This is a genomic window from Klebsiella sp. 54, from assembly GCF_018223875.1.
GTDB lineage: Bacteria > Pseudomonadota > Gammaproteobacteria > Enterobacterales > Enterobacteriaceae > Klebsiella > Klebsiella quasipneumoniae.
On sequence record NZ_JAGRRA010000006.1, the window covers coordinates 279,036 to 336,020 of the forward strand.

Consider the following 56,985-nt stretch of genomic DNA (forward strand, 5'->3'; position numbering starts at 1 on the left):
CTGACCGATGTTTCTCGCAGCGAGTTTGAACAATTGTTCCCGGATGAACGGCTGCCGGGCAATACGCCGGGCCAGTTGCATGACCGCGAAGCGCTGTGGCAGATGGTGCAGCAGGATAAAGCTCGCGGCTACGTGATTGGCGAATCGTTCTACCGCCACGGCATCTCATCGATTGTCTATCCGGTCTTTGACCGCAGCGGCCGGGTGGCGGCGGTCGTCAGCATTCTGGTGCCGTCGGACGAGATCCCGCAAAGCGATCGCGAGCGGTTGCAGAACGACGTCAGTATGGCGGCGGACAAAATTTCCGGCTTCCTCGGATATTTGTCACAGGCAAGTTAAATCAACAACTTAACAGCAGGCGCTTGATTGCGTCGGGCATGTCTTACGCCCAAATTCGGGCGACTGAACGGTAAAGAGGCGACGAATAATGAGTATTACCGGAATTGAAAAGCTGGAATTTGGCGTAGACGACCTGAACCACTGCGCCAAATTTATGCGCGATTTTGGCCTGACCGCCGACGCCAGCGGCCGCGCGTTTGCCACCCTTAGCGGCGCGCGGGTCGAACTTAACCCAACCGATGCCGCTGACTTACCGCCAGCTTTTGAGGCGGGCAACACCCTGCGTCGCATGACCTGGGGCGTGGCGGATCGGGCGACGCTGGATGCGCTGCGCCCGAAGCTGGAACGTCAGCCCGGTTTCCGTGAAATCGATGGCGCGCTGGAGTGTCGTGACCCTAACGGTATGACGCTGCGGGTGCAGGTTAGCCAGCAAACAGCGGTGGAACTGAACGTCGAGCCGATTAACCAGTGGGGCGATGTGCGTCGCATCGACACTCCGAGCCCGGTATACGACCGCGCGCAGCCCATTAATGTCGGCCACGTCGTATTCTTTGTTGAAGAGCTGGCGGCGGTGGAAAGTTTCTATCGCGAAGTACTCGGCTTCCAGGTGTCAGACCGTTACATCAATCGCGCGGTGTTCCTGCGCTGCGGCGTGCGCGGCGGCCACCATAACCTCTTCTTATTGCAGTTGCCCAACCGCAAGCGCGGGCTAAACCACGTCGCGTTTACCGTACGGGATATTCATGAAGTGATCGGCGGCGGCATTGCGATGAATAAAAACGCGTGGAGCACTTTTATCGGTCCAGGTCGCCATCCGGTCTCCTCGGCCTACTTCTGGTATGTCAACAGCCCGACCGGCGGCGCTTTTGAGTACTACACCAACGATGATTATCTGACGGAAAACTGGCAGCCGCGCGAGCTGGAGCATTCACTCGTGTCCTTTACCGAATGGGCGGTGGAAGGCGGTATCGATCACGATACCCGTCGCCAGCAGAAAAAACCGGAGGCGGTATGACGGCGCGGATAGTCATTATCGGCGGCGGCCAGGCTGGCGGCTGGGCAGCGAAAACGCTGCGTGATGAAGGGTTTAGCGGCGAGATTTGCGTGGTTGCCGAAGAGCAATGGGATTTTTACGAGCGCCCGCCGTTGTCGAAGGCGGCGTTGCTGGAGGCCGAACCGGCGCTGCCGCGGTTATTTAGCGCCGAGGCGCAGCAGGCGCTGAACCTACGCTGGTATCGCCCGCTGCGTGCGGATTCGATCGATCGGCAAAATAAAACCGTGGCGCTGAGCAACGGTGAAACGCTGGCATATGACCAACTGTTGATCGCCACCGGCGGCCGGGCGCGACTGCCGTCCGAGGGCTGGGCGCAGCATCCGCAGGTTTATACCCTGCGCCACTGGCAGGACGCGCAGCGTCTGAAGCAGCGGCTGGCATCGGCAACGCGGCTGGCGATCGTTGGCGGCGGCTGGATTGGCCTCGAAATCGCCGCCTCGGCGCGCAAAAGCGACGTGGCCGTAACCCTTTACGAGCAGCAGCCGGCGCTGTGCATGCGCTCGGTCAGTATGGAGGTCTCGCAGGCGCTGGCGCAACTACATCGCCAGCAGGGCGTTGAGATTCGCGGCGGCTGCGGCGCGCTGGAGCTGGAAGATGATAACGGCCTGCCGACTCTGCACTGCGACGGCCAGCGGGAAACCTTCGATGCGGTAGTGGTGGGGATCGGCGTCGATCTGAATCTCGAACTGGCGCGCGATGCCGGGCTCACTGTCGATCGCGGGATTGTCGTTAATGCCCAGGGGCGCAGTAACGATCCGGCGATTTTCGCCGCTGGCGATGTCGCTCAGCACCATCAGTACGGCTTGTGCATTCAGTCGTGGGCCTTTGCGCAAAATCAGGCCATCGCAACGGCGAAAGCGATGCTCGATCCGCAGGCCAGCGGCTACGACGAGGCGCCCTGGCTGTGGTCGGATCAATACGATCGCAATATCCAGATCCTCGGGATCCCGCAGGCGGGCAGCCGCACCATTGTGCGTGACGAGCCGCAGGGCGCGATCTACTTCTCCCTGAATGCCGATGGACGCTTAACTCAGCTGGTGGCCTTCAATAATGCACGTATCGTGAAGCTGGCGAAGCGCTGGATGGCGGCGGGAAGGGATCTCTCTAACGTCCCGCTCGCTGACCCGACTTTCTCGCTGATGTCATTGCGATAAGTAACGCGAACCCTTAAGGGGGAGAAATGACCACATTAGAGACCAACGCCGCGCCTGCAGAGGCGAGCGGCGAGGGCGTCCGCACGCCTGAAAAAGCAGTTCGTTGGGCCATTCCGCTGTCCCTGCTGGCCTGCGTGCTGCTGGCTTTTTTCGACAAAATCAGTATCGCCGCGCTGTTTTCCGATAGTCACTTCCAGCAGGCGATGGGCATCGATTTCGACACCACCCGGCTGGGCATTCTGATGAGCGCCTTTTTGCTGAGTTACGGCTTCTCGTCAGTGTTATTAAGCGGCCTTGGCGACCGGATTGCGCCGCTGCGTCTGCTGACTGGAATGATGGTGGTGTGGTGCATCCTGATGGTGATCATGGGTTTCACCCACAACTACGCGCTGATGGTGATGCTACGCGTCCTGTTGGGCATCGCCGAAGGGCCGCTGTTCCCGCTGGCGTTTGCCGTGGTGCGCCACACCTTCCCGCAGCGGCTACAGGCCCGCGCCACCATGCTGTGGCTGCTCGGCACGCCGGTTGGCGCAGCGTTGGGATTCCCGCTGTCAATTTGGCTACTTAATACTTTCGGCTGGCAGAGCACATTTTTCGTGATGGCGATGCTGACGGTACCGGTGCTGATTTTTGTGCGCATCGGGCTGCGCGGCGTGCAACTGGAGGCGAGAGCGAGCAGCGATAAAACCTCGCAGGAAGCGCGCCGCAGCGCGCGTCGCGAGCTCTTTGTGAGTCCGCATTTTTGGATGATCTGCATCTTCAACATCGCCTTTCTCGCCTATCTGTGGGGGATCAACGGCTGGCTGCCGGGCTACCTGATTAAAGGTAAAGGCATTCATCTGGAACACGCCGGCTGGCTGTCGTCGATGCCGTTTATCGCCATGTTGCTAGGCGAAATTATCGGCGCCTGGCTGTCCGACCGCGTCGATAGGCGCGCCGCCGCCTGCTTTATTTCCCTGGCAGGCGCGGGTATTGGCCTGGCGGCAGTGATGCATTTCACCACGCCGCTGCCGGTAATCGCGGCGATGAGCTTTAGCACCTTTATGTGGGGCACCGGCGCGCCGAACATTTTCGCCCTACTGGCTAAAGCGACCCATCCACGGGTCAGCGCCACGGCGGGGGGGATTTTCAACGGGCTGGGAAACTTTGCCGGGGCGCTATCGCCGGCGGTGATGGGCGCGCTTATCGCCTTCACCCATAGCATGGATTCCGGCCTGATTTTTCTGGCAGTGATGGCGGCGGTGGGCTGCGCCCTGTTACTGCCGCTGCTGAGACGTTACTGAGGATAAAACGATGACTGATTCAACCGTAACTGCAAAACAGAGTTTGAAACCTGACCATTTGACGATGGAAGAGTGGGTGGAGTCGCGTATCGCGCGCTTCGAAGGCCGTAAATACGACTGGAATGCGCTGAAATTCCAGGCCGATTTCGACCCCAAATATCGCCGCGCGCAGATGCGCTACATCGGCACCGGCGCCACCGGCGTCGCCAGCGATACCAACACCGTTCCGGCGGAGCACTTCACCTTTTCCACCATGGTGTTGCCGTCCAAATGTGAAGGCCCGCTGCATCTGCATGATGACGTAGAAGAGGTGTTCTTCATGCTCAAAGGGCAGATCACCCTGATGATTCAGGATGGCGACAACTATACCGAAACGGTACTGCGCGAACGCGATCTGATCTCGGTGCCGCCTGGAATTTACCGCGGTTTGTTTAACCACGGCGAAGAGGAGGCGCTGATGTGCGTGATGCTGGGCACGCCGAAACCGCATGTTCCGACTTATCCGGAAGATCATCCGCTGTCAAAAGTGAAGCGTAACTAAGGAGCGATGATGACGGGTTTTCGTGAACAAGGATGCGGGGTACCGCTGACGCTGCTGCACGGCATCAGTTCCGGCGCAGCCTCCTGGCATAAACAGATGGCGCTGCCCGGCTACCGCGTCCTGGCCTGGGATATGCCCGGTTATGGCGAAAGCCCGATGCTTGCGGCGGCGCCGGCGGATGCTGGCGATTACGCTGACGCGCTGGCGCTGATGCTGGACCGTGCCGGGGTAGAACAAACCGTACTGGTCGGCCATTCGCTGGGCGCGTTGGTGGCGGCTGCCTTCGCCGCGAAATATCCGCAGCGGGTGCTTTATCTGGTGCTGGCCGACGTCGCGCAGGGCTACGGTCAGGCGGAGGTCGCACAGCGGGAAAACGTCTGGCTAGGGCGTCAGCAGCAGATAGCGCAAGGCGGCGAGGCGATGGCCCAGGGGCGAGCGGCAAAACTTCTGCGCCCTGGCGCGCGCGAAGCTGATGTGGCGACGGTGGCGGCGGGGATGCGCAGGCTACGCCGCGACGGTTATCTCGCCGCGGCCTGGATGCTGGCTCATGACGACATTCACCGTTGGCTCGCCGACTATCGCGGTCGTCTCTCCGTGTGGTGTGGCGAGCAGGATGCCATTACCCAACCGGAGTTAGTGCAGGGAGTGGCGCTGCGTTACGGCGCTCCTTACATCGCTATCCCGCAGGCTGGGCATGCCTGCTATCTCGATAACGAAATCTTTTTTAATCAACAGCTTTTACGCATAGGGGAAGAGGTGCGCGATGAATGCACAAATTGAAGGACGCGTCGCGGTAGTCACCGGCGGTTCGTCAGGAATCGGCTTTGAAACGCTGCGCCTGTTGCTAGGCGAAGGGGCGAAGGTCGCCTTTTGCGGCCGCAACCCGGATCGTCTGGCCAGCGCCTATGCAGCACTGCAAAACGAATATCCAGAAGGCGAGGTGTTCTCCTGGCGCTGTGACGTACTGAACGAAGCGGAAGTTGAGGTGTTCGCCGCCGCGGTCGCCGCGCGTTTCGGCGGCGTCGATATGCTGATTAATAACGCCGGCCAGGGCTATGTCGCCCACTTCGCCGATACGCCACGCGAGGCCTGGCTGCACGAAGCCGAACTGAAACTGTTCGGCGTGATTAACCCGGTAAAGGCCTTTCAGTCGCTGCTTGAGGCGTCGGATATCGCCTCGATTACCTGTGTGAACTCGCTGCTGGCGTTACAGCCGGAAGAGCACATGATCGCCACCTCTGCCGCCCGCGCCGCGCTGCTCAATATGACGCTGACTCTTTCGAAAGAGCTGGTGGATAAAGGCATTCGAGTGAATTCCATTCTGCTGGGGATGGTGGAGTCCGGGCAGTGGCAGCGCCGTTTTGAGAGCCGAAGCGATAAGAGCCAGAGTTGGCAGCAGTGGACCGCCGATATCGCCCGTAAGCGGGGGATCCCGATGGCGCGTCTCGGTAAGCCGCAGGAGCCAGCGCAAGCGCTGCTATTCCTCGCTTCGCCGCTGGCCTCCTTTACCACCGGCGCGGCGCTGGACGTTTCCGGCGGTTTCTGTCGCCATCTGTAAGGAAAGATGATGAAAAAGGTCATGTTAATTGGCTATGGCGCGATGGCCCAGGCGGTGATTGAACGCCTGCCGCCGCAGGTGAGGGTGGAGTGGATCGTGGCGCGCGAATCGCATCACGCAGCGATCTGCCTGCAGTTTGGTCAAACGGTGACGCCGCTTACCGATCCGCTGCAATGCGGTGGGACGCCGGATCTGGTGCTGGAATGCGCCAGTCAGCAGGCGGTCGCGCAGTACGGCGAAGCGGTGCTGGCGCGCGGCTGGCATCTGGCGGTGATCTCGACCGGTGCGTTGGCGGACAGCGAACTGGAACAGCGTTTACGCCAGGCGGGTGGCAAGCTGACGCTGCTGGCTGGCGCGGTGGCCGGAATAGATGGCCTGGCGGCGGCGAAAGAGGGGGGGCTTGAACGAGTGACCTATCGGTCGCGTAAAAGCCCGGCCAGTTGGCGCGGTAGCTATGCTGAACAGCTTATCGACCTCAGCGCGGTCAATGAAGCGCAGATTTTCTTTGAGGGCAGCGCCCGCGAGGCGGCCCGGTTATTCCCTGCGAATGCCAACGTGGCGGCAACCATCGCGCTGGGCGGTATCGGCCTTGACGCGACCCGGGTACAGCTGATGGTCGATCCGGCTACGCAACGCAACACCCATACGCTACACGCCGAAGGATTGTTCGGCGAGTTTCACCTGGAGCTGAGCGGCCTGCCGCTCGCCAGCAATCCGAAAACATCGACCCTCGCGGCACTGAGCGCGGTACGCGCCTGCCGTGAACTGGCATAACGCAGAGAGGCTGAGATGGACGAATTAGACATTTTTATCGGCGGCCAGTGGCGTCGCGGCGGCGGCAATTTGATGCACAGCCAGTTTCCGGCGGATGGCGCTATTAACGCGGCGCTGCATGCGGCAAGCCTCGATGATCTGCAGGAGGCGATCGACTGTGCCGACCGCGCCTGGCGGGAGCCAACGTGGCGGGCGATGCTGCCGCATCAGCGGGCGAAGATCCTGCATAAGGTCGCGGAACTGATAGAGGTGCAACTTGATGAGTTAAGCCAAAAGCAGAGCCGCGATAACGGTAAGCCGCTGGCGGAGGCGCGGGGACTGGTGATGAGCGCGGCGGGGACGGCGCGCTATTTTGCCGCCGCCTGTGAACTGCTGGAGGGCGAGCTGCCGACGCCGCGGCAGGCGGATCTATTGACCCTGAGCCGCTATGAGCCGCTGGGCGTGGTGGCGGCGATCACCCCGTGGAACTCGCCGATCGCCAGCGAAATGCAGAAGGTGGCCCCGGCGATCGCCGCCGGAAATGCGGTGATCCTCAAACCGGCGGAAGCCACGCCGCTGATGGCGCTGGAGCTGGCGAAGATCTTTGAGCAGGCCGGTTTACCCGCCGGACTGCTGAGCGTGCTGCCGGGTAAAGGATCGATTATCGGCGATGCGCTGGCCCGCCATCCTAAGGTGCGCAAAATTTCCTTTACCGGCGGCACCACCACCGGACGTCACCTGGCGCATGTGGCGGCGGAAAAACTGATCCCGGCGTCGCTGGAGCTGGGCGGCAAATCACCGACCATCGTGCTGGAAGATGCCGATATCGAACAGGCGGCGCGGGGCATCTGCTACGGCATTTTCAGCTCCGGCGGCCAGGCCTGTATTGCCGGCTCGCGGCTGTTTGTTCATGACAGAGTGTACCCGCAATTAATGGCCCGCCTGCTGGAGTTAACCCAAGGGCTGCGGGTTGGTCACCCGTTCAACGCTGGCACCCACGTCGGGCCGCTGATCAACGATAAACACCGCCAGAGCGTGCAGGAGTACGTCGAGCTGGCGAAACGCGAAGGCGGCAGGGTGCTATGCGGCGGCGAGATCCCGGCGGATCCGGCACTGGCGGCAGGCAGCTATTTCCTGCCGACCATCATTGAAGGGCTGAACAATCAGGCCCGCGTTTGCCAGGAAGAGATCTTCGGGCCGGTACTGGTGGCGATGCGTTTTCGCGATGAAGCGGCGTTAATCCGTGAGGCCAATGATTCGGTCTTTGGGCTGGCGGCGGGGATCTGGACGCGCGATACCGGCCGCGCGCTGCGTCTGAGCGAGCAGCTGGAAGCCGGTACGGTGTGGATCAACACCTACAAAGTTTTCTCCATTTCGACCCCGTTTGGGGGCTTTAAAGAGAGCGGTCTGGGCCGCGAAAAAGGGATCCAGGGGCTGAAGGCCTGGATGCAGCAAAAGAGCATTTATCTGGCGACGGGTAATAGCGTCAACCACTGGTGCGACTGAGAAAGGGTGAGCAATGAGCGAAATGATAACCGTCGGCGATGCCATCGCCAGAACGCTGGAGCAGTATCACGTTGAAGCCATTTATGGCGTCATTTCTATCCATAACCTGCCGATCGCCGATGCCGTCGGCCAGCGGGAAAAAATCCGCTTTGTTCCGGCGCGAGGTGAAGCGGGCTCGGTGACCATGGCTGACGCCCACGGCCGTTTTTCAGGGCTCGGCGTGGCGCTGACCAGTACCGGCGCGGGGGCGGGTAATGCGGTCGGCGCGCTGGTTGAGGCGATGAACGCCGGTACGCCGCTGCTGCACCTGACCGGACAGGTCGAAAAAGCCTGGCTGGACGCCGACACCGGTTTTATTCACGAAACCCGCGATCAGTTGACCTTTCTGAAAGCCAGTTCGAAGCGCGCTTACCGCATTAGCAACGCCAACCAGGCGGTGGCTATCCTGCATAAGGCGATTCAGGAGGCGCAGACGCCGCCGTGCGGCCCGGTCTCGGTGGAGATCCCAATCGACATTCAGAGCGCCAAAATACCGTTTTCACTGCTGACCGCGCCGCTGAAACGCGCTCCGGCGGTTGAGCCGGAACCGGCGATGGTCGATGCGCTGTGGGCGCAGCTTAAGCAGGCGAAGCGGCCCTTGCTGTGGCTTGGCGGCGGCGCGTTAGAGAGCGGCGAGGCGGTGAAGACGCTGGCGGATGCCGGGGTGACGGTGATCTCCAGCACCCACGGCCGCGGCATTCTGGCAGACAGCCATCGCGCCAGCTTGCGCGCGTTTCATAATTCTCCCTCGGTTGAAGCGCTGATTTCACAATGTGATTTCACACTTGTGGCCGGTTCCCGGCTGCGCAGCAACGAAACGCGCTCGTGGACGCTGGCGCTGCCCACGCCGAGGGTGCAGATTGATATCGACCCGGCGGCGGCCAGCCGTAACTACCTGATGGACAACACGCTGGTGGCGGACTGCCGCGCTTTATTAGACGCGCTGGCGAAGCGGGTACAGGGCCGGATGTGGGGCGATGCGCATTGGGATAGCCAACTTAAAGCGGCGGTAGAGGCGGCGGAGCAGGGGCTGCGCGACCAGTGCGGCGCTTACGCTAAATTGAATGACGCGATTGCGCAGGCGCTGCCCGATGACGGCATTCTGGTGCGCGATATTACCGTTTCCGGCAGCCTGTGGGGCAGCCGTCTGTTCCGCGCTCACGGTCCGCTGATGAATATCCATTCTCTGGCCGGAGCCATCGGTATGGGGCTGCCGATGGCGGTGGGCACCGCGATTGCCAATCCGCAACGGAAAGTGGTCGGCCTGGTCGGCGACGGCGGCCTGAGCCTGAACCTTGGCGAAGTGGCGACTCTGGCGCAGGAGAAGGCCAACGTGACGCTGTTGATTATGAACGACGGCGGCTACGGCGTAATGCGCGGTATTCAGGATAAGTACTTTGGCGGTCGCCAGTATTACAACGAGCTGCACACGCCGGACTTTACCCTGCTGGCGCAGGCGATGGGTCTGCAGGCGTGGAGCGTGGATCGGGCTGAGGATTTTCAGGCGGTGATGACCGAGGCGCTGGCGATGCCGGGGCCATCGGTGGTGGAAGTGAAGATGGGCCAGATTGGCGCGCTGCGCTTTGCCGGCCCGCCGCAGAAGACGCTGTATTAATGATAACCCAGTGACCCCAACCCTCTCCCTTCCGGGGAGAGGGTACCGTACGGCACAGGGGGTTAATCAAGGCGCCGGACGGTTGCTCCTGCGCGCCGGGAGAGGGCCGACCCGCAGGAGAGGGTTCATGACGTGCTTAAAACACGTTAAACGGATATTCGACGTAGAACCGCACTTCATTGCCGCTGACGTTATAGTCGCTGGCGTTGCTGGAAACCCGCAGTACCGAATACCGGAGTCTGAATTTCAAATCTTTCGCCGCCCCGTTTTGCACCTGGTATTGAACCTGATTGAACCATTCGTGTTCTTTGCCGTTGCTGGTCTCTGACGTTTTAATGTTATCCCCGCGCACGTAGGCGGTGGTCCAGGTCAGCCCCGGTAGCCCCAGCCCGGCAAAATCCAGTCCGTACGATGCCTGCCAGGAACGTTCATCTTCCCCGTTAAAATCAGACCAGTAGGAGTTGGCCAGCCAGATGGTGTTCCCGCCATCGCCGACGCCGCCCTGGTTCTGGTAGCCGCCATAGTGGTAGCCGGTGCTGCCGCTGCTTTGCTGGTAAGCGACTTTAAAGGTGTGAATATCCCAGATATAGCTGGCGGCCAGACTCCAGATGTTGTTACTGCGTCCGGTGTCATTGGCATCGGCATATTCTTGATCCAGACGTGAGTGATAGCCGTTGAAATCGAGAATCAGCTGCTGGCTGGCGGCGAACGGCTGCTTAAAGTTGAGGCCAAGATACTGTTTGTTCAGCACATCTTCGACATGCGACGCGTACAGCGCGCCGCTGAGCTGGTCGTTGAACCGGTAGCTTGCCCCGCCGAAGGTGAGGCTTTTCAGACCGCTGTTGTGGCTGTCGTCACTTTTACGCTGCTGATCGGTCAGGTAGCCGGCGTTAATGTCCAGACCGTCGATTTCTCTTGAGGTCAGCATGGTACCGGTATAGCTCTCGTACAGCAGCCGCGAGTCGTCGGCGTAGACGATGGGCAGCATTGGGCGCTGGCTGCCGTAGCTGAGCACGGTATTCGAAAAGCGCATTTTGCCGGTGGCGCCGAATTTCGCGAGGTCGGATTTTGCCCGGCCGTCGTCATCCTGGGCGAAAAAGTCGATACCGCCCGCGCCGCTACGGCCGCGGCCGCCGTCGAGGCGCACGGCGTACTGCGCAATGCCGTCAACGCCGAAGCCGACCGGCCCTTGAGTAAAGCCGGACTCGAAGGTGGCGATAATTCCCTGGCCCCATTCGGCTTTATCCGGCAGCCCATCGCGATAATCGCGTTTGATATAAGCGTTACGTAAAAAGAGATCCAGATGACTGTCGTCAATAAAGCCCTGGCTGGTCGATTGTTGGCTGGCGAAAGCCGGTGCGGCGGCAATAATGCCAAGTGCGATGAATGGTAATTCTTTTTTCACTGAGGGCACTTCTCTGTCTGTCGATATATTCAAGGGAATCACTGCAATCGCGATATTCTCCTGAAATAATGTCGAAAGCAATCATTGTGTGAGCAATGGTATCGGCAGGAAACAAGCGGTGTGGCGCGCGCTGGCTGCGTTTGGCGAAGAGGGGTGGACTATTTAATATTTGGTCGAACCCGGTTCTGAAAGGCGGATTGCGTACGCCGTTTTTCATTTACCAAATAATATATTGCTGAGTAACAGCATATAAAATAATTGGCTGCGACGAGGTGCAATCGTAATTAACGGTTTGTGCGCTTAAATTATCAATTGATGCGGCTAAATATTTTTACTGGTAGATAAAAAAGGGAGGCAGACATGCCTCCCGCTGGCGGTTATTTAATCCCGTCGGCCTTCATGCGATCGCGAATATGCTGCGCGCGGGCTTCCGATGCCGGGTGATCGTCAAACATGGAGCTCTGACGGCCGGCTTCCAGCTTGGCCAGTTTTTCGAAGCTGGTGGCCAGTCCCGACGGATTGATGCCGCGCTTACGCAGCAGATCGTAAGAGTAGTCGTCCGCTTCCGATTCCTGGCGCTGGGAGAACTGCGAGTTCACCAGTTTTTCACCCAGATCGCCGAGCTGCGACTGGGACAGGCTGCCGACGATGCCGCCGGCGGAGGCCGCCGCCGCGCGCACGGCGTTGGTGCCCAGGGCAACCTGCATCCCTTTCTTCACGTGGCCCAGCGCGACGTGGCCCATTTCGTGGCCGATCACCGCCTCGACTTCATTATCGTTCATCAGATCCATCAGCTCGCTGTAGACGCGGATGCAGCCGTTGGCCATGGCGAAGGCGTTGACATCCTTGGTCTCATAGACCTTGTAGTTCACGGGCTGACCATTGATGTTATCGCCCAGCGCAGCCGCGATTTTGTTCAGCCGCTGGCTGTATTCACTGCTGGCCGGGGCGATTTTCGCTTTGGCGTCCATCTCTTTACAGGCCTGGTCGCTTAAGGTTTTCACCTGCGCGTCGCTGAGGGAGTATGCCTGGAAGGCTTCGGCCCCTGAGCTGAGCAGACCGTTGGAGTCCATGTTCTGACATCCGGTGAGCGTTGCTGCGATCCCAAGAGCAAGTACGGTTGAGCGAATTTTCATTTTTTATCTTCCACAATCTTATGGTTGTTTATCCGACAATACGGCGACGGCAGGGAACCGTATTCTGCGTAAATTATAAAGAGTATCGCAGGATACGGGCGAGCGGATTCCGGCGTAGCACAACCTGTTCCAGAGATTTCTTAAAGGGCAAAAGGATGCTCCATGTACATGACTTGTCGCTTGGGTTACATTGTTCACACTTTTTTCCGGCGTAGCCCAAAACGCGCTCTCGTCAAGTCGTTAAGGGCATGGCCTTCAACAGTCCGAACTGGAGTCAAAATGTCCTCACGTAAAGAGCTTGCTAACGCTATTCGTGCGCTGAGCATGGACGCTGTACAGAAAGCCAAATCCGGCCACCCGGGTGCCCCGATGGGTATGGCTGACATTGCCGAAGTGCTGTGGCGTGATTTCCTGAACCATAACCCGAACAATCCGGCCTGGGCTGACCGTGACCGTTTTGTACTGTCCAATGGCCATGGTTCGATGCTGATTTACAGCCTGCTGCACCTCACTGGCTACGATCTGCCGATTGAAGAGCTGAAAAACTTCCGCCAGCTGCACTCTAAAACGCCGGGCCACCCGGAAGTCGGCTACACCGCGGGCGTAGAAACCACTACCGGTCCGCTGGGCCAGGGTATCGCTAACGCGGTCGGGATGGCTATCGCCGAGAAAACTCTGGCGGCGCAGTTCAACCGTCCGGGGCACGACATCGTCGACCACTACACCTACGCTTTCATGGGCGATGGCTGCATGATGGAAGGCATTTCTCACGAAGTGTGCTCCCTGGCCGGTACCCTGAAGCTGGGCAAACTGGTGGCCTTCTATGATGACAACGGCATCTCCATCGACGGCCACGTTGAAGGCTGGTTCACCGACGATACCGCCAAACGCTTTGAAGCCTACGGCTGGCACGTGGTGCGCGGCGTTGACGGTCACGACGCTGACGCCATCAAACGCGCGGTAGAAGAAGCGCGCGCGGTTACCGACAAACCGTCCCTGCTGATGTGCAAAACCATCATCGGTTTCGGTTCGCCGAACAAAGCCGGTACCCACGACTCCCACGGCGCGCCGCTGGGCGACGCCGAAATCGCCCTGACCCGCGAAGCGCTGGGTTGGAAACACGCGCCGTTTGACATCCCGTCTGACATCTATGCGCAGTGGGATGCCAAAGAAGCTGGCCAGGCGAAAGAAGCGGCCTGGAATGAGAAGTTCGCTGCCTACGCCAAAGCTTTCCCGCAGGAAGCCGCCGAATTCACCCGTCGTATGAAAGGCGAGATGCCGTCTGACTTCGACGCGAAAGCCAACGAGTTCATCGCGAAGCTGCAGGCCAACCCGGCGAAAATCGCCAGCCGTAAAGCCTCTCAGAACGCCATCGAAGCGTTCGGTCCGCTGCTGCCGGAATTCCTCGGTGGCTCCGCAGATCTCGCGCCATCTAACCTGACCCTGTGGTCTGGTTCTAAGCCGATCAACGAAGATACTGCCGGTAACTACATTCACTACGGCGTGCGTGAGTTCGGTATGACCGCTATCGCCAACGGTATCGCGCTGCACGGCGGTTTCCTGCCGTACACCTCCACCTTCCTGATGTTCGTGGAATATGCGCGTAACGCGGTACGTATGGCGGCGCTGATGAAGCAGCGTCAGGTGATGGTCTACACCCATGACTCCATCGGTCTGGGCGAAGATGGCCCGACTCACCAGCCGGTAGAGCAGGTGGCTTCCCTGCGCGTGACCCCGAACATGTCCACCTGGCGTCCGTGTGACCAGGTGGAATCCGCGATTGCGTGGAAATATGGCGTTGAGCGTCAGGACGGCCCGACCGCGCTGATCCTGTCCCGTCAGAACCTGGCGCAGCAGGAGCGTACCGCAGAGCAGCTGGCGAACGTGGCCCGCGGCGGTTACGTGCTGAAAGATTGCGCCGGCCAGCCGGAGCTGATCTTCATCGCCACCGGTTCGGAAGTTGAGCTGGCGGTTGCCGCGTGGGACAAACTGACCGCCGAAGGCGTGAAGGCGCGCGTGGTCTCCATGCCGTCCACCGACGCGTTCGACAAGCAGGATGCGGCTTATCGTGAATCCGTACTGCCGAAAGCCGTGACCGCGCGCGTTGCCGTGGAAGCGGGCATCGCTGACTACTGGTTCAAATATGTTGGCCTGAACGGCGCTATCGTTGGCATGACCACCTTCGGTGAGTCTGCGCCGGCTGAGCAGCTGTTCGAAGAGTTCGGCTTCACCGTCGACAATGTGGTCGCTAAAGCGAAAGCGCTGCTGTAATCTCTGGTACGGTGCGGGCTAATGCCCTCACCCCAACCCTCTCCCACAGGAGAGGGGGCAAGCACCAAAAACGGTAACCCAATGGTTACCGTTTTTGCTTTTACCTCGTCACCCGGCTTTTTTGTATCTGCTATTCCTGAACCATGTAATACGGTTGTAAATTATTCCAGCAAAAATGTGATGTGAGTCATATAGCTGGTTTATTGCGCTGGACAAACATTCCTTTTATTCCTCGTTTGGCTTATTCTAGCTGAAGCGTTTCAGTCGTTTAAATGTTCGACAATTAATCAATCAGTCGCAGTTTGCAGCTGGTAAGGTTTCCCTCAGAGCGTAGCTGGATTACTCTGTCAGCCACCTCATCACAGGGACAGCCTTGCAGGAGATCTATGACCATTCGCATCGCGATTAATGGCTTCGGTCGTATTGGACGCAATGTGGTTCGTGCGCTATATGAATCCGGGCGCCGTGCGGAAATCACCGTGGTGGCAATCAATGAGCTGGCGGATGCTGCGGGCATCGCGCATTTGTTGAAATATGACACCAGCCATGGCCGTTTCGCCTGGGATGTTCGTCAGGAGCGCGAGCAGTTGTTTGTTGGCGATGATGCCATCCGTCTGCTGCACGAGCCGACCATAGCGGCGCTGCCCTGGCGCGAGCTGGCGGTAGACGTGGTGCTCGACTGCACCGGCGTTTACGGAAGCCGTGAGCACGGTGAGGTGCACCTGCAGGCGGGGGCGAAGAAAGTGCTCTTCTCCCATCCCGGCGGCAACGACCTCGACGCGACGGTGGTGTATGGCGTCAATCAGGATGAACTCCGCGCCGAGCACCGTATTGTCTCCAACGCCTCCTGTACCACCAACTGCATTATTCCGATCATTAAACTGTTAGATGATGCCTATGGCATCGAGTCCGGCACCGTCACCACCATTCACTCGGCGATGCATGACCAGCAGGTGATTGACGCCTATCATCCGGATCTCCGGCGTACCCGCGCGGCCAGCCAGTCGATCATTCCGGTGGATACCAAACTGGCGGCAGGGATAACCCGTATTTTCCCGCAGTTTAACGACCGTTTTGAAGCGATTGCCGTGCGGGTGCCGACGATAAACGTGACGGCAATTGACCTGAGCGTGACGGTTAAAAAACCGGTAAAAGCATGTGAAGTCAACCAGTTGCTGCAAAAAGCAGCACAAGGTGCATTTCATGGTATAGTTGACTATACGGAATTACCGTTGGTCTCGACAGATTTTAACCACGATCCGCACAGTGCTATTGTTGATGGCACGCAAACCCGGGTCAGTGGCGCGCATCTGATCAAAACGCTGGTCTGGTGCGATAACGAATGGGGCTTTGCTAACCGAATGCTCGACACGACGTTAGCGATGGCGGCTATTGGTTTCAGGTTCGACGCGTAAACGTCGACAAAACTTTATGAATCAACGAGAGGATTCACCATGTCTGTAATTAAGATGACCGATCTGGATCTGGCTGGTAAACGCGTTTTTATCCGTGCGGATCTGAACGTACCAGTTAAAGACGGGAAAGTAACCAGCGACGCGCGTATCCGTGCATCTCTGCCGACCATCGAACTGGCGCTGAAGCAGGGCGCGAAAGTGATGGTAACCTCCCACCTGGGTCGTCCGACCGAAGGCGAGTACAACGAAGAATTCTCTCTGCTGCCGGTTGTTAATTACCTGAAAGACAAACTGTCCAACCCGGTACGTCTGGTTAAAGACTACCTGGACGGCGTTGAAGTGGCTGCCGGCGAGCTGGTGGTGCTGGAAAACGTTCGCTTCAACAAAGGCGAGAAAAAAGACGACGAAGCGCTGTCCAAAAAATACGCCGCGCTGTGCGACGTGTTCGTGATGGACGCCTTCGGTACCGCGCACCGCGCGCAGGCTTCCACCCACGGTATCGGCAAATTTGCTGACGTGGCGTGCGCAGGCCCGCTGCTGGCCGCTGAACTGGACGCGCTGGGTAAAGCGCTGAAAGAGCCGGCTCGTCCGATGGTCGCTATCGTCGGTGGTTCTAAAGTATCCACTAAGCTGACCGTGCTGGATTCCCTGTCTAAAATCGCTGACCAGCTGATCGTCGGCGGCGGTATCGCTAACACCTTCGTTGCCGCCCAGGGCCACAACGTCGGCAAATCCCTGTACGAAGCGGACCTGGTTGATGAAGCCAAGCGCCTGCTGAGCACCTGCGATATCCCGGTTCCGACTGACGTTCGCGTCGCGACCGAGTTCTCCGAAACCGCAACGGCGACTCTGAAATCTGTTAACGACATCAAAGATGATGAGCAGATCCTGGACCTTGGCGACGTTTCCGCACAGAAACTGGCTGAAATTCTGAAGAACGCCAAAACCATTCTGTGGAACGGCCCGGTTGGCGTATTCGAATTCCCGAACTTCCGTAAAGGGACTGAAATCGTGGCTAACGCTATCGCGGACAGCGAAGGTTTCTCCATCGCCGGCGGCGGTGACACCCTGGCAGCGATCGACCTGTTCGGCATCGCTGACAAAATTTCCTACATCTCCACTGGCGGCGGCGCGTTCCTTGAATTCGTCGAAGGCAAAGTCCTGCCGGCAGTAGCGATGCTCGAAGAGCGCGCTAAGCAGTAATTCAGTTCAGGCGGGGAAACCCGCCTGTTTTTCAGCGCGCTTAAGGGCTCGCGAACCTTCTTCAACGGTCGAAGATACAGATACAGGACTAAGTAACATGTCTAAAATTTTTGATTTCGTAAAACCGGGCGTCATCACTGGCGACGACGTTCAGAAAGTGTTCCAGGTAGCGAAAGAAAACAACTTTGCACTGCCGGCGGTAAACTGCGTAGGGACTGACTCCATCAACGCCGTTCTGGAAGCTGCTGCGAAAGTACGCTCTCCGGTTATCGTTCAGTTCTCTAACGGCGGCGCAGCGTTCATCGCAGGTAAAGGCGTGAAAACTGACGTTCCTCAGGGTGCTGCTATCCTCGGCGCTATCTCTGGCGCGCACCACGTGCACCAGATGGCTGAGCACTACGGCGTGCCGGTTATCCTGCACACTGACCACTGCGCGAAGAAACTGCTGCCGTGGATCGACGGCCTGCTGGACGCGGGTGAAAAACACTTCGCCGCTACCGGCAAACCGCTGTTCTCTTCTCACATGATCGACCTGTCTGAAGAGTCCCTGCACGAAAACATCGAAATCTGCTCTAAATACCTGGCGCGCATGGCCAAAATGGACATGACCCTGGAAATCGAACTGGGTTGCACCGGTGGCGAAGAAGACGGCGTGGACAACAGCCACATGGACGCTTCCGCCCTGTACACCCAGCCGGAAGACGTGGATTACGCTTACACCGAGCTGAGCAAAATCAGCCCGCGCTTCACCATCGCCGCTTCCTTCGGTAACGTACACGGCGTGTACAAACCGGGTAACGTCGTTCTGACCCCGACTATCCTGCGCGATTCTCAGGAATATGTTTCCAAGAAACACAACCTGCCGCACAACAGCCTGAACTTCGTCTTCCACGGCGGTTCCGGTTCTTCCGCTCAGGAAATCAAAGACTCCGTCAGCTACGGCGTAGTGAAAATGAACATCGATACCGACACCCAGTGGGCAACCTGGGACGGTATCCTGCAGTACTACAAAGCGAACGAAGCTTACCTGCAGGGCCAGCTGGGCAACCCGAAAGGCGAAGACCAGCCGAACAAGAAATACTACGACCCGCGCGTATGGCTGCGTGCTGCACAGACTTCCATGGTGACTCGTCTGGAGCAGGCATTTAAAGAGCTGAACGCGATCGACGTTCTGTAAGAAAAATCTGTTTCTTACCCCGAAGCCCGCAGCAATGCGGGCTTTTTTATTATCTTAACAACAGGATAGCTCAGCAGAAAACTGTGATCCATTTGGCAAAACGTGCACTTATTGTTTACCCTATAACCTGACTGCCCTGTCGCAGGCTGAGTTATTTACTTCCCCCTGGGGGATTCATAAGGAATGTTAAATGGAAGATTTGAACGTTGTCGATAGCATCAACCACGCCGGGACGTGGCTGGCACGCAACCAGGAGCTGCTGCTGAGCTATGCCGTCAACATCGTCGCGGCTATCGCTATCCTGATCGTCGGGATGATCGTGGCGCGCGTCGTCTCTAATACCGTCAACCGCCTGATGCTGGCGCGTAAAATTGACGCCACCGTTGCCGATTTCCTCTCCGCGCTGGTGCGCTATGCGGTTATCGCCTTTACGCTGATTGCCGCCCTGGGACGCGTGGGCGTGCAGACCGCCTCGGTCATTGCGGTGCTGGGCGCCGCGGGTTTAGCCGTCGGTCTGGCGCTGCAGGGATCACTGTCTAACCTCGCGGCTGGCGTACTGCTGGTGATGTTCCGCCCTTTCCGCGCCGGCGAGTATGTCGACCTTGGTGGTGTAGCGGGTACGGTGCTTAACGTACAGATTTTCTCCACTACCCTGCGTACCGCCGACGGTAAAGTGGTGGTGGTGCCGAACGGCAAAATCATCGCCGGCAACATCATTAACTTCTCCCGTGAACCGGCGCGCCGCAATGAGTTTATTATCGGCGTCTCTTACGATGCCGATATCGACAAGGTGAAGCAGCTCCTGACCTCGATTATCGAATCTGACGATCGTATTCTGCGCGATCGGGAAATGACGGTTCGCCTGAACGAACTCGGCGCCTCGTCGGTGAACTTCGTGGTGCGCGTCTGGAGCAAAAGCAGCGATCTGCAAAACGTCTACTGGGATATCCTCGAGCGCATCAAGCGTGAATTTGACGCCAACGGCATCAGCTTCCCTTATCCGCAGATGGATGTTCATGTGGTGCGTCTGCCGGAAAAAGCCGAGTAAACCGCCACTCAGTGACTCAGGCCGGCGATGCCGGCCTTTTTTAATGGCTCATTATTAGCTTTGCTTATTAATGATTAATACTTTCAATTTCCGCTAATAATTTATTCGCGTTATAGTCAGCGCCACTCTCGAACACAGCGGAAAAATCCTCATGTTTACCTATTACTTTCAGGGCCTTGCCCTGGGGGCGGCAATGATTTTGCCGCTTGGCCCCCAAAATGCTTTCGTGATGAACCAGGGGATCCGTCGTCAGTATCACCTGATGATTGCCTTGCTGTGCGCCGTCAGCGACTTGCTGCTGATCTGCGCCGGCATTTTTGGCGGCAGCGCGCTGCTGATGCAGTCCCCTTGGCTACTGGCGCTCGTGACCTGGGGCGGCGTGGCCTTTTTACTGTGGTACGGCTTTGGCGCATTGAAAACAGCGTTCAGCCAGAATCTTGAGCTCGCCAGCGCCGAGGTGATGCAGCAGGGGCGCTGGAAAATCATTATCACTATGCTGGCGGTCACCTGGCTGAATCCGCACGTTTATCTGGATACCTTTGTGGTGTTGGGCAGCCTGGGAGGCCAGCTGGCGATGGAGCCGAAGCGCTGGTTTGCGCTGGGAACCATTAGCGCCTCTTTCCTGTGGTTCTTTGGTCTGGCGCTGTTGGCCGCATGGCTGGCGCCGCGGCTGCGTACCGCCAGAGCCCAGCGGATCATCAACATTGTGGTCGGCGCCGTCATGTGGTTTATTGCGTTTCAGCTGGCAAAAGAGGGCGTCGGCCATATCCAGGCGTTGCTCAACTAAGCGTTGTCCGATGGACTTTCCCGCTGTACGCGCTAAGCTTGCTGGCATGCGTCCCGTAAGGGCGATTTAAGTAACATGGAGAAACGACAGTGAAGTTAAAAGTCTTAGCCCTGGCGGCAACACTCGGATTTAGCACGATGGCGGCACAGGCCAGCGAATTGCCGGACGGTCCGCATATTGTGACTTCAGGCACAGCAAGCGTTGCTGCGGTTCCGGATATCGCCACCCTGGCGATCGAAGTGAACGTGGCGGCAAAAGATGCCGCATCGGCAAAAAAACAGGCTGACGATCGCGTTGCGCAATACCTCTCTTTCCTCGAAAAGAGCGGCATTGCGAAAAAAGACATCAACTCGGCGAATCTGCGCACCCAACCTGATTACGACTATCAGAACGGGAAAAGCATTCTCAAAGGCTATCGCGCGGTGCGCACTGTCGAAGTGACCTTGCGCCAGCTGGATAAACTCAACGGTCTGCTGGACGGCGCCCTGAAAGCCGGTCTGAACGAAATTCGCTCCGTCTCGCTGGGCGTTGCGCAACCGGACGCCTACAAAGATAAAGCGCGTAAAGCGGCGATCGACGACGCCGTGCATCAGGCGCAGGAGCTGGCCGCAGGTTTCCACAGCAAGCTGGGTCCGGTGTACAGCGTGCGCTACCACGTCTCTAATTATCAGCCGAGCCCGATGGTTCGCATGATGAAGGCCGCTGACGCTGCGCCGGTTTCCGCCCAGGAAACCTACGAGCAGGCCACCATCCAGTTTGACGACCAGGTCGACGTCGTGTTTGAACTGCAGCCGGCGCAGGCCGCGGCCCCGGCCACGCCGGCGAAACCGGCTGAAGCGCCGAAACCGGCCCAGTAAGCGATAGAAATAAAAAAGCCACTTCAGCGAAGTGGCTTTTTTTATGCCCGCGGCTTAATCCTGACGCAGCACCTTGTGGCCGTAGTCGATGAGCGCATCGGTCACCCGGCGCATCATGCGGCTTTCCGGGGCAAAGCGGTGCCAGTAAAGCATACGGCGCTGAAACAGGCCGGGAGTGAGGTCGATAAGCTCGCCGCTGTTGAGCTCTTTTTCGATCTGCAGATGGGGGATCATGCAGCAGGTGGTGCCCTGACGCGCCAGCTGGACGAAGGCTTCCGACGAGTTGACGATATGGCAGGGGACGCTACCCGGCGGCAGGTCGAAGTTTTGCTGCAGAAATGCCTGATGCATATCATCCAGATGATCGAAAGCGACGACCGGCGCTTTCAGCAGCGCCGAGCGCGTTACGCCGTTGGGGAAATAGCGTTGCGCAAACTCTTTTGAGGCGACAAACAGGTAATCGAGCGCGCCGAGCTGATCCACCAGGCAGCTTGGCAGCGCCTGTGGCTGGATACTTACCGCGCCGACCACTTCGCCACGGCGCAGGCGTTCCTGGGTGCGGGTTTCATCTTCCACCTGCAGGTTGAGACGAATAGGGGAGTCCGACAGCACATTAGCCAGCGCCGGCAGCAGCCAGGTCGCCAGACTGTCGGCGTTCACCGCCAGCGACAGCAGCAGCGGCGTGGAGCCAGTCTGCTCGTCCCCCAGCCACTCTTCCTCCAGCAGTTCAACCTGGCGCAACAGCGCCAGCAATTTTTGCCCTTGCTCGGTTGGGCGCGGCGGCACGGTACGTACCAGCAGCGGCTGGCCGAACATATTTTCCAGTTGCTTAATACGCTGTGAGACGGCGGACTGGGTAATACATAGCTTCTGCGCGGCGCGCTCAAATCCTCGTTCTCTAATCACCGCGTCCAGCGCTTGTAGTGTCCTGTAGTCCGGTCGTTTCATTATTCTGGCGTGCCCCCATAACTAATCGTTATCTCGCACTATGACATAAATTTTTATTTGATACAGACGAAATTGGTCTGCTCTGTTGTGTGATCTGCATCGCAGGGACATTTCCACTGTCGATGTTCTATAATGCGCCACAGGCATTCACATCTCGGACCATAATTATGACGCAGGATGAACTGAAAAAAGCGGTAGGTTGGGCGGCGCTGCAATACGTACAGCCAGGGACCATTGTGGGCGTAGGCACCGGCTCGACGGCGGCCCATTTTATTGACGCGCTGGGCACCATGAAGGGGCAAATCGAAGGGGCGGTTTCCAGCTCCGATGCCTCCACCGAGAAGCTGAAAAGCCTCGGGATCACCGTCTTCGATCTCAACAGCGTCGATCGCCTGGGGATCTACGTTGACGGCGCGGATGAGATCAACGGCCACATGCAGATGATCAAAGGCGGCGGCGCGGCGCTGACCCGTGAGAAGATCATCGCCTCGGTAGCGGATAAATTTATCTGCATCGCCGATGCCTCCAAGCAGGTCGATATTCTGGGTAAATTCCCGCTGCCGGTTGAGGTCATTCCGATGGCGCGCAGCGCCGTGGCGCGCCAGCTGATCAAGTTGGGCGGCCGTCCGGAATACCGTCAGGGCGTGGTGACCGATAACGGCAACGTGATCCTTGACGTGCACGGCCTGGAAATTCTCGATGCTATCGCGCTGGAAAACGCGATTAACGGCATTCCTGGCGTCGTGACCGTGGGGCTGTTCGCCAACCGCGGCGCCGACGTGGCGCTGATCGGCACCGCTGACGGTGTGAAAACCATCGTAAAATAGTCTGTCCGTAGGGAGCCAACCGGCTCCCTCGCAAATATTTTTTCACCTGGCGCAATTTAGTGACTTCTGTCACATTTGTGCAACCATTCTGATTAACGCGCTACCGTTCATTATCTTTCTGGTGTTTTGTCCTGCCATTTCCTTCTGAATGACATTTCTTCAGGACAGCGACGCAAACGTTCATATTGCCGCGATAGTTTTTTTTGATATGTTGCTGAGACGAACTTTCGTTCAGCACGACATCAGTTAAGACAAAACAGGACGGGGAAATGGCTAAGGTATCACTGGAAAAAGACAAGATTAAATTTCTGCTGGTTGAAGGTGTGCATCAAAAGGCAATCGATAGCCTTCGCGCGGCAGGTTACACCAACATTGAATTTCATAAAGGCGCGCTGGATTCCGAACAGCTGAAAGCGTCGATCCGTGATGCCCATTTCATCGGCCTGCGTTCCCGTACCCACCTGACTGAAGAGATTTTCGCCGCGGCGGAAAAACTGGTTGCCGTCGGCTGCTTCTGCATCGGTACCAACCAGGTCGATCTGGACGCCGCCGCGAAACGCGGTATTCCGGTGTTTAACGCGCCCTTCTCCAATACCCGTTCGGTGGCCGAGCTGGTGATCGGTGAGCTGCTGCTGCTGCTGCGCGGCGTGCCGGAAGCCAACGCCAAGGCGCATCGCGGCGTATGGAATAAGCTGGCGGTGGGGAGCTTTGAAGCGCGCGGCAAGAAACTGGGGATTATCGGTTACGGCCACATCGGCACCCAGCTCGGCATTCTGGCGGAATCGCTGGGGATGCATGTCTTCTTCTATGATATTGAAAACAAACTGCCGCTGGGCAACGCCACTCAGGTACAGCATCTCTCCGACCTGCTGAACATGAGTGATGTGGTTAGCCTGCACGTGCCGGAAAACGCCTCCACCAAAAATATGATGGGCGCGGAAGAGCTGGCGCTGATGAAGCCGGGCGCGCTGCTGATCAACGCCTCCCGTGGTACCGTGGTGGATATTCCGGCGCTATGCGATGCGCTGGCGAGTAAGCATCTGGCCGGGGCGGCGATCGACGTCTTCCCGACCGAACCCGCGACCAACAGCGACCCCTTCACTTCGCCGCTGTGCGAGTTTGATAACGTGATCCTGACGCCGCATATCGGTGGCTCCACTCAGGAAGCGCAGGAGAACATCGGTCTGGAAGTGGCCGGCAAGCTGGCGAAGTACTCTGACAACGGGTCTACCCTGTCGGCGGTCAACTTCCCGGAAGTTTCTCTGCCGCTGCACGGTGGACGCCGTCTGCTGCACATCCATGAGAACCGGCCGGGCGTCCTGACCGCCATCAACCAGATCTTCGCCGCGCAGAGCATCAATATTGCCGCCCAGTATCTGCAAACGTCGCCGCAGATGGGTTACGTGGTTATTGATATCGAAGCGGAAGAAGATGTTGCCCAGCAGGCGCTGCAGGCGATGAAAGCGATTCCGGGGACTATCCGCGCCCGTCTGCTGTTCTAACCATTTTTGCCTCTCGGGCAGGTCGCGTGCCTGCCCGTTTTTTTGTTAACACCTTCCAGGCAGAAATTCTTCTCCCCACGTACCTACCAACACCAGGTTTTGCCCGGGGTGATCACCGCCGGCAGCGGAATATCCCACTCTTCGCTCGGCAGGGTGTCCACCTGCTGGCAGTCGTGCGCGTAGCCCACCGGCTGCAGGCGATACTGCTGCCAGTTTTGCAGCGTCCGGTCGTAAAAACCGCCACCCATCCCCAGCCGTTGTCCGCCGGCATCGAAGGCCACCAGCGGGGTGACCAGCACATCGAGATCAGCGAGCGGCAGCACGTCGCGCACGTCGAGCTTCGGTTCACGGATCTTCAGGCGATTCACTATCAGTTCGCTCTGCGGATGGTAATGTAAAAACAACAGGTTACCGGGGCTAAACGGATGCAGCACCGGGAGATACACCCGCTTGCCGGCCCGCCAGAGCTGGTCAATCAGCGGTTGGGTGTCCAGCTCGCCGTCAAAGGAGAGAAACAGCGCCACGGTGTGGGCGAGAACCACCGGCGGCCAGGCCATCATTCGCTCTGCGGCCTGCAGGGCAAACTGCCGCTGTTGCTCAGGGCTGAGCGCGCGTCGACGCTCGCGGATCTGCTGGCGAATATGCTGGCGGGAAAGCAGGGTATCGGGCTGTAGGGTCATGCAGGTCTCATGGCGAGCAGGCGAAACAATAGAAAGCAGTGTAATACAGTGCGGCGTCAGCCGAAAACAGGTGTGGGGGAATAATGCGAAGTGAGGAAGGGAATCTCCGAGATGCCGCCGCAGGCTGTAACCCTTGAACCCTTGGTTCAAGGTGAATGTGTCGTCACGGTTTTAAGGCTTCTCGGACGGACCGAGCATGCTCACCAACCGTGGAGCGCCACATTCTTGTGGTATGAAATATCGGCTCAGGGGACTGGCCCGCTTGCAAACATCTCAGAGAAATTTTGTTCCTGGAGTTACTCTAACACAGTTAACTGCAAAGTGTTATTCAAACTTCGACCCTGGTCTTTCGCTTATGCGACCTTGCTCAAGCAATGCTTGCTCGATGGTCTGCTGAAGCATGCGAATGCGCTGCTCCATGCTGGAAGCGTAGTCGCGGGTCTTCGCTTTTTCCTGAGTCAACTCATAGCTGATGTTCAACGCGGCGATGAAGACCAGCTGCTCAGTATTTGTGACTCTAGTGCGTTCTTTTAAATCTTGCAACCGCTGATTAAGGTCTTCAGCTGCCTGATTCAGGGCATCCCTTTGTTCAGGCGGGCAATTCACTCGCAGTGAACGGCCGAAAATTTGGAGATCTACGGGTTGTGCAGACATGCCACCTTCCTGCTGATTGACTGCGCTGCCTTCACACCCTGACCCGGGTCTGCGAAGGGGCGACACTATAGCTACCCTGGTGCGAAGATACAAGCCCTATTCTGGTTCACCAGGGTCCAAAGTGGTAGCATACCATGAATATTCCTCCCAACGATGACGAATGCGCATGTCTATACAGAACGAAATGCCTGGTTACAACGATGTAGACCAGTTACTGAACCAACAAGGGGTAGGGCTTACCCCGGCCGAGATGCACGGTTTGATCAGCGGATTGCTGTGCGGCGGCAACACGGACAGCAGCTGGCAGCCGCTGGTGCACGACCTGACCAACGAAGGTCTCGCCTTCGGCCATGAGCTGGCCCAGGCGCTGCGTAACATGCATTCCGCCATCAGCGACTCACTGGATGACGACGGCTTCCTCTTTCAACTGTATCTGCCGGAAGGCGATGCGGTGAGCGTCTTTGATCGCGCCGACGCTCTCGCCGGCTGGGTCAACCACTTCCTTCTTGGCCTTGGCGTGAGCCAGCCGAAGCTGGATAAAGTGAAAGACGAAACCGGGGAAGCGATTGACGATCTGCGTAATATTGCCCAGCTGGGCTACGATGAAGACGAAGATCAGGAAGAGCTGGAGATGTCTCTGGAGGAGATTATCGAGTATGTCCGCGTTGCCGCACTGCTGTGCCACGACACCTTTGCGCGTCAGCAGCCAACCGCACCGGAAGTCCGCAAACCGACATTACACTAACTAAAATTCGTTCAGGGGGCGTCATGACTCAGCAGGAATTTCTCTCGCGTCGCCAGGCGCTGTTGGCGCAGATGCAGCCAGGCAGCGCGGCGCTGATTTTTGCCGCACCGGAAGCGGTGCGCAGTGCAGATTCGGAATATCCCTACCGGCAGAACAGCGATTTTTGGTACTTCACCGGCTTCAACGAACCGGAAGCGCTGCTGGTGTTGATTAAAAGCGATGAAACCCACAACCATAGCGTGCTGTTCAACCGGGTTCGCGATCTGACCGCTGAGATCTGGTTCGGTCGCCGTCTGGGCCAGGAGGCCGCGCCGGCGAAGCTTGGCGTTGACCGGGCGCTGGCGTTCAGCGAAATCAACCAGCAGCTGTATCAGCTGCTCAACGGTCTGGACGCTATCTATTTCGCCCAGGGCGAATATGCCTATGCCGATCAGATTGTGTTCAACGCCCTCGAAAAACTACGCAAAGGCTCGCGCCAGAACCTGCAGGCGCCGAACTCGGTCATCGACTGGCGGCCCATTGTGCATGAGATGCGCCTGTTCAAATCGGCGGAAGAGCTGGCCGTGATGCGCCGCGCCGGTGAAATTAGCGCTCTGGCCCATACCCGGGCGATGGAAAAATGCCGCCCAGGCATGTTCGAGTATCAGCTGGAAGGCGAAATTCTTCATGAATTCAATCGCCACGGCGCGCGTTTCCCCTCCTATAACACCATCGTTGGCGGCGGCGAAAACGGCTGCATTCTGCACTACACCGAAAATGAATCTGAACTGCGCGACGGTGATCTGGTGTTGATTGACGCCGGCTGCGAGTATCGCGGCTACGCCGGCGACATTACCCGCACCTTCCCGGTGAACGGCAAATTCAGCCAGCCGCAGCGCGAAATCTACGATATCGTGCTGGAATCGCTGGAGACCGCGCTGGAACTCTACCGCCCGGGCACCTCAATCTGCCAGGTGAATCAGGAAGTGGTGCGCATCATGATCACCGGCCTGGTGCGGCTCGGGATCCTCAAAGGCGAGGTTGACGAGCTTATCGCCAACAACGCCCATCGCCCTTACTTTATGCATGGCCTGAGCCACTGGCTGGGGCTGGATGTACACGATGTCGGCCACTACGACACCGACCGTTCGCGCGTCCTGGAGCCGGGGATGGTGCTGACCGTCGAGCCGGGGCTGTATATCGCCGCCGACGCCGACGTGCCGGCGCAGTATCGCGGCATCGGCATCCGTATTGAAGATGACATCGTGATTACTGAAGACGGCAACGAAAATCTCACCGCCGGCGTGGTGAAGAAGGCGGATGAGATCGAGGCGCTGATGGCGGCGGCGCGCCAGTCATGAGCGTGCTGATCGTCGGCGGCGGGATGACCGGGGCGACGCTCGCCCTGGCCATCTCCCGTTTGACCGGCGGCGCGCTGCCGGTCCATCTGATTGAGGCGCAGGATCCCCAGTCGGCTCGCCATCCCGGCTTCGACGACCGGGCGATCGCCCTGGCCGCCGGCACCTGCCAGCAACTGGCGCGCATCGGCGTCTGGCAACGTCTCGCCGAGCGGGCGACGCCTATCCAGCGGGTACACGTCAGCGACCGCGGCCATGCTGGTTTTGTGAATCTGGCGGCGGCGGATTATAGCCTGTCGGCGCTGGGTCAGGTGGTTGAACTCCACGATGTCGGCCAGCGACTGTTTAGCCTGCTGCGCGAGGCGCCGGGCGTGACGCTACATTGCCCGGCGAAAGTGGCAGCGGTCAGTCGCAGCCAGGAGAGCGTCAGCCTTACCCTTGAGGGGGGCGAAACGATCAGCGGTAAGCTGCTGGTGGCGGCGGACGGTTCGCGTTCGTCGCTGGGCGCCCGCTGCGGCATCAGCTGGCAACAGCAGCCCTATGAGCAACTGGCGATTATCGCCAACGTGAGCACCGCGCTGCCCCACGAAGGCCGCGCGTTCGAACGTTTTACCGAGCATGGCCCGCTGGCGATGCTGCCGATGTCGCAAGGGCGCTGCTCGCTGGTGTGGTGTCATCCGCAGTCGCGCCGCGATGAGGTGCTGAGCTGGTCTGACGAACGTTTTTGTCAGGAGCTGCAGCAGGCGTTCGGCTGGCGGCTGGGGCGCATTACTCACGCCGGGAAGCGCAGCGTCTATCCGCTGGCTCTCACCACCGCCAGCCGCGCGGTGTCGCACCGCCTGGCGCTGGTCGGCAACGCGGCGCAGACGCTGCACCCGATTGCCGGGCAGGGCTTTAATCTCGGCCTGCGCGATGTGATGAGCCTGGCGGAGCAGCTCGCTGACGCCCATCTCAGCGGCGAAGATGTCGGCCATTATCCGCTGCTGTGTCGCTATCAGGCGCGCAGGGCAGGGGATAAAGCCACCACCATCGGTGTGACCGATGGGCTGGTGCATCTGTTTGCCAACCGTTGGGCGCCGCTGGTGGCGGGGCGCAATGTCGGTCTGATGGCCATGGAATTATTTACCCCGGCGCGCGATGCGCTGGCGCAGCGTACCCTCGGTTGGGTTCCCCGTTAAGGAGTAGAACGTGCAAAGTGTTGATGTTGCCATTGTTGGCGGTGGAATGGTGGGGCTGGCGGTAGCCTGCGGTTTACAGGGCAGCGGCCTGCGCGTCGCGGTGCTGGAGAAAGCGGAGCCGCAGCCGCTGGCCGCCGATGCGCCGCCGGCGCTGCGCGTGTCGGCAATTAACGCCGCCAGCGAAAAGCTACTGACCCGCATCGGCGTCTGGTCAGAGATCGTCGCCCAGCGCGCCAGCTGCTATCACGGCATGGAAGTGTGGGACAAAGACAGCTTCGGCCGCATTAGCTTTGATGACCAGAGCATGGGCTTCAGCCATCTGGGCCACATTATTGAAAACGCTGTGGTGCATTATGCGCTGTGGCAGAAGGCGCAGCGCTGCGCCGACGTCACCCTGCTGGCGCCTGCGCAACTGCAGCAGGTGGCGTGGGGCGAGAATGAAGCCTTTCTCAGCCTGCAGGACGGCAGCATGCTCACCGCGCGGCTGGTGATCGGCGCCGATGGTGCCAATTCATGGCTGCGCAATAAAGCCGATATTCCGCTGACTTTCTGGGATTACCATCATCATGCGCTGGTGGCGACCATCCGTACCGCTGAGCCGCATCAGGCGGTGGCCCGCCAGGCGTTCCATGGCGACGGGATCCTCGCCTTCCTGCCGCTCTGCGATCCGCATCTGTGCTCGATCGTCTGGTCGCTGTCGCCGGCGGAGGCGCAGCGGATGCAGGAGGCTGATGAAGCCACCTTTAATCAGGCGTTGAATATCGCCTTCGATAATGGCCTTGGCCTCTGCCAGCTGGAAAGCGCACGTGAAGTCTTCCCGCTGACCGGCCGCTATGCCCGCCAGTTCGCCGCCCACCGCCTGGCGCTGGTCGGCGATGCCGCGCATACCATCCACCCGCTGGCCGGGCAGGGCGTCAATCTCGGCTTTATGGATGCCGCCGAGCTTATTGACGAACTGAAGCGCCTGCACGCCCAGGGCAAGGATATCGGCCAGCATCTTTATCTGCGCCGCTACGAGCGTAGCCGCAAGCACAGCGCCGCGCTGATGCTGGCGGGCATGCAGGGCTTCCGCGACATGTTTTCCGGTAGCCATCCGGCGAAGAAATTCCTCCGCGACATGGGGCTGAAACTGGCCGATACGCTGCCGGGCGTGAAACCGCAGCTGATTCGCCAGGCGATGGGCCTCAACGATCTGCCAGCCTGGTTACGTTAACCGCGTCACACTTCTTTCACCCGGCCTGCGCGCCGGGTTTTCCCCCTCATTTGAAATATTCTAATTTCACCTCTTTTTTCGCATTAGATTTATTAATGTGTCCTTTTTTTTGTTAAAGAAATTAGGACGATAAAATCGCACAAAACACCATCATTCCCTAATCAGTGCCGCCTTAATGTTAATTTTATGTGGCATAAATCGCTTTTTTCCAGTCAATAACTCTGTAGGCTTTTCGGCGGATTTTAGTCATAAGCTAATGTGATGCCCTGAATGAGCTTATGGTTTAGTGCCGGGTTCGGTGGTAAGTTCAGGCAAAAGAGAACGTTTGCGTCGGCGTTCGTCAGCGATGCCGACACCCGATTTCGTGGCGAAAAATCGCCGACAATCTTGTGGCTGGTTCCGTTTTTATTCGATGAGGAAAAGATGGCTCAACAGACTCCGTTGTATGAACAACACACGCTGTGCGGCGCGCGCATGGTGGATTTCCATGGCTGGATGATGCCGCTGCATTACGGATCCCAGATTGATGAGCACCATGCGGTGCGCGGCGACGCAGGCATGTTCGATGTGTCGCATATGACCATCGTTGATTTCCATGGCAGCCGGACCAGAGAGTTCTTGCGCTATTTGCTGGCCAACGACGTGGCGAAGCTCACCACCCCAGGCAAAGCGCTCTACACCGGCATGCTGACCGCCTCCGCCGGCGTCATCGACGACCTGATTGTCTATTTCCTCTCTGAAGATTATTTCCGCCTCGTTGTTAACTCCGCCACCCGCGAAAAAGACCTCGCCTGGATTTCCGAACAAGCTGAACCTTACGGCCTCGAAATCATCGTCCGCGACGATCTGTCGCTGATCGCGGTCCAGGGTCCGCAGGCGAAAGCGAAGGCGGCGACGCTGTTTACCGACGCGCAGCGTCAGGCCGTGGAAGGTATGAAGCCGTTCTTCGGCGTGCAGGCCGGCGAGCTGTTTATCGCCACCACAGGCTATACCGGCGAAGCGGGCTATGAAATCGCCATGCCGAACGAGCAGGCGGCGGATTTCTGGCGCGGTCTGCTGGACGCTGGCGTTAAGCCATGCGGTCTCGGCGCGCGCGATACCCTGCGCCTGGAGGCCGGAATGAACCTGTATGGCCAGGAGATGGACGAAGGCGTCTCTCCGCTGGCGGCGAATATGGGCTGGACTATTGCCTGGGAACCGGCGGATCGTAACTTTATCGGTCGCGAAGCGCTGGAGATGCAGCGTGAAAAGGGCACCGAACAGCTGGTTGGCCTGGTGATGACTGAGAAAGGCGTCCTGCGCGGCGGCCTGCCGGTGCGTTTTACCGATAGCGACGGTAACCAAAAAGAAGGCATTATCACCAGCGGCACCTTCTCGCCGACGCTGGGCTACAGCATCGCGCTGGCTCGCGTGCCGGCCGGGATTGGCGACACCGCGGTGGTGCAAATTCGTAACCGTGAAATGCCGGTAAAAGTGACTAAACCTGGTTTTGTACGCAATGGCAAAGCCATTGTGTGATTTCCCTTTTTTGGAGATGAATTGATGAGCAACGTACCAGCAGAACTGAAATACAGCAAAGAACACGAATGGCTGCGAAAAGAAGCGGACGGCACCTATACCGTCGGGATCACCGAGCATGCGCAGGAGCTGCTGGGCGATATGGTATTCGTTGATCTGCCGGAAGTGGGCGCCACCGTCGAAGCGGGCGCCGATTGCGCGGTTGCCGAATCCGTGAAAGCGGCTTCTGATATTTATGCCCCGATTAGCGGTGAAATCGTTGCCGTTAACGAAGAGCTGAACGACTCGCCGGAACTGGTCAACAGCGACCCGTACACCGACGGCTGGATCTTCAAGATCAAAGCCAGCGACGAAGCGCAGGTTGCCGCGCTGCTGGATGCCGCCGCCTATGAAGCTCTGTTAGAAGACGAATAAATACGCGTCATCCTTCACGCTGCAGGGGCGTTGGCTTCCTGGCTCCCCCCGGTCACTTACTTTTGTAAGCTCCCGGGGAGTCGCTGTGTCGCCGCCTTCCTGCAGCGCGAATGATTTTGCGTATTCCGGCCCGGTAAGCATCAGCGCTTGCCGGGCAAACCAGTCAGACAATCACGATTCACCGCACGTTTCAGGAACCATCGCTCATGACTCAGACTTTAAGTCAGCTTGAAAACCGCGACGCCTTTATTGAACGTCACATTGGCCCGGACGCTCAGCAGCAGCAAGAGATGCTGAAGACCGTCGGCGCGGATTCGCTTAACGCCCTGATCGGCCAGATTGTGCCGCAGGATATCCAGCTGGCGACCCCACCGCAGGTGGGCGACGCGACAACCGAATTCGCCGCGCTGGCAGAGCTGAAGGCGATCGCCGGTCGCAACAAGCGCTTCAAGTCTTACATCGGCATGGGCTACACCGCCGTGCAGCTGCCGCCGGTTATTCAGCGCAACATGCTGGAAAATCCGGGCTGGTATACCGCCTATACCCCTTACCAGCCGGAAGTCTCCCAGGGCCGCCTGGAATCGCTGCTCAACTTCCAGCAGGTCACTCTCGATCTCACCGGGCTGGATATCGCTTCCGCTTCGCTGCTCGATGAAGCGACCGCCGCCGCCGAAGCGATGGCGATGGCCAAACGCGTCAGCAAACTGAAAAACGCCAACCGCTTCTTCGTTGCCGCCGATGTCCATCCGCAAACCCTGGACGTGGTGCGCACCCGTGCGGAAACCTTCGGCTTCGACGTGATCGTCGATGACGCCGACAAAGTGCTCGATCACCAGGATGTCTTCGGTGTGCTGCTGCAGCAGGTGGGCACCACCGGGGAAATCCACGATTACAGCAAACTGATCGCCGAGCTGAAAGCGCGCAAAGTGATAGTCAGCGTCGCCGCCGACTTTATGGCGCTGGTGCTGCTGACGGCGCCGGGCAAGCAGGGCGCGGATATCGTCTTCGGCTCCGCCCAACGCTTCGGCGTGCCGATGGGCTACGGCGGCCCGCACGCGGCCTTCTTCGCGGCGAAAGATGAATTCAAACGCTCCATGCCGGGCCGGATTATCGGCGTATCGAAAGATGCGGCGGGTAACACCGCGCTGCGCATGGCGATGCAGACTCGCGAACAGCACATCCGCCGCGAGAAAGCGAACTCCAACATTTGTACCTCGCAGGTGCTGCTGGCCAACATCGCCAGCTTGTACGCGGTTTTCCACGGCCCGGCGGGTCTGAAACGTATCGCAGGCCGCATTCATCGCCTGACCGACATTCTGGCCGACGGCCTGCAGAAGAAAGGGCTGAAGCTGCGCCATGCGCACTACTTCGACACCCTGTGCGTGGAAGTGGCGGATAAAGCCGCGGTGCTGGCGCGTGCCGAAGCCCTGCAGATTAACCTGCGCAGCGATATTCACGGCGCGGTGGGCATTACGCTCGACGAAGCAACCACCCGCGAAGACGTGCTCAACCTGTTCCGCGCCATCGTCGGCGACGATCATGGTCTGGACATTGATACCCTGGATAAAGACGTGGCGCTGGACAGCCGTTCCATCCCGGCGGCGATGCTGCGCGACGATGCGATCCTCACCCATCCGGTGTTCAACCGCTACCACAGCGAGACCGAGATGATGCGCTACATGCACGCCCTGGAGCGTAAAGATCTGGCGCTGAACCAGGCGATGATCCCGCTGGGTTCCTGCACCATGAAGCTGAACGCCGCGGCGGAGATGATCCCGATCACCTGGCCGGAATTCGCTGAGCTGCACCCGTTCTGCCCGGTCGAGCAGGCGGAAGGGTATCACCAGATGATCGCCCAGCTCTCCGACTGGCTGGTGAAACTGACCGGCTATGACGCCGTCTGCATGCAGCCGAACTCCGGCGCGCAGGGCGAATATGCTGGCCTGCTGGCGATTCGCCACTATCACGAGAGCCGCAACGAAGGCCATCGCGATATCTGCCTGATCCCAAGCTCCGCGCACGGCACCAACCCGGCTTCCGCGCAGATGGCGGGTATGCAGGTGGTGGTGGTTGCGTGCGACAAAAACGGCAATATCGATCTCGCTGACCTGCGTGAAAAAGCAGAGCAGGCGGGGGCGAATCTCTCCTGCATCATGGTCACCTATCCGTCGACCCACGGCGTATATGAAGAGACCATTCGCGAAGTGTGCGAGATCGTGCACCAGTTCGGCGGCCAGGTTTACCTTGACGGCGCTAACATGAACGCCCAGGTCGGGATCACCTCTCCGGGCTATATCGGCGCCGACGTTTCGCACCTCAACCTGCATAAAACGTTCTGCATTCCGCACGGCGGCGGCGGCCCGGGTATGGGCCCAATCGGCGTGAAAGCGCACCTGGCGCCGTTCGTGCCGGGTCACAGCGTGGTGCAGATTGAAGGGATGTTGACCCGTCAGGGCGCGGTTTCCGCCGCGCCGTTCGGCAGCGCGTCCATCCTGCCGATCAGCTGGATGTATATTCGCATGATGGGCGCGGAAGGGCTGAAGCAGGCGAGCCAGAACGCGATCCTTAACGCCAACTACATCGCTACCCGTCTGAAAGACGCCTACCCGGTGCTCTACACCGGTCGCGATGGTCGCGTGGCGCACGAATGTATTCTCGATATTCGTCCGCTGAAAGAAGAGACCGGCATTAGCGAACTGGATATCGCCAAGCGTCTGATCGACTTTGGCTTCCATGCGCCAACCATGTCCTTCCCGGTAGCGGGTACGCTGATGGTTGAGCCGACGGAATCGGAAAGCAAAGTGGAGCTGGACCGCTTTATCGACGCGATGCTGGCGATCCGCGCTGAAATCGACCGCGTCAAAGCCGGTGAATGGCCGCTGGAAGACAACCCGCTGGTGAACGCACCGCACACCCAGGGCGAGCTGGTGGGCGAGTGGAACCATCCGTACAGCCGCGAGCTGGCGGTATTCCCGGCTGGGTTGCACAACAAGTACTGGCCGACGGTGAAACGTCTGGATGATGTCTACGGCGACCGCAACCTGTTCTGCTCCTGCGTACCGATGAGCGAATACCAGTAAGTTTGCGTTTTAGCTAAACTTTTAAAGGCGCTGCGGCGCCTTTATTTTTTGGAGGGAAGGTATGGGAATCGCTCTGATAAGCGGCGCGAGCCGCGGAATAGGCCGGGCGACGGCGCTGCTGCTGGCGCAGGAAGGGTATACCGTGGCGGTCAATTACCATCACAACATTAACGCCGCCACCGAGGTGGTGAATACCATTTTGGCGTCTGGCGGCAAAGCCACGGCGCTGCGGGCGGACATCAGCGATGAAGCGCAGGTGATGGCGATGTTTGAGGCGATTGACCGCATGGGCGAGCCGCTGACGGCGCTGGTCAACAACGCCGGGATCCTCTTTACCCAGTGTACGGTGGAGAGCCTGAGCGCCGAGCGCATTAACCGCGTGCTGGCGACCAACGTCACCGGCTATTTCCTCTGCTGCCGCGAGGCGGTCAAGCGCATGGCGCATCGGCATGGCGGTAAGGGCGGGGCGATAGTTAACGTGTCGTCGGCGGCGTCGCGCCTTGGCGCGCCGGGGGAGTACGTTGACTATGCCGCGTCGAAAGGGGCGGTAGATACCCTGACCACCGGGCTGGCGCTGGAGGTGGCGGCGCAGGGGATCCGGGTCAACGGCGTCCGTCCGGGGCTGATTTATACCGAAATGCACGCCTCCGGCGGTGAACCGGGGCGCGTGGATCGAGTGAAAGGTTCGCTACCGATGCGGCGCGGCGGCCAGCCGGAAGAGGTCGCTCAGGCCATTGCCTGGCTGCTGAGCGACAAAGCGTCGTATGTAACGGGTAGCTTCCTTGAACTGGCGGGCGGGAAATAACCCGTAGATGTCTATTGCCCGGCGGCGCTGCGCTTGCCGGCCCTACGGGGTCAAAGCCGAATGGTAGGCCGGGTAAGGCGTAGCCGCCACCCGGCATAAAAACCGCTAAAGCCCGACGGTCTAACAGGAGGCCGGCCACAGCCTCAGTACCCGTAGCCCGGCTAAGCGCAGCGCGAGCCGGGTAACCCGGCGGCCTACCAGGAGGCCAGCCACAGCCGCAGGCGCATTCCCCAACTGCTGGTCCAGCCGGTGGTAACCGACTTCACCTCGCCTCGATAAATCACCACCAGCGTTGGCGTCACCCGAATATCCCACTGCCGCGCCAGCTGGCCGCTCGGGTCATTTACCGTCGGCAGCGTCAGTTTCTTTCTGGCAAGCCACGTCTCCAGCGCGGCGTTATCGCCGGAGCGCAGGGCCACCGTCAGCACATTGCCGCCGTCGGCGGCAAGCGATGCCACCGACGGCGTGGTGTAGCGACAAACTCCGCACCAGGTGGCCCAAACGTACAGCAGCAGCGGCTTTTGCTGGCTCATGGCGTTCAGATCCACCGTCCTGCCGTCGAGGGCGTGCAGCGATGTGGCGCTGACGTTTTGCGGCAGCGCGGGCTGGCGAAAATAATCCACCGCCAGGCTCACCGCCGCGCCAATCAGCAGCCACACCGCCAGCTCGCGCAGCCAGCGCCTGATTTTACTGGCCACGGGCTTTCGCCAGCTGCTCTTTCACCAGCCCCTCCAGCTCATCAGCAGGGATCGCGCCGGCCACCATCTGATCGCCGATGATGGTCGCCGGGGTGCCCTGAATATTCAGCACCTGCGACAAAATCAGGTTCATCTTCAGCGAATCCATGGTCTTGTCATCGATATTTACACTATAGGTGGCGGTTTTCTTCTGCGCCGCGGCGATGCTGGCGTCATCGTGATAGCCTTTTTTCGCCATCAGCCGCTGATGCAGCGCCCAGAACTTATCGGGCTGCTGGCGCCAGGTCGATAGCGCCGCTTTGGCGGCATTGACCGAACTTTGCCCCTTGAACGGCAGCAGCTTAACGATCAGCTGAATGTCCGGGTTATCGTGGACGATTTTTTCCAGCAGCGGATCAAACTGTTTGCAGTAAGGGCAGTTGTAATCGGTAAACGAGACGATCGTCAGTTTTGGCGCTTTCGCGCCGGTGCGCGGGCTGTTCGGATCGTTAAACAGCAGCTGCGCCAGCTGGTCATTAGCGTTTGCTTGTGGTTCTTCCGCCGGGGCGGCGAAGCTGAAGGCGGATATGCACAGCAGCAATAAGGCGGTGATAGCTCTCATGTTATTTTCCTTGGGCGACGGACAGGGTGGCGAGAAGGTGTTCGCGATCTAACAGCGCAGGCAGGATCTCTCCCTGCGGCAATCCCGGTCCGTAAATCTGGTTAAACGGCACCGCAGCGCTGCCGCGAGTGGTTAAAAACTGACTAATCGTGGCGGAGGGTCGGCTCCAGTCGCCGCGCAGGGCGACCACGTCCGGCGCTAACAGCGCCTGCTGGACGTCATCGCGCAGCAGCACGTTGTATTTATTGGCTTTACAGGTCACGCACCAGTCGGCGGTGACATCAATAAACACCCGCTTATGTTCCGCCAGGGCGCTGGCGATAGCCTGCTCGCTGAGCGGCTGCCAGTTAACCCGGTCGCGGCGCGGGCCCTCGCCGTCAGATCGGGAGACTAAGGCGACGGCGCCCGCCACCACGATGGCCAGGGCGCCCGCGCGCAGCGCCGTCCGCCAGCGGTAGCGCCAGGCGGTGGCCAGCAGCAGGGCGATGGCCAGAATTACCAGCAGGGTAAGCACCGGCGTACGGCCGATGTGGATCGTCAGCAGGCTGACCAGCCATAGCGCTGAACCAAGCATCATTAGCCCCAGCAGTACGCGCAGATGATTCATCCAGCGGCCGGGACGTGGCAGTCGTTGCGCCAGCCCCGGCAAGGCAACGATCAGCAGCCACGGCAGGCTCATGCCGATCCCCATGGCGAAGAAAATGCCCCACAGCAGCGGCAGAGGCGCCACCAGCGCCACCGACACGGCGGTGCCAAGGAACGGCGCGGTGCAGGGGGTCGCCAGCAGGGTGGCGAAGGCGCCCTGCCAGAAATGGCCCATTAAGCCGTTGCCGCCGCGGGTGGCGAGGAAGGTACTGGCGCTGGAGGAGAGGCGGATTTCGAACAGCCCCAGCAGACTGGCGCTGAACAGGATCATCACCAGCGCCATCGCGCCGATAAACCACGGGCTCTGGAACTGGATCCCCCAGCCGAGCGCCTGATTACCCAGGCGTAGCGCGGTCATCATCAGCGCCAGCGCCAGGAACGAGACGACGATCCCGCACGCCGAGGCGAGGAACTGTCGGCGTACCGCGCCGCGTTCGCGATGTTCGGTTTGCACCAGCGAGCCGAGCTTCATGGCCAGCACTGGCAGCACGCAAGGCATCACATTGAGGATAAGCCCCCCGGCCAACGCCATCAGCAGCACCCAGCCTAACGTCAGCTCCGGCGCGGCGCTGCCGGCGCTGATGGCGATCTGGCTTTCCTGCGCCTGGCCGCTATCCGCCAGCACCAGCGACAAGGTTTTACCGCGCAGATCCGGTGCCGCTTCGCCCCAGCTATCGGTGACCGGTATGGTGGCGGTCAGCGTATCGCCGCGGCTGGTAAAGCTCGGCTTGCCGAAATCGACATCCTCCATGCTGTCGATAAACAGCGCTGGCTGCTGCCAGCCGGCATCGCGGCGAGCGGTCACCGTCAGTTTGCCGCTGACGTAGCTGGCGGTCAGCTGCGAAGTCAGACCATCGCCCAGCGGCAGCGTGCCCATCGCGCGGGTGAAATCGTAGCCAAAACCCTCCCCTGGCGGGGCCGTCATATCCAGCGAAAAGGGATAGTCAGTAAGAATGCAGACATTGCTGCAGGTGGATAACGTCAGTACGCCGCTGAGCGTCGGCGGTATCTTCCCGCGCAGCGTCATCGGGAAGCTGACGTCACCGTGATAGCCCTGAGTGGAAATGCCCGCGACGTCGAAGCGCTGCGGCGTCGGCCAGCGCCAGTCAACCTCCAGCGGCGTGCGCCAGGCGATAGCCGGCGCGATGCCGCCTTCCCCCGGCGAGCGCCAGTAGGTTTTCCAGCCCTTTTCCAGCGCCACGTCTAAAAGCAGGCGGGTATCGCCATTGCTCTCGGTTTGCGCCCGCAGGCGGACGCTGGCGTGTTGATTGTCGGCGGCGCGTAGCCAGCCGCTGTCGGCGGCCTGACTGACGGGCAGCCATAGCCAAAGCAGGCAGACCAGTAGTCGCCTGAATAACATAGACATAAATTTGCTCCATAAATGATGAATTAACCTGAACTGTCAGGAAAATCAGTCACTCACGGAAGACGCATAATCGCAGATGCACCCGCAATCGGGGCGGGGAGATAACGCGGGGAGGCCACTGGCGCTCGATACGCGGCGGGATCGCCGCCAGCACCGCCAGCAGCAGGGTGATAGCCAACAGCGCCCCTTCAAACAGCATCGGCGGGACGGCCATCAGCGACTTGGCGCTGAGTTCGCACGGCGTGACCGGCGCGTCGGCTTTATCCTGGGTTTGCTGTAGTGACGGGCTGTCGGCGGTGAGGTTCATGACCAGCGCGTGCATCCCGGCCATTCGCTGGGCGGTGCAGACCAGCACCACCAGACAGGCCAGGAGGACAAAAAGAATGGCTTTGCGTTGTCGCTTAATCATGAGCGCCTCAAATATTCACGAGGCCTATCTTATCGGGCGAACGCGTTTTGGCAATGGTAAAGCTGTAAAGAAGTGTCTGGCAGATAAGCGATTTGCCCTCTCCCGGCCGGGAGAGGGCGGTCAATTACAGATTCTCGCCGTTGCTGGCGATGACTTCTTTGTACCAGTTAAAGCTCTTCTTGCGCGAGCGGGACATGTCGCCGGTGCCGTCGTCGTGTTTGTTGACGTAGATGAAGCCGTAGCGTTTGCTGTACTGCCCGGTAGTGAAGGAGACGCAGTCGATGCAGCCCCATGGGGTATAGCCCATCAGATCGACGCCGTCATAAGTGACCGCTTTGATCATCTCTTCGATGTGGGCGCGCAGATAGTCGATGCGGTAGTCATCGTTGATGCTGCCGTCGGCTTCGACTTTATCGTAGGCGCCAAAGCCGTTCTCGACGATAAACAGCGGCTTCTGGTAGCGCTCATACAGTTCACACAGGGAATAGCGCAGACCGACCGGGTCAATCTGCCAGCCCCAGTCGGAGGCTTTGACGTGCGGGTTCGGCACGCTGCCTTCGAAGCCGGAAATGGCGTCGCCGGTGCCGCCTTCGGCTTTCACCGCGTTGGTCATGTAGTAGCTGAAGCCGAGGTAAGCGCAAGTGCCTTCGCGCAGGATCTGCGCATCGCCATCTTCCATCTTGATGTTGAAGCCGCGGCGCTCCCACTCATTCAGCACATAGCTCGGGTAGTAACCGCGCAGTTGGACGTCGGTAAAGACGTAGCGCTCGCGCATCGACTCCTGGGCAAACATGACATCTTCCGGTTTGCAGGAGTAAGGGTAGAGGGCGACCATCGCCAGCATGCAGCCGACCTGCATGTCCGGGTTGATGCGCCGCGCCGCTTTCACCGCCAGCGCGCTGGCGACGAACTGATGGTGCAGCACCTGGTACATGGTCTCTTCCGGATTGTCATGCTCGGTATAGACCACCCCGGAGCAGCAGTAGCCGAACAGCGGCGCGCGCCAGTTGCGCTGGTTGTTGATCTCGTTGAAGGTCATCCAGTATTTCACTTTGTGCTTATAGCGCTCGAAAACTACTTCGGCAAAGCGCACAAAGAAATCGACCACTTTGCGGTTGGTCCAGCCGCCGTACTGCTGCACCAGGTGCAGGGGCATCTCGAAGTGGGAGAGGGTGATCACCGGCTCGATGTTGTATTTCAGCAGCTCGTCGAACATGTCGTCGTAGAACTTCAGTCCCTCTTCATTCGGCTGGGTTTCGTCACCCTGCGGGAAGATGCGGGTCCAGGCGATGGAGGTGCGGAAGCATTTGAAGCCCATCTCGGCGAACAGTTTGATGTCTTCTTTGTAGCGGCCGTAGAAATCGACCGCTTGGTGGTTGGGGTAATATTTGCCGGCTTCCACCTGGTGGGTGATTTCACGCGGCACGCCGTGCGCCCCGCCGGTCAGCACGTCGCAGATGCTGGGGCCTTTGCCGCCCTGATCCCAGCCGCCTTCAACCTGATGCGCGGCAACCGCGCCGCCCCATAAAAAATCTTTCGGAAGGGTTAATTTTTTCATCCTGGCTAATCTCTCTAATAACTATTGCGCTCGAGTCTAGCAAAGTGAAATTGAATGTCACGATATAACAAATTTCTCCAAAGGTAATATGTTACATCAAAAAAACAGGCTGTTATTTTTAGCTGATTTTGCGCGCTAATTTACGCCCGAGCGATTCGAGAATATAGATCACTGGAATTTGCGTGGTAATATCGTAGACGCCGCCAATGCGGGTCTGCGGGACGTGCCAGGAGAGATTGAAATCGGCCAGTTTGGCCAGCCGCGAATGCTCGTGACTGGTAATCGACATCACCTTGCAATGATGCAGGCTGAACTGGCTGGCGAAACGCAGGATCTCTTCTGTTTCGCCGGAGACGGAAAGCACGATCGCCAGCGCGTTGCGGGCCATATCGTTGGTCACCGGAAAATAGGGGTCGTCAATATGGTTGCTAAATTTCCCGACGTTGGAGAAGAAACGGGCGCCGTATTTCGCCAGCGCGCCCGAGGTGCCCGCGCCGACAAAAATAATACGTTCTGAGGCGAGAATAATATCGACGGCCTGGTCTAGTAACCCATCGAACTCGTCATTATTAACGCTTTTAAAAAAGCTCATGATTTCACTGGCGCCGATATTTGCCTGTTGAGGCTCGTTCTGCTCAAGATATAATTTAAAACGTACGCGAAATTCAGAGTAGCCCTCGCACTGCAGTTTGCGGCAGAAGCGCAACACGGTGGTGGTGGAGACGCCGGCGGCTTCGGCCAGTTCGCGGATGGTCATGTACATCACTTTGTCGCGATTCTTTATGACGTAGTGGTAGACCATCATCTCAAGATTATTGAGACTGGCGACAGCGGCGTGGGAGAACATACTCACAGGGCGAACTCACAATTCATAATGACCAGGACGGAATTATATCATGCAGGCCAATGACATTACCTTTTTTCAGCGTTTTCAGAACGACATCCTCGCCGGGCGCAAAACCATTACTATTCGCGATGCGGCGGAGTCGCACTTTAAGGTCGGCGATGTGCTGCGCGTTGGGCGCTATGAAGACGACGGCTATTTTTGCACCATCGCCGTGACCGCGACCTCGACAGTGACCCTCGATACGCTGACTGAACAGCATGCTCAACAGGAGAATATGACCCTGGGGCAGCTGCGGCAGGTCATCAGCGACATCTATCCTGGCGAGAGCCAGTTTTATGTCATTGAATTCAAAACGCTTTAAGGTAAGCAGGAACAGCTGTGAGTTGAAATAAAAATTTAACCTTTTGATTTTAATGTATTTACAAATATACATCTTTTTATTTTAGCTAACAGGTGTTCACTGGAATCATTCTCAGTTACCCTAAGTGAGCAATGAAAGCGTTCTTGTTTTCAGGAGTCCAATATGGTGCGCAAACCATTAATCACTCAGGGATATTCTCTGGCAGAGGAAGTTGCCAACAGCATCAGCCACGGGATCGGGCTGGTGTTCGGTATCGTCGGGCTCGTGCTATTGCTGGTGCAGGCGGTGGACACCAACGCCAGCGCGACGGCGATCACCAGCTACAGCCTGTACGGCGGCAGCATGATTATGCTGTTCCTCGCCTCCACGCTCTATCACGCGATCCCGCATCAGCGGGCGAAACAGTGGCTGAAGAAATTCGACCACTGCGCTATCTACTTGTTAATCGCCGGGACCTATACGCCGTTTTTGCTGGTGGGGCTGAACTCGCCGCTGGCGAAGGGGCTGATGATCGTCATCTGGAGCCTGGCGCTGCTGGGGATCCTGTTTAAGCTGACCATCGCGCACCGCTTTAAAATTCTGTCGCTGGTGACCTATCTGACCATGGGCTGGCTGTCGCTTATTGTGGTCTATCAGCTGGCGGTGAAGCTGGCGGTGGGTGGCGTAACGCTGCTGGCGGTTGGCGGGGTGGTGTACTCACTGGGGGTCATCTTCTACGTCTGCAAACGTATTCCCTATAACCACGCTATCTGGCACGGCTTCGTGCTCGGCGGCAGCGTGTGTCACTTCCTGGCGATTTATCTTTACATCGGCCAGTCCTGATAAACATCCCACGGTGGCGCTGCGCTTACCGTGGCTACGATACTCTGCGGCCGGGTAGCCCGGCTAAGGCGCAAGCGCCGCAAGCCGGGAACTTTTCCTTAATCTTCTTCCAGCGAATACGGCAATGGTTTGATGCTCAGACTGCCGGCATCGTCGCGCACGCGGAACACGCTGTCCGGTTCCATGTCATTATTCATCACTACCTGGACCATCAGGCTTCCGTCATCCAACTGTACGGCTGCCAGCACCGTACCGGTGCGGCGCCAGTTGTCGCCCATCTTCAGCTCCAGGTCTTCCCCGGCTTCCGGCACCCGGCTGGCGGTACCTGACAGCGTCCACAGCGCGCGCTTATTGGCGCCGCGGAATTTCGCCCGCGCCACCATCTCCTGACCGGTGTAGCAGCCTTTTTTGAAGCTGATGCCGCCCAGCGCCTGCAGGTTGGTGGCCTGCGGAATGAACTGCCCGCTGTTGGCGCTGTCGATAACCGGCAGACCGGCTTCAATATTCAGCGCCAGCCACTGCTGGCTGTTGTTGAGCTGCGCTTCGCCGCGCAACGCGTCGGTGACGCGGTTGGCGGTGTCGACATCGGTCACCAGCAGGAAGCGCTCGCCCGGGTGCTCAAACCACAGCAGGCTGGTGGCGCCTTCGCTGACCACCGGAGTGGCGGCGTCGGGCAGAGCGGCGAACAGCGGCGCCAGCGCGGCGCGCGCCTGGAAGCCGGCCACCCCCAGCAGAACCAGATCGTCGTTGGCGGCGATGGTGACTTTGGAGAAGACGGCATATTTTTTCAGCTCGGTCAGCTGCGCGTCGCGCAGGCTGCGGCGTTCAATCCACGCGAAGCCGCCGTCGCGACGGAATACGCGCAGGTTGCTCCACATCTTGCCTTTGGCGTCACAGTGGGCGGCAAGCAGATGCTGAGCATCGGTGAGACTGCTCACATCGGCGGTAATCTGCCCCTGCAGGTATTTTTCGCTGTCTGGCCCGCTAATCGTCGCCAGCGCCCAGTCATCCAGGGTCATCAGCGTTAACGGCAGACGAGCGGAAGAGGAAGGCTGACGCGGAGGAAAAGGTGTAAAAGCCATAGTCATATCCTGAATCGCTTAACGCAGTGTGTGTGACCAATGGTAAAAGAGCTATAGTGCATTGCAAGTGCTTTCAACAGGCCATTTGTGCGCTGACGTTTGGTGAAGGCCCGGCGTGGGAAAACAATAAGCCCATCATTATTTTATGGTTTTTATGGAAGGATGCTCGCATTCAGCGATATTCCTGTAAAGTTACGGCAGAAAACGGGTTAAACTAACCAATATTTTGCTGCTGGAAGGTCAACATGGACATTAACAATAAAGCTCGTATCCACTGGGCATGCCGCCGCGGGATGCGCGAACTCGACATCTCCATCATGCCGTTCTTTGAGTATGAGTACGATACCCTCAGCGACGCTGACAAACAGCTGTTCATTCGCCTGCTGGAAAATGACGATCCGGATCTATTCAACTGGCTGATGAACCATGGCAAACCGGCCGATGCGGAGCTGCAGCGGATGGTAACCTTAATTCAGACACGGAATCGGGAACGTGGTCCTGTGGCAATCTGATCTCCGTATCTCCTGGCGCGCGCAGTGGTTTTCTCTGCTGCTCCACGGCGTTGTGGCGGCGCTGGTGCTGCTGGTTCCCTGGCCGTTAAGCTACACCCCGATCTGGCTGCTGCTGCTGTCGCTGGTGGTCTTTGACTGTGTGCGCAGCCAGCGACGGATCCATGCCCGTCGCGGGGAGATAAAACTGCTCACCGATTCCCGGCTGCGCTGGCAAAACGCCGACTGGGAGATCCTCGGGACGCCGTGGGTCATCAACAGCGGAATGCTGCTGCGTTTGCGCCATGTCGATACCCGACGCGGTCAGCATCTGTGGCTGGCGGCGGACAGCATGGATGCCGGAGAGTGGCGGGACCTGCGCCGGCTGGTGCTGCAAAAACCGGCGCAGGAGTAAGCCGCGTCAGGAAAAGTGTTCGGCCATTTCGCCGAGGATCTGCTCGCACCAGCTCTGGATGCGCTCGTCGCTCAGGTCGTACTGGTTGGTTTCATCCAGCGCCAGGCCAACGAACAGTTGGCCATCCGCGATCACCGGTTTCGGGCTGGTGAACTCATAGCCTTCGGTTGGCCAGTAGCCGACAAACTTCACGCCTTTGGTCGCCAGCTTGTCATGCAGCATGCCCAGCGCGTCAAGGAACCATTCGCCGTAGCCCAACTGATCGCCCATGCCGTAGAGCGCGACGATTTTGCCCTCCAGGTCCAGGGTGTCCAGCTGGTCCCAGACCGCTTCCCAGTCTTCCTGAATTTCGCCGAAATCCCAGGTCGGGATGCCGAGGATCAGTACGTCGTACTGGCTCATCAGCGCGGGGGAGTCATCTTTCAGATTGTGCAGCGTCACCAGCTCGGGGCCGATGATATCGCGGATTTTCTCCGCGGCCATTTCGGTATAGCAGGTACTGGAGCCGTAAAACAGACCTATATTCATCGCGTAAACATCTCGATTCTTGCCGTGAATGGCGGGCAGTGTACCAGAAAGGCGTCCTCTTAAGGCATAATGAGAGCGTTTAACGAACAAAGAGGCCGATGTGAAACAGGATCTGGCACTAATCGAACAGTTTCTCGATGCCCTTTGGCTGGAGCGCAACCTGGCGGAGAATACGCTCAGCGCCTATCGTCGTGATTTGACGATGCTCGTGGAGTGGCTGCACCATCGCGGTCTGTCGCTGGCAAGCGTCGGCAGCGACGACCTGCAGGCGCTGCTGGCCGAGCGGCAGTCCGGCGGCTATAAAGCCACCAGCACCGCGCGCCTGCTGAGCGCTGTGCGTCGCTTCTTCCAGCATCTGTACCGGGAAAAAATTCGCCCGGACGACCCCAGCGCGCTGCTGGCCTCGCCAAAGCTGCCGCAGCGGCTGCCGAAGGATCTCAGTGAGGCGCAGGTTGAGCGTCTGCTGCAGGCCCCGCTGGTGGAGCAGCCGCTGGAATTGCGCGATAAAGCGATGCTGGAGGTGCTGTATGCCACCGGCCTGCGCGTTTCGGAGCTGGTGGGGCTGACGATGAGCGACATCAGCCTGCGACAGGGCGTGCTGCGGGTGGTGGGGAAAGGCAACAAAGAGCGGCTGGTGCCGCTGGGGGAAGAGGCGGTACTGTGGGTGGAAAATTACCTCGAGTATGGTCGCCCCTGGCTGCTGAACGGCGTGGCGTCGGATGTCTTATTTCCCAGTCAGCGCGCCCAGCAGATGACGCGCCAGACCTTCTGGCACCGGATTAAACACTATGCCGTGCTGGCGGGGATCGACAGCGAAAAGCTCTCCCCGCACGTGTTGCGCCATGCGTTCGCCACGCATTTGCTCAATCATGGCGCCGACCTGCGTGTGGTGCAGATGCTGTTAGGACACAGCGATCTCTCCACCACGCAGATTTACACCCACGTGGCGACCGAGCGTCTGCGACAACTTCATCAACAGCACCACCCGCGGGCGTGAGTGCTGAATAAAAGGACTGAGTATGAAAAAAGGTTTATTGATGTTCACCCTGCTGGCGGCTTCCCTTTCCGGGGCGGCGCATGCCGATAGCGCGGCAATTAAACAGTCGCTGGCGAAGCTGGGTGTACAGAGCACCGATATTCAACCGTCGCCGGTTTCCGGGATGAGCACGGTGCTGACCGACAGCGGCGTGCTGTATGTCACCGACGATGGCAAGCACATCATCCAGGGGCCGATGTACGACGTGAGCGGCGCGCAGCCGGTCAACGTCACTAACCAGCTGCTGCTGGGGAAGCTGAACGCGCTGAGCAACGAAATGATTGTCTACAAAGCGCCGAAGGAGCAACACGTCATTACCGTCTTCACCGACATCACCTGCGGTTATTGCCACAAGCTGCATGAGCAGATGAGCGACTACAACGCGCTGGGGATCACCGTGCGCTACCTGGCCTTCCCGCGCCAGGGACTGCAGAGCCAGGCGGAGCAGGACATGAAGGCCATCTGGTGCGCGAAAGATCGCAACCAAGCGCTGGATGACGCCATGAACGGCAAGGGCGTGCAGCCGGCGAGCTGCAGCGTGGATATCGCCAAACATTACACCCTCGGCGTGCAAATGGGCGTCAACGGCACCCCGGCGATGGTCCTCAGCAACGGCATGGTGCTGCCGGGCTATCAGGGGCCGAAAGAGCTGAAGGCGTTCCTCGACGAGCATAAAAAACAGACAAGCGGTAACTGATTCGCGTGAAACAACAGATACAACTACGCCGCCGCGAGGCGGTTGACGGCGTCGATTTACCCGCCGATCTGCCGCCGCTGCTGCAGCGGCTGTATGCCAGCCGCGGGGTGCGCAGCGCCCAGGAGCTGGAGCGCAGCGTCAAAGGCATGCTCCCCTGGACACAGCTCACCGGCGTTGAAAAAGCGGTCGGGATGCTGCACGACGCATTCCAGAAAGGGCTGCACATTGTCGTGGTCGGCGATTTTGACGCCGACGGCGCCACCAGCACCGCGCTCAGCGTGCTGGCCCTGCGCGCGCTGGGCTACGGCAACGTCTCCTACCTGGTGCCGAACCGTTTTGAAGACGGCTACGGCTTAAGCCCGGAAGTGGTCGATCAGGCTCACGCCCGCGGCGCGCAGATGATCATGACCGTCGACAATGGGATCTCGTCCCATGCCGGCGTCGATCATGCCCATGCCCTGGGGATCCCGGTGCTGGTGACCGATCACCACCTGCCGGGGGAGACGCTGCCGGCGGCGGAGGCCATCGTTAACCCTAACCTGCGCGATTGCGACTTCCCATCGAAATCGCTGGCCGGGGTGGGGGTGGCGTTCTATCTGATGCTGGCGCTGCGCACCTTTCTGCGTGATAACGGCTGGTTCGACGCCCGCGGCATCGCCGCGCCGAACCTTGCCGAGCTGCTGGATTTGGTGGCGCTTGGCACCGTTGCCGACGTCGTGCCGCTGGATGCTAACAACCGTATTCTCACCTGGCAGGGGTTAAGCCGCATTCGCGCCGGTAAGTGCCGGCCCGGCATTAAGGCGCTGCTGGAGATTGCCAACCGCGATCCGCAAAAGCTGGCGGCCAGCGACCTCGGTTTCGCCCTCGGGCCGCGCCTGAACGCGGCGGGACGGCTGGACGACATGTCGGTCGGCGTCGCGCTGCTGCTGTGCGATAACATCGGCGAAGCGCGCGTGTTAGCCAACGAGCTTGACGCGCTCAACCAGACGCGCAAAGAGATCGAGCAGGGGATGCAGGCGGAAGCGTTGACCCTGTGTCAACAGCTGGAACGCAGTAGCGACACCCTGCCCGGCGGGCTGGCGATGTACCATCCGCAGTGGCACCAGGGGGTGGTCGGCATCCTCGCCTCGCGAATTAAGGAACGTTTCCACCGGCCGGTGATCGCCTTTGCGCCCACCGGCGACGGCACGCTGAAAGGCTCCGGCCGCTCCATTCAGGGGCTGCATATGCGCGATGCGCTGGAGCGCCTTGATACGCTCTATCCGGGGCTGATCCTGAAGTTCGGCGGCCACGCGATGGCGGCAGGATTATCGCTGGAAGAGGCGCGCTTTGAGGAGTTTCAGCAGCGCTTCGGCGAGCTGGTGACCGAGTGGCTGGATCCCGCGCTGTTGCAGGGCGAGGTGGTCTCCGACGGCCCGCTGACGGCGGCGGAGATGAGCATGGAAGTAGCGCAGATGCTGCGCGACGCCGGGCCGTGGGGACAGATGTTCCCGGAACCACTCTTTGACGGCCGTTTCCGTCTGCTGCAGCAGCGGCTAGTGGGCGAGCGTCACCTGAAGGTGATGGTCGAGCCAGTTGACGGCGGCCCCCTGCTGGACGGTATCGCCTTCAACGTGGATACTTCCATCTGGCCCGACAACGGCGTGCGCGAAGTCCAGTTAGCCTACAAGCTCGACATCAATGAGTTCCGCGGCAACCGCAGCCTGCAGCTGATCATCGATCACCTCTGGCCAAATTGACAACAGTGTATGAATAAGGGCGCGAATCCGGTAGAATTCCGCTCTTATCACCGCATTTTGACAAATCCATTAAAAGAAACCGACCATGTTTGAAATAAATCCGGTAAAAAACCGCATTCAGGACCTCACGGAGCGCTCCGACGTTCTTAGGGGGTATCTTTGACTACGATGCCAAGAAAGAGCGTCTCGAAGAAGTAAACGCCGAGCTGGAACAGCCGGACGTCTGGAACGAACCTGAACGCGCTCAGGCGCTGGGTAAAGAGCGTTCTTCCCTGGAAGCCATCGTAGATACCCTGGATCAGATGTCCCAGGGGCTGGAAGACGTTGCCGGCCTGCTGGATCTGGCCGTGGAAGCGGACGACGAAGAGACCTTCAACGAAGCCGTCGCCGAGCTGGATACGCTGGAAGAGAAGCTGGCGCAGCTTGAGTTCCGCCGCATGTTCTCCGGCGAATACGACAGCGCCGATTGCTACCTTGATATTCAGGCCGGTTCCGGCGGCACCGAAGCCCAGGACTGGGCCAGCATGCTGATGCGCATGTACCTGCGCTGGGCGGAAGCGCGCGGCTTTAAGACCGAAATCATCGAAGAATCCGAAGGTGAAGTCGCAGGGATTAAATCCGTGACCATCAAGATCATTGGTGATTACGCCTACGGCTGGCTGCGTACCGAAACCGGCGTTCATCGTCTGGTGCGTAAGAGCCCGTTCGATTCCGGCGGCCGCCGACATACCTCCTTCAGCTCCGCGTTCGTTTACCCGGAAGTCGAAGACGATATCGATATCGAAATTAACCCGGCCGACCTGCGCATTGACGTATACCGCGCCTCCGGCGCCGGTGGGCAGCACGTTAACCGTACAGAATCCGCGGTGCGTATTACCCACATCCCGACCGGGTTGGTAACGCAGTGCCAGAACGACCGTTCGCAGCACAAAAACAAAGACCAGGCCATGAAGCAGATGAAAGCGAAGCTTTATGAGCTGGAGATGCAGAAGAAAAATGCCGAGAAGCAGGCGATGGAAGACAACAAGTCCGATATCGGCTGGGGCAGCCAGATCCGCTCTTACGTGTTGGATGACTCGCGTATTAAAGATCTGCGTACCGGGGTGGAAACCCGCAACACTCAGGCGGTGCTCGACGGCAGCCTGGACCAATTTATCGAAGCAAGTTTGAAAGCAGGGTTATGAGGAACCAACATGTCTGAACAACAAGCACAGGGCGCTGACGCGGCAATTGACCTTAATAATGAACTGAAAACCCGTCGCGAGAAGCTGGCTGCGCTGCGTGAGCAGGGCGTCGCTTTCCCGAACGATTTCCGTCGTGACCATACCTCTGACCAACTGCACGCTGACTTCGATGGCAAAGAAAACGAAGAGCTGGAAGCGCTGAACGTTGAAGTGGCCGTGGCTGGCCGCATGATGACCCGTCGTATCATGGGTAAAGCGTCCTTCGTCACCCTGCAGGACGTTGGCGGCCGCATCCAGCTGTACGTGGCGCGTGACGATCTGGCGGAAGGCGTTTACAACGACCAGTTCAAAAAATGGGACCTCGGCGACATCATTGCCGCCCGCGGTAAGCTGTTCAAGACCAAAACCGGTGAGTTGTCTATCCACTGCACCGAGCTGCGTCTGCTGACCAAAGCCCTGCGCCCGTTACCGGACAAGTTCCATGGCCTGCAGGATCAGGAAGCGCGCTATCGTCAGCGTTACCTCGACCTGATCTCCAACGATGAATCGCGCAAGACCTTCAAAGTGCGTTCGCAGATCCTGGCGGGCATCCGTCAGTTCATGGTTGGCCGCGGCTTTATGGAAGTGGAAACCCCGATGATGCAGGTGATCCCGGGCGGCGCTTCCGCGCGTCCGTTCATCACCCATCATAACGCGCTGGATCTGGACATGTACCTGCGTATCGCGCCGGAACTGTACCTCAAGCGTCTGGTGGTGGGCGGCTTCGAACGCGTCTTCGAGATCAACCGTAACTTCCGTAACGAAGGGATCTCCGTTCGTCATAACCCAGAGTTCACCATGATGGAACTCTACATGGCTTATGCGGATTACAAAGATCTGATTGAGCTGACCGAATCCCTGTTCCGCACCCTGGCGCAGGACATCCTGGGCAACACCGAAGTGCCTTACGGCGACCAGGTGTTCGACTTCGGCAAGCCGTTTGAAAAACTGACCATGCGCGAAGCGATCAAGAAATACCGTCCGGAAACCGAGATGGCGGATCTGGATAACTTCGATTCCGCGAAAGCGATCGCTGAGTCTATCGGCATCAAAGTGGAGAAGAGCTGGGGTCTGGGCCGTATCGTGACCGAGATCTTCGAAGAAGTGGCGGAAGCGCACCTGATTCAGCCGACCTTCATCACCGAATACCCGGCGGAAGTTTCTCCGCTGGCGCGCCGTAACGACGTGAACCCGGAAATCACCGACCGCTTTGAATTCTTCATTGGCGGCCGTGAGATCGGTAACGGCTTTAGCGAGCTGAACGACGCCGAAGACCAGGCGCAGCGCTTCCAGGATCAGGTTGATGCGAAAGCCGCAGGCGACGACGAAGCAATGTTCTACGATGAAGACTACGTGACCGCGCTGGAGCACGGCCTGCCGCCGACCGCCGGTCTGGGTATTGGTATCGACCGCATGGTGATGTTGTTCACTAACAGCCACACCATCCGCGACGTGATCCTCTTCCCGGCAATGCGTCCGCAGAAATAATCGCGTCTTGTGCATTGCAAAAAAACCCGGCTTGCCGGGTTTTTTTATGTCTGACGTGAGGTCTGAAGGCTGGCGTAACCCGACTCAGCGCAGGCCGGGGGCTCCCGGATGGCGGCGTAAACGCCTTATCCGGGCTACGCAACAGCGCAGAACCGTAGGCCTGTGCAAGCGTAGCGCCGCCAGGCAACGATGACAGTTATGGCGCCGCTTTTTACGCCGGGTGGTGGCGGCAGCGAGACGAGTCAGCTTACCCGCGCAGACGCGCAACAAAGTCGGTCAGCGCCTGGCGGGCGTCCCGATTTTCCGCTTCCAGCACCATCCACGGGCTAAACGCCCAGGGCGTGGCGGCCAGCGCGCTTAACATCGTTGCCAGGTCAACCCACTGATAATCCATGACTTCATCGTCATTAGGCTGTACTTCGCTCACCACGCGCGCGGCATACACCGGACATACTTCGTTCTCAACGATACCGTTTGGGGCGACCGCCCGGTAGCGGAAGGCCGGGTGAACCGGCGCGATATCGGCGATCTCCACGCCGAGTTCGAAGCGGCAGCGGCGCGTGACGGCCTGCTCGAAGGTCTCGCCCTGCTGGGGGTGTCCGCAGACCGAGTTGGTCCATACCCCGGGCCAGGCTTTTTTGCCCAACGAACGACGAGTGACCAGCAACTGACCCTGCTGGTTAAACAGCCAGCAGGAAAACGCGAGATGTAAAGGGGTATCAAGCGTATGGGCGGCATACTTCTCCAGCATACCGGCAGGCTGATCCTGCTCATCCAGTAAAATGACGTGTTCCCCGGCCATGACGACTCCTGAAAATAAATAAAGACCCGGCACAAACCCGCCGGGTCATGTACTCAGGCCACTAGGTTAGCCCATAAATGGCAGAAAGGCATTACCAAAACAAGCCCTGGAGGCGGCTCTGTGAGCGGCCACCCGCATGTTGGGGAAGACCCTCATGACGTGCGGCACCAACAGCAATCGCTGTTCGTCGCTGGCCATATCCGATGGCCAGGGGATATTGGTTTTGCCATCAGGGATGACGCCCTGCGCCGCGGACTGGTATGATATTCGCCCTGATTGCGAGGTAAGTGGTTGTGTTAAGTGCAGGATGCCTGATGATGAAACGCGTTTATATGACACTGATGCTGGTGGTAAGCCTGGCGCTGGCTGGCTGCTCCAGCACCTCCGATTCCGGTACGACCTACACCGTTAAACGCGGCGATACCCTGTATGGCATCTCCCGCACCACCGGCACCAGCGTTCGCGATCTGGCCCGCCTGAATAACATCTCCCCGCCTTACACCATTGAGGTGGGGCAGAAGCTGAAGCTTAACGGCAGCAGTTCAACGAAGACAACGAAGAAAAAATCTTCCTCTACGCGCACCGCGGCGGCCACGCCTTCGTCCGCAGTACCTCAGTCCTCCTGGCCGCCGGTGGGACAGCGCTGCTGGCGCTGGCCGACCAGCGGCAAAGTGGTCCTGCCTTATTCCACCGCCGATGGCGGCAATAAAGGCATTGATATCGCCGGAACCCGCGGTCAGCCGGTGTATGCCGCCGGGGCGGGCAAGGTGGTCTACGTCGGCAATCAGCTGCGCGGCTATGGCAATCTGATCATGATTAAGCACAGCGAGGATTACATCACCGCCTATGCCCACAACGATAAGCTAATGGTGAATAATGGCCAGAGCGTGAAGGCCGGCCAGCAAATTGCCACGATGGGCAGTACGGATGCCGACTCAGTGCGGCTGCATTTCCAGATCCGCTACCGGGCGACGGCCATCGATCCGCTGCGTTACCTGCCGCCGCAGGGAAGTAAACCTAAGTGCTAAAAGGTTATTTTATCGCCAGTCAGCATCCGGCAGGCTTGTCACAGGGTGCGTAAGGGCTATAATGCTTCTCGCACCTCTTCGCGGGCGTAGTTCAATGGTAGAACGAGAGCTTCCCAAGCTCTATACGAGGGTTCGATTCCCTTCGCCCGCTCCAATTTCAAGTCTCCTGAAGTCTACCCAACTCATTTTTACCTTGAAAAATCAGCGGTTATAGCTTTCTGTTAGTCTATTGAACTCCGACGGAGGACTCCACTTTGGTTGCCGGATCGGCGTTTTGCGCTGCTGGCGCTGGAGTCGTAGCGTTTAGTGATATTTTCGCACTTATCCTGTTTCCGCAGGATGAGTGATTTTACGCAACCGGCTCGCGCTGACGACGACCGATACCGCAGAGGCCGCGGCGGCGCTCCACAGCGCAACATGAATTGACCTTTCATCTGCTGCCAGCAGAACGGCTACGGCGGCGGCTCCCAGGCACTGCCCGAAAGTGCGCATAATGGATAAAACACCGGACGCATAACTCGCGTGCTCACGAATAACGTTTGAGAGCATTTCCCGGTTATTGGGACTCTGAAAGCAGCCAAACCCTATTCCGCACACCAGACTTCGCAGACAGATATCCCACATTGAAGGGCTGGCGGGTAACGTCGCCAGCAGGATCAAACCGACGACAAATATTACCAGCCCCAGGGTGGATATCGCCGGGGCTGATATCGTGTCCGCCCAACGGCCTGCATGCGGCGCAATCAGCACGATCCCTAATGGCCACGGCGTAAACAGCAGGGCAGACACTACCGGACTGTAGCCGTATTCGCTCTGAAACAGGAAGGGTAGCGCAATAAAGGTGATCCCCTGGCTGACAAAAGCAATCATCGACGTGAAGGCCGCGAGGGTAAAACGTTCATTTTTAAACATGGTCGGCGGCAGTAAGGGATGACCCGTGCGGCGGATTTGCCAGATAAAAGCCATGCCGCTCAGCGCAGCGAGAGCCATCCAGCAAAGGCTGCCGAATTGATAAGTGGCGTTCTGTAGGCTGTTCGCCGCCATGATCGTCGAACCCAACAGCAGCGCCGACAATATGGCGCCCAGGGTGTCGAAGGGCGCCTGCATACGGATCGCATCCCGCGGCAGCGCTCTGACCGCCAGCAGTAAGGCGAGGGTGCCGGGAAGAACGTTTATCGCAAACAGCCATTGCCAGCTCAGGGTGTGAAGGATCGTACCACCCAATACCGGGCCGATAGCGGAGCTGGAGGCAATGAGTAGGGCATGGAACCCCAGAATGCGGCCAAGTAATCGTCCGGGAAATACGGACCTGAGTATTGCGGGGGCAATACTCAGCGTTGCCGCGCCGCCGATCCCCTGAAGCACGCGCATACCGATAAGCACTTCGGGCTTATTCGCCAGCGCGCAACCCAGTGATGTAAGGGTAAAGGTCGTCAGGCCCGCCAGAAATACAGGGCGATAACCCAGACGGGCCGCAAGCGCCGCGAATATCGCCAGCGTCATCGCAGCCGCCAGCAGATACCCGTTGGCGAACCAGACGGCAATACCGGCAGGTACCTGCATCTCCTGAGCCATTGAGGGCAGGGCAATGTTGATCATGGTGCCATCAAACACGCCCATTAAGGTGGTGGTCATGATTGCGGCCATCACCCGTGCGCGCGCCGGGCCAGGCAGTCCTTCGTCGCCGGGTTGGCTGGAAAAGAGCGTCATCATTTGTCCTCTGAGAAGAGTGTATGGATGACAAAACTATAAAGATGGCTTTTACCAGGCGGAAGGCGCACTATTTTCACTTTATTGTTGCATCAAACGCCTTATCTTAATGTGCTGGGAGAAAGGGTAATGTCTGATCCCGATTTTAATTTGCTGGTAGCTCTCGACATATTGCTGAGTGAAGCGAGTGTCGCAGGTGCGGCACGTCGTCTGAACCTCAGCACCTCGGCCATGAGCCGAACATTAAGCAGATTACGCGATGTCACAGGAGACCCGATTCTGGTGCGCGCCGGGCGTAACATGGTACTGACCCCGTGGGCCGAAGCGACCCGGGATCGCGCCAGGCGTGCAGTGCACGAGGCCAGGGCAGTATTGCAGCCCTCAACGGAAACGTTCTGCGCGCGAAGTCTGGCGCGTCTTTTTACCATCAGGGCAAACGATGGTTTTGTGGTGGCGTTTGGGCCTGCGCTCATCGCAGCGGTTGCCGACGCCGCGCCTGACGTCTGTATACGCTTCGCGCCTAAGCCGGAAAAAACGTCGCGCTATCTTCGGGAAGGGCTGGTTGATCTGGAGATTGGCGTTCAGAGTAATATGGGGCCAGAAATACGGCTGCAACGACTGTTTGAGGATCGGTTTGTTGGCGTCGTGCGTAAAGGGCACCCGCTGGCTAAGCAGGCAGAAATAGGCGTGGGTGATTATGTCGCCTGGGGCCATGTGGTAGCGTCACCCGAGGGCGCGTTGCACGGATCCGTTGACGATGCGCTGGCCGAACTGGGGACAAAACGTAAAATTGCGAGCGTCGTACCGGGATTTCCGACAGCACTGTCCGTGGCGCTGGAATCGGATCTTATCGCCATGATACCCGCACTCTATTTACTCAATCAGCAGGTAACGGACCAGGTACACGTTTTCGAGCTGCCGTTCAAAAGCCGTCGTATTACGGTATCGCAGATGTGGCACCCAAGGATGGAACGCGACCCCGGTCACCGCTGGCTGAGAAAGCAAATTCTTGCGATATGCGGTGGGGGGAGGTCAGTCATGGCCTGACCAAATAGACATGTCCGCGCTACAGTCTCGCCACAGCGATCGCTGCTTTCAAAGGATGAGACTCATGACGGCATACGGAACGGAAATTTTCTCAATGAGCGATCTGAACAGACTCACGATCGAAGTCTCCATACTTCGATAGACCGTTTATGTTCATTCCGTGAGACCTAATCGAAAACCCTCGTGGTACCTTTAAATTAACAATTAACGACGAATAAAGGACAGCTTCCCTGCCCTTTATTCTTTTTTATTCAGTTTTGCTCTCGCGCGATCGCAATACCTCACCGACCACAGGAGCAGCGGTAAACGCATTTGGCCATCCCGCGTAGAACGCCGCCTGGGCAACCACTTCT

General features: G+C 58.8%; 54 protein-coding genes, 1 tRNA gene and 1 other RNA gene (2 of these 56 running past the window's edge). 39 read left to right on the forward strand and 17 right to left on the reverse strand.

The window, feature by feature from the left end; all coding sequences use genetic code 11:
- The 10 genes from KHQ24_RS16195 to KHQ24_RS16240 all read left to right on the forward strand — a co-directional run.
- Window positions 1–339: the end of an IclR family transcriptional regulator gene (locus KHQ24_RS16195; protein WP_004205158.1), read on the forward strand. It extends 450 nt beyond the left edge of the window; 339 of the gene's 789 nt are visible here — the last part of the coding sequence; its start codon lies beyond the left edge, outside the window; it ends in the stop codon at window positions 337–339.
- Window positions 340–427: 88 nt separating this feature from the next.
- Window positions 428–1,354 carry a VOC family protein gene (locus KHQ24_RS16200; RefSeq protein ID WP_064178210.1) on the forward strand — a complete coding sequence of 309 codons (927 nt, stop codon included), beginning with the start codon at window positions 428–430 and terminating at the stop codon, window positions 1,352–1,354.
- Entirely contained in the window at window positions 1,351–2,547 is a 1,197-nt protein-coding gene (locus tag KHQ24_RS16205) for an NAD(P)/FAD-dependent oxidoreductase (RefSeq protein ID WP_064795031.1), read from the forward strand. The genes KHQ24_RS16200 and KHQ24_RS16205 overlap by 4 nt, the downstream gene beginning before the upstream one ends.
- 26 nt (window positions 2,548–2,573) lie before the next feature.
- Window positions 2,574–3,830, forward strand: a complete 1,257-nt coding sequence (locus KHQ24_RS16210) for an MFS transporter (protein WP_004205154.1) — start codon at window positions 2,574–2,576, stop codon at window positions 3,828–3,830.
- 10 nt (window positions 3,831–3,840) lie between these two features.
- Window positions 3,841–4,371 carry a cupin domain-containing protein gene (locus KHQ24_RS16215; RefSeq protein WP_025999198.1) on the forward strand — a complete coding sequence of 177 codons (531 nt, stop codon included), beginning with the start codon at window positions 3,841–3,843 and terminating at the stop codon, window positions 4,369–4,371.
- A gap of 9 nt (window positions 4,372–4,380) precedes the next feature.
- Window positions 4,381–5,151: an alpha/beta fold hydrolase gene (locus KHQ24_RS16220; protein ID WP_064150872.1), complete on the forward strand. Its 771-nt coding sequence runs from the start codon at window positions 4,381–4,383 to the stop codon at window positions 5,149–5,151.
- Window positions 5,135–5,929, forward strand: coding sequence for an SDR family oxidoreductase (locus KHQ24_RS16225; RefSeq protein WP_194007119.1), 795 nt, complete (start codon window positions 5,135–5,137; stop codon window positions 5,927–5,929). Before KHQ24_RS16220 ends, KHQ24_RS16225 begins: the two co-directional genes overlap by 17 nt.
- Window positions 5,930–5,938: 9 nt before the next feature.
- Window positions 5,939–6,703, forward strand: coding sequence for an aspartate dehydrogenase (locus tag KHQ24_RS16230; protein WP_017899778.1), 765 nt, complete (start codon window positions 5,939–5,941; stop codon window positions 6,701–6,703).
- Between the two features lie 15 nt (window positions 6,704–6,718).
- Window positions 6,719–8,188, forward strand: coding sequence for an aldehyde dehydrogenase (locus KHQ24_RS16235; protein ID WP_004205148.1), 1,470 nt, complete (start codon window positions 6,719–6,721; stop codon window positions 8,186–8,188).
- A gap of 13 nt (window positions 8,189–8,201) precedes the next feature.
- A complete protein-coding gene (locus KHQ24_RS16240; RefSeq protein WP_211777355.1) occupies window positions 8,202–9,842 on the forward strand; it encodes a thiamine pyrophosphate-binding protein in 1,641 nt (546 codons plus the stop codon).
- Between the two features lie 136 nt (window positions 9,843–9,978).
- Here the strand turns inward: KHQ24_RS16240 and KHQ24_RS16245 are convergent, their stop codons facing one another.
- Window positions 9,979–11,247, reverse strand: coding sequence for an OprD family outer membrane porin (locus KHQ24_RS16245; RefSeq protein ID WP_211777356.1), 1,269 nt, complete (start codon window positions 11,245–11,247; stop codon window positions 9,979–9,981).
- 377 nt (window positions 11,248–11,624) lie between these two features.
- Entirely contained in the window at window positions 11,625–12,383 is a 759-nt protein-coding gene (locus tag KHQ24_RS16250) for a M48 family metallopeptidase (RefSeq protein WP_211777357.1), read from the reverse strand.
- Window positions 12,384–12,662: 279 nt separating this feature from the next.
- On the opposite strand from KHQ24_RS16250, the gene tkt reads away from it, so the two are divergent.
- The 7 genes from tkt to KHQ24_RS16285 all read left to right on the forward strand — a co-directional run bounded on the left by tkt (window position 12,663) and on the right by KHQ24_RS16285 (window position 21,141).
- Window positions 12,663–14,654, forward strand: a complete 1,992-nt coding sequence (gene tkt / locus KHQ24_RS16255; protein WP_017899782.1) for a transketolase — start codon at window positions 12,663–12,665, stop codon at window positions 14,652–14,654.
- Between the two features lie 386 nt (window positions 14,655–15,040).
- On the forward strand, window positions 15,041–16,069 hold the full coding sequence (gene epd, locus KHQ24_RS16260; protein ID WP_211777358.1) for an erythrose-4-phosphate dehydrogenase: 1,029 nt from the start codon (window positions 15,041–15,043) through the stop codon (window positions 16,067–16,069).
- Window positions 16,070–16,108: 39 nt separating this feature from the next.
- Entirely contained in the window at window positions 16,109–17,272 is a 1,164-nt protein-coding gene (gene pgk / locus KHQ24_RS16265) for a phosphoglycerate kinase (protein ID WP_004205291.1), read from the forward strand.
- A gap of 97 nt (window positions 17,273–17,369) precedes the next feature.
- Window positions 17,370–18,449, forward strand: coding sequence for a class II fructose-bisphosphate aldolase (gene fbaA, locus KHQ24_RS16270; RefSeq protein WP_004205292.1), 1,080 nt, complete (start codon window positions 17,370–17,372; stop codon window positions 18,447–18,449).
- Window positions 18,450–18,639: 190 nt separating this feature from the next.
- Window positions 18,640–19,497 (forward strand): small-conductance mechanosensitive channel MscS, encoded by an 858-nt coding sequence (locus tag KHQ24_RS16275; RefSeq protein ID WP_017899785.1) that lies wholly within the window; start codon window positions 18,640–18,642, stop codon window positions 19,495–19,497.
- Between the two features lie 151 nt (window positions 19,498–19,648).
- Entirely contained in the window at window positions 19,649–20,284 is a 636-nt protein-coding gene (gene argO / locus KHQ24_RS16280) for an arginine exporter ArgO (RefSeq protein ID WP_004205294.1), read from the forward strand.
- A gap of 89 nt (window positions 20,285–20,373) precedes the next feature.
- A complete protein-coding gene (locus tag KHQ24_RS16285; protein ID WP_004205295.1) occupies window positions 20,374–21,141 on the forward strand; it encodes an oxidative stress defense protein in 768 nt (255 codons plus the stop codon).
- Window positions 21,142–21,195: 54 nt separating this feature from the next.
- Here KHQ24_RS16285 and argP read toward each other — a convergent pair whose 3' ends face one another.
- Window positions 21,196–22,089, reverse strand: coding sequence for a DNA-binding transcriptional regulator ArgP (gene argP / locus KHQ24_RS16290; RefSeq protein ID WP_002916497.1), 894 nt, complete (start codon window positions 22,087–22,089; stop codon window positions 21,196–21,198).
- Between the two features lie 167 nt (window positions 22,090–22,256).
- On the opposite strand from argP, the gene rpiA reads away from it, so the two are divergent.
- Together rpiA and serA are read left to right on the forward strand one after the other, a co-directional pair.
- Window positions 22,257–22,916 carry a ribose-5-phosphate isomerase RpiA gene (gene rpiA, locus KHQ24_RS16295; protein ID WP_049118980.1) on the forward strand — a complete coding sequence of 220 codons (660 nt, stop codon included), beginning with the start codon at window positions 22,257–22,259 and terminating at the stop codon, window positions 22,914–22,916.
- A gap of 269 nt (window positions 22,917–23,185) precedes the next feature.
- Window positions 23,186–24,418: a phosphoglycerate dehydrogenase gene (gene serA / locus KHQ24_RS16300; RefSeq protein ID WP_043520934.1), complete on the forward strand. Its 1,233-nt coding sequence runs from the start codon at window positions 23,186–23,188 to the stop codon at window positions 24,416–24,418.
- Between the two features lie 83 nt (window positions 24,419–24,501).
- On the opposite strand, the gene KHQ24_RS16305 is transcribed toward serA, so the two are convergent.
- From KHQ24_RS16305 to zapA, 3 genes are all read right to left on the reverse strand, one after another.
- Window positions 24,502–25,098, reverse strand: a complete 597-nt coding sequence (locus tag KHQ24_RS16305; RefSeq protein ID WP_004205297.1) for a 5-formyltetrahydrofolate cyclo-ligase — start codon at window positions 25,096–25,098, stop codon at window positions 24,502–24,504.
- Between the two features lie 99 nt (window positions 25,099–25,197).
- Window positions 25,198–25,381, reverse strand: a non-coding RNA gene (gene ssrS / locus KHQ24_RS16310) — 6S RNA.
- 41 nt (window positions 25,382–25,422) lie between these two features.
- A complete protein-coding gene (zapA, locus tag KHQ24_RS16315) occupies window positions 25,423–25,752 on the reverse strand; it encodes a cell division protein ZapA (RefSeq protein WP_004205298.1) in 330 nt (109 codons plus the stop codon).
- Between the two features lie 166 nt (window positions 25,753–25,918).
- Between zapA and KHQ24_RS16320 the strand changes: the two genes are divergently transcribed.
- From KHQ24_RS16320 to KHQ24_RS16355, 8 genes are all read left to right on the forward strand, one after another.
- Window positions 25,919–26,497 carry a YecA family protein gene (locus KHQ24_RS16320; RefSeq protein WP_002916486.1) on the forward strand — a complete coding sequence of 193 codons (579 nt, stop codon included), beginning with the start codon at window positions 25,919–25,921 and terminating at the stop codon, window positions 26,495–26,497.
- 23 nt (window positions 26,498–26,520) lie between these two features.
- On the forward strand, window positions 26,521–27,837 hold the full coding sequence (gene pepP / locus KHQ24_RS16325) for a Xaa-Pro aminopeptidase (RefSeq protein ID WP_023319121.1): 1,317 nt from the start codon (window positions 26,521–26,523) through the stop codon (window positions 27,835–27,837).
- Window positions 27,834–29,012, forward strand: coding sequence for a 2-octaprenyl-6-methoxyphenyl hydroxylase (gene ubiH / locus KHQ24_RS16330; RefSeq protein ID WP_108450855.1), 1,179 nt, complete (start codon window positions 27,834–27,836; stop codon window positions 29,010–29,012). Before pepP ends, ubiH begins: the two co-directional genes overlap by 4 nt.
- 10 nt (window positions 29,013–29,022) lie before the next feature.
- Window positions 29,023–30,225: an FAD-dependent 2-octaprenylphenol hydroxylase gene (gene ubiI, locus KHQ24_RS16335; protein WP_004205302.1), complete on the forward strand. Its 1,203-nt coding sequence runs from the start codon at window positions 29,023–29,025 to the stop codon at window positions 30,223–30,225.
- A gap of 423 nt (window positions 30,226–30,648) precedes the next feature.
- Window positions 30,649–31,743 (forward strand): glycine cleavage system aminomethyltransferase GcvT, encoded by a 1,095-nt coding sequence (gcvT, locus tag KHQ24_RS16340; RefSeq protein WP_004205303.1) that lies wholly within the window; start codon window positions 30,649–30,651, stop codon window positions 31,741–31,743.
- A gap of 24 nt (window positions 31,744–31,767) precedes the next feature.
- Complete coding sequence (gene gcvH / locus KHQ24_RS16345; protein WP_002916479.1) at window positions 31,768–32,157, forward strand: glycine cleavage system protein GcvH; 390 nt, start codon at window positions 31,768–31,770, stop codon at window positions 32,155–32,157.
- Window positions 32,158–32,363: 206 nt separating this feature from the next.
- The gene (gene gcvP, locus KHQ24_RS16350) at window positions 32,364–35,237 is read left to right on the forward strand and encodes an aminomethyl-transferring glycine dehydrogenase (protein WP_048295577.1); all 2,874 of its coding nucleotides are present in this window, start codon (window positions 32,364–32,366) and stop codon (window positions 35,235–35,237) included.
- 61 nt (window positions 35,238–35,298) lie between these two features.
- A complete protein-coding gene (locus tag KHQ24_RS16355) occupies window positions 35,299–36,042 on the forward strand; it encodes an SDR family oxidoreductase (RefSeq protein ID WP_004205307.1) in 744 nt (247 codons plus the stop codon).
- 194 nt (window positions 36,043–36,236) lie between these two features.
- On the opposite strand, the gene KHQ24_RS16360 is transcribed toward KHQ24_RS16355, so the two are convergent.
- The 6 genes from KHQ24_RS16360 to KHQ24_RS16385 all read right to left on the reverse strand — a co-directional run bounded on the left by KHQ24_RS16360 (window position 36,237) and on the right by KHQ24_RS16385 (window position 42,166).
- Window positions 36,237–36,740 carry a protein disulfide oxidoreductase gene (locus tag KHQ24_RS16360; RefSeq protein WP_004205308.1) on the reverse strand — a complete coding sequence of 168 codons (504 nt, stop codon included), beginning with the start codon at window positions 36,738–36,740 and terminating at the stop codon, window positions 36,237–36,239.
- Entirely contained in the window at window positions 36,730–37,341 is a 612-nt protein-coding gene (locus KHQ24_RS16365; protein ID WP_119620954.1) for a DsbA family protein, read from the reverse strand. The genes KHQ24_RS16360 and KHQ24_RS16365 overlap by 11 nt, the downstream gene beginning before the upstream one ends.
- Before the next feature lies 1 nt (window position 37,342).
- Window positions 37,343–39,352 (reverse strand): protein-disulfide reductase DsbD family protein, encoded by a 2,010-nt coding sequence (locus KHQ24_RS16370; RefSeq protein WP_211777359.1) that lies wholly within the window; start codon window positions 39,350–39,352, stop codon window positions 37,343–37,345.
- Between the two features lie 49 nt (window positions 39,353–39,401).
- Window positions 39,402–39,761 carry a hypothetical protein gene (locus KHQ24_RS16375; RefSeq protein ID WP_017899797.1) on the reverse strand — a complete coding sequence of 120 codons (360 nt, stop codon included), beginning with the start codon at window positions 39,759–39,761 and terminating at the stop codon, window positions 39,402–39,404.
- A gap of 124 nt (window positions 39,762–39,885) precedes the next feature.
- Window positions 39,886–41,319, reverse strand: a complete 1,434-nt coding sequence (gene bglA, locus KHQ24_RS16380) for a 6-phospho-beta-glucosidase BglA (RefSeq protein WP_004205314.1) — start codon at window positions 41,317–41,319, stop codon at window positions 39,886–39,888.
- A 118-nt stretch (window positions 41,320–41,437) separates the two neighbouring features.
- On the reverse strand, window positions 41,438–42,166 hold the full coding sequence (locus KHQ24_RS16385) for a MurR/RpiR family transcriptional regulator (protein ID WP_004205316.1): 729 nt from the start codon (window positions 42,164–42,166) through the stop codon (window positions 41,438–41,440).
- Window positions 42,167–42,215: 49 nt separating this feature from the next.
- Between KHQ24_RS16385 and yqfB the strand changes: the two genes are divergently transcribed.
- Both yqfB and trhA read left to right on the forward strand, forming a co-directional pair.
- Complete coding sequence (yqfB, locus tag KHQ24_RS16390; protein WP_004205318.1) at window positions 42,216–42,527, forward strand: N(4)-acetylcytidine aminohydrolase; 312 nt, start codon at window positions 42,216–42,218, stop codon at window positions 42,525–42,527.
- A 162-nt stretch (window positions 42,528–42,689) separates the two neighbouring features.
- On the forward strand, window positions 42,690–43,349 hold the full coding sequence (gene trhA / locus KHQ24_RS16395; protein ID WP_004205319.1) for a PAQR family membrane homeostasis protein TrhA: 660 nt from the start codon (window positions 42,690–42,692) through the stop codon (window positions 43,347–43,349).
- A 98-nt stretch (window positions 43,350–43,447) separates the two neighbouring features.
- Here trhA and ygfZ read toward each other — a convergent pair whose 3' ends face one another.
- On the reverse strand, window positions 43,448–44,431 hold the full coding sequence (gene ygfZ / locus KHQ24_RS16400; protein WP_017899798.1) for a tRNA-modifying protein YgfZ: 984 nt from the start codon (window positions 44,429–44,431) through the stop codon (window positions 43,448–43,450).
- Window positions 44,432–44,676: 245 nt separating this feature from the next.
- Here ygfZ and sdhE point away from each other — a divergent pair, with 245 nt between their 5' ends.
- The gene (gene sdhE / locus KHQ24_RS16405) at window positions 44,677–44,943 is read left to right on the forward strand and encodes an FAD assembly factor SdhE (RefSeq protein ID WP_002916312.1); all 267 of its coding nucleotides are present in this window, start codon (window positions 44,677–44,679) and stop codon (window positions 44,941–44,943) included.
- Window positions 44,924–45,334 carry a protein YgfX gene (locus KHQ24_RS16410; RefSeq protein WP_004205323.1) on the forward strand — a complete coding sequence of 137 codons (411 nt, stop codon included), beginning with the start codon at window positions 44,924–44,926 and terminating at the stop codon, window positions 45,332–45,334. Before sdhE ends, KHQ24_RS16410 begins: the two co-directional genes overlap by 20 nt.
- Window positions 45,335–45,340: 6 nt before the next feature.
- On the opposite strand, the gene fldB is transcribed toward KHQ24_RS16410, so the two are convergent.
- A complete protein-coding gene (gene fldB / locus KHQ24_RS16415; protein WP_004205324.1) occupies window positions 45,341–45,862 on the reverse strand; it encodes a flavodoxin FldB in 522 nt (173 codons plus the stop codon).
- A gap of 100 nt (window positions 45,863–45,962) precedes the next feature.
- On the opposite strand from fldB, the gene xerD reads away from it, so the two are divergent.
- From xerD to lysS, 5 genes are all read left to right on the forward strand, one after another.
- Window positions 45,963–46,859: a site-specific tyrosine recombinase XerD gene (gene xerD, locus KHQ24_RS16420; protein WP_004144729.1), complete on the forward strand. Its 897-nt coding sequence runs from the start codon at window positions 45,963–45,965 to the stop codon at window positions 46,857–46,859.
- Between the two features lie 22 nt (window positions 46,860–46,881).
- Entirely contained in the window at window positions 46,882–47,595 is a 714-nt protein-coding gene (gene dsbC / locus KHQ24_RS16425; protein WP_004205326.1) for a bifunctional protein-disulfide isomerase/oxidoreductase DsbC, read from the forward strand.
- Window positions 47,596–47,600: 5 nt separating this feature from the next.
- Complete coding sequence (gene recJ, locus KHQ24_RS16430) at window positions 47,601–49,334, forward strand: single-stranded-DNA-specific exonuclease RecJ (protein WP_004205327.1); 1,734 nt, start codon at window positions 47,601–47,603, stop codon at window positions 49,332–49,334.
- 85 nt (window positions 49,335–49,419) lie between these two features.
- Window positions 49,420–50,518, forward strand: a protein-coding gene (gene prfB, locus KHQ24_RS16435) for a peptide chain release factor 2 (protein ID WP_095858446.1) whose coding sequence is annotated in 2 segments (ribosomal slippage) — window positions 49,420–49,494 and window positions 49,496–50,518 — 1,098 coding nt in all. Because the reading frame shifts where the segments join, the coding sequence is not laid out codon by codon here.
- A gap of 9 nt (window positions 50,519–50,527) precedes the next feature.
- Window positions 50,528–52,045 (forward strand): lysine--tRNA ligase, encoded by a 1,518-nt coding sequence (gene lysS / locus KHQ24_RS16440; RefSeq protein ID WP_002916299.1) that lies wholly within the window; start codon window positions 50,528–50,530, stop codon window positions 52,043–52,045.
- A 247-nt stretch (window positions 52,046–52,292) separates the two neighbouring features.
- Here the strand turns inward: lysS and idi are convergent, their stop codons facing one another.
- Window positions 52,293–52,847 (reverse strand): isopentenyl-diphosphate Delta-isomerase, encoded by a 555-nt coding sequence (idi, locus tag KHQ24_RS16445; RefSeq protein WP_004205328.1) that lies wholly within the window; start codon window positions 52,845–52,847, stop codon window positions 52,293–52,295.
- 314 nt (window positions 52,848–53,161) lie between these two features.
- Here idi and actS point away from each other — a divergent pair, with 314 nt between their 5' ends.
- Entirely contained in the window at window positions 53,162–53,875 is a 714-nt protein-coding gene (gene actS / locus KHQ24_RS16450; protein WP_048325667.1) for an amidase activator ActS, read from the forward strand.
- An 80-nt stretch (window positions 53,876–53,955) separates the two neighbouring features.
- Window positions 53,956–54,029 (forward strand) — tRNA-Gly (locus tag KHQ24_RS16455).
- A gap of 167 nt (window positions 54,030–54,196) precedes the next feature.
- On the opposite strand, the gene KHQ24_RS16460 is transcribed toward KHQ24_RS16455, so the two are convergent.
- Window positions 54,197–55,585, reverse strand: coding sequence for an MFS transporter (locus KHQ24_RS16460; protein ID WP_211777364.1), 1,389 nt, complete (start codon window positions 55,583–55,585; stop codon window positions 54,197–54,199).
- A gap of 129 nt (window positions 55,586–55,714) precedes the next feature.
- Between KHQ24_RS16460 and KHQ24_RS16465 the strand changes: the two genes are divergently transcribed.
- Window positions 55,715–56,632, forward strand: coding sequence for a LysR family transcriptional regulator (locus KHQ24_RS16465; protein ID WP_004205331.1), 918 nt, complete (start codon window positions 55,715–55,717; stop codon window positions 56,630–56,632).
- A gap of 247 nt (window positions 56,633–56,879) precedes the next feature.
- Here the strand turns inward: KHQ24_RS16465 and KHQ24_RS16470 are convergent, their stop codons facing one another.
- Window positions 56,880–56,985: the 3' portion of a carboxymuconolactone decarboxylase family protein gene (locus KHQ24_RS16470; protein WP_057212995.1), read on the reverse strand. It continues 698 nt past the right edge of the window; 106 of the gene's 804 nt are visible here — the last part of the coding sequence; the start codon falls outside the window, past its right edge; the stop codon is at window positions 56,880–56,882.

What these genes read in the sequence shown, in the direction of transcription:
- KHQ24_RS16200 (WP_064178210.1), top strand. Translation starts at nt 428, where the DNA reads ATGAGTATTACCGGAATTGAAAAGCTGGAATTTGGCGTAGACGACCTG.
- KHQ24_RS16205 (WP_064795031.1), top strand. Translation starts at nt 1,351, where the DNA reads ATGACGGCGCGGATAGTCATTATCGGCGGCGGCCAGGCTGGCGGCTGG.
- KHQ24_RS16210 (WP_004205154.1), top strand. Translation starts at nt 2,574, where the DNA reads ATGACCACATTAGAGACCAACGCCGCGCCTGCAGAGGCGAGCGGCGAG.
- KHQ24_RS16215 (WP_025999198.1), top strand. Translation starts at nt 3,841, where the DNA reads ATGACTGATTCAACCGTAACTGCAAAACAGAGTTTGAAACCTGACCAT.
- KHQ24_RS16220 (WP_064150872.1), top strand. Translation starts at nt 4,381, where the DNA reads ATGACGGGTTTTCGTGAACAAGGATGCGGGGTACCGCTGACGCTGCTG.
- KHQ24_RS16225 (WP_194007119.1), top strand. Translation starts at nt 5,135, where the DNA reads ATGAATGCACAAATTGAAGGACGCGTCGCGGTAGTCACCGGCGGTTCG.
- KHQ24_RS16230 (WP_017899778.1), top strand. Translation starts at nt 5,939, where the DNA reads ATGAAAAAGGTCATGTTAATTGGCTATGGCGCGATGGCCCAGGCGGTG.
- KHQ24_RS16235 (WP_004205148.1), top strand. Translation starts at nt 6,719, where the DNA reads ATGGACGAATTAGACATTTTTATCGGCGGCCAGTGGCGTCGCGGCGGC.
- KHQ24_RS16240 (WP_211777355.1), top strand. Translation starts at nt 8,202, where the DNA reads ATGAGCGAAATGATAACCGTCGGCGATGCCATCGCCAGAACGCTGGAG.
- KHQ24_RS16250 (WP_211777357.1), bottom strand. Translation starts at nt 12,383, where the DNA reads ATGAAAATTCGCTCAACCGTACTTGCTCTTGGGATCGCAGCAACGCTC.
- tkt (WP_017899782.1), top strand. Translation starts at nt 12,663, where the DNA reads ATGTCCTCACGTAAAGAGCTTGCTAACGCTATTCGTGCGCTGAGCATG.
- epd (WP_211777358.1), top strand. Translation starts at nt 15,041, where the DNA reads ATGACCATTCGCATCGCGATTAATGGCTTCGGTCGTATTGGACGCAAT.
- pgk (WP_004205291.1), top strand. Translation starts at nt 16,109, where the DNA reads ATGTCTGTAATTAAGATGACCGATCTGGATCTGGCTGGTAAACGCGTT.
- fbaA (WP_004205292.1), top strand. Translation starts at nt 17,370, where the DNA reads ATGTCTAAAATTTTTGATTTCGTAAAACCGGGCGTCATCACTGGCGAC.
- KHQ24_RS16275 (WP_017899785.1), top strand. Translation starts at nt 18,640, where the DNA reads ATGGAAGATTTGAACGTTGTCGATAGCATCAACCACGCCGGGACGTGG.
- argO (WP_004205294.1), top strand. Translation starts at nt 19,649, where the DNA reads ATGTTTACCTATTACTTTCAGGGCCTTGCCCTGGGGGCGGCAATGATT.
- argP (WP_002916497.1), bottom strand. Translation starts at nt 22,089, where the DNA reads ATGAAACGACCGGACTACAGGACACTACAAGCGCTGGACGCGGTGATT.
- rpiA (WP_049118980.1), top strand. Translation starts at nt 22,257, where the DNA reads ATGACGCAGGATGAACTGAAAAAAGCGGTAGGTTGGGCGGCGCTGCAA.
- serA (WP_043520934.1), top strand. Translation starts at nt 23,186, where the DNA reads ATGGCTAAGGTATCACTGGAAAAAGACAAGATTAAATTTCTGCTGGTT.
- KHQ24_RS16305 (WP_004205297.1), bottom strand. Translation starts at nt 25,098, where the DNA reads ATGACCCTACAGCCCGATACCCTGCTTTCCCGCCAGCATATTCGCCAG.
- zapA (WP_004205298.1), bottom strand. Translation starts at nt 25,752, where the DNA reads ATGTCTGCACAACCCGTAGATCTCCAAATTTTCGGCCGTTCACTGCGA.
- KHQ24_RS16320 (WP_002916486.1), top strand. Translation starts at nt 25,919, where the DNA reads ATGTCTATACAGAACGAAATGCCTGGTTACAACGATGTAGACCAGTTA.
- pepP (WP_023319121.1), top strand. Translation starts at nt 26,521, where the DNA reads ATGACTCAGCAGGAATTTCTCTCGCGTCGCCAGGCGCTGTTGGCGCAG.
- ubiH (WP_108450855.1), top strand. Translation starts at nt 27,834, where the DNA reads ATGAGCGTGCTGATCGTCGGCGGCGGGATGACCGGGGCGACGCTCGCC.
- gcvT (WP_004205303.1), top strand. Translation starts at nt 30,649, where the DNA reads ATGGCTCAACAGACTCCGTTGTATGAACAACACACGCTGTGCGGCGCG.
- gcvH (WP_002916479.1), top strand. Translation starts at nt 31,768, where the DNA reads ATGAGCAACGTACCAGCAGAACTGAAATACAGCAAAGAACACGAATGG.
- gcvP (WP_048295577.1), top strand. Translation starts at nt 32,364, where the DNA reads ATGACTCAGACTTTAAGTCAGCTTGAAAACCGCGACGCCTTTATTGAA.
- KHQ24_RS16355 (WP_004205307.1), top strand. Translation starts at nt 35,299, where the DNA reads ATGGGAATCGCTCTGATAAGCGGCGCGAGCCGCGGAATAGGCCGGGCG.
- KHQ24_RS16365 (WP_119620954.1), bottom strand. Translation starts at nt 37,341, where the DNA reads ATGAGAGCTATCACCGCCTTATTGCTGCTGTGCATATCCGCCTTCAGC.
- KHQ24_RS16370 (WP_211777359.1), bottom strand. Translation starts at nt 39,352, where the DNA reads ATGTCTATGTTATTCAGGCGACTACTGGTCTGCCTGCTTTGGCTATGG.
- KHQ24_RS16375 (WP_017899797.1), bottom strand. Translation starts at nt 39,761, where the DNA reads ATGATTAAGCGACAACGCAAAGCCATTCTTTTTGTCCTCCTGGCCTGT.
- bglA (WP_004205314.1), bottom strand. Translation starts at nt 41,319, where the DNA reads ATGAAAAAATTAACCCTTCCGAAAGATTTTTTATGGGGCGGCGCGGTT.
- KHQ24_RS16385 (WP_004205316.1), bottom strand. Translation starts at nt 42,166, where the DNA reads ATGTTCTCCCACGCCGCTGTCGCCAGTCTCAATAATCTTGAGATGATG.
- yqfB (WP_004205318.1), top strand. Translation starts at nt 42,216, where the DNA reads ATGCAGGCCAATGACATTACCTTTTTTCAGCGTTTTCAGAACGACATC.
- trhA (WP_004205319.1), top strand. Translation starts at nt 42,690, where the DNA reads ATGGTGCGCAAACCATTAATCACTCAGGGATATTCTCTGGCAGAGGAA.
- ygfZ (WP_017899798.1), bottom strand. Translation starts at nt 44,431, where the DNA reads ATGGCTTTTACACCTTTTCCTCCGCGTCAGCCTTCCTCTTCCGCTCGT.
- sdhE (WP_002916312.1), top strand. Translation starts at nt 44,677, where the DNA reads ATGGACATTAACAATAAAGCTCGTATCCACTGGGCATGCCGCCGCGGG.
- fldB (WP_004205324.1), bottom strand. Translation starts at nt 45,862, where the DNA reads ATGAATATAGGTCTGTTTTACGGCTCCAGTACCTGCTATACCGAAATG.
- dsbC (WP_004205326.1), top strand. Translation starts at nt 46,882, where the DNA reads ATGAAAAAAGGTTTATTGATGTTCACCCTGCTGGCGGCTTCCCTTTCC.
- lysS (WP_002916299.1), top strand. Translation starts at nt 50,528, where the DNA reads ATGTCTGAACAACAAGCACAGGGCGCTGACGCGGCAATTGACCTTAAT.
- idi (WP_004205328.1), bottom strand. Translation starts at nt 52,847, where the DNA reads ATGGCCGGGGAACACGTCATTTTACTGGATGAGCAGGATCAGCCTGCC.
- actS (WP_048325667.1), top strand. Translation starts at nt 53,162, where the DNA reads ATGATGAAACGCGTTTATATGACACTGATGCTGGTGGTAAGCCTGGCG.
- KHQ24_RS16460 (WP_211777364.1), bottom strand. Translation starts at nt 55,585, where the DNA reads ATGACGCTCTTTTCCAGCCAACCCGGCGACGAAGGACTGCCTGGCCCG.
- KHQ24_RS16465 (WP_004205331.1), top strand. Translation starts at nt 55,715, where the DNA reads ATGTCTGATCCCGATTTTAATTTGCTGGTAGCTCTCGACATATTGCTG.